Origin of the sequence: Streptomyces sp. NBC_01717, assembly GCF_036248255.1 — a bacterium.
In the GTDB taxonomy this organism is placed as follows: Bacteria; Actinomycetota; Actinomycetes; order Streptomycetales; family Streptomycetaceae; genus Streptomyces.
Genome location: NZ_CP109178.1, coordinates 790425 through 848095 on the forward strand (window position 1 = coordinate 790425; position 57671 = coordinate 848095).

At 68.9% G+C, this 57671-nt stretch carries 49 protein-coding genes and 6 pseudogenes (2 of these 55 cut by a window edge); 19 read left to right on the forward strand and 36 right to left on the reverse strand.

Annotation, left to right across the window (positions count from 1 at the left end; all coding sequences use genetic code 11):
* Positions 1–528, forward strand: partial view of a 2-hydroxyacid dehydrogenase gene (locus tag OHB49_RS03875; RefSeq protein ID WP_329157914.1) — the 3' portion only. It extends 447 nt beyond the left edge of the window; only the last 528 of its 975 coding nucleotides appear in the window; its start codon lies beyond the left edge, outside the window; its stop codon occupies positions 526–528.
* 363 nt (positions 529–891) lie between these two features.
* Entirely contained in the window at positions 892–2127 is a 1236-nt protein-coding gene (locus OHB49_RS03880) for a PucR family transcriptional regulator (RefSeq protein ID WP_329157916.1), read from the forward strand.
* 151 nt (positions 2128–2278) lie between these two features.
* Here OHB49_RS03880 and OHB49_RS03885 read toward each other — a convergent pair whose 3' ends face one another.
* The 4 genes from OHB49_RS03885 to OHB49_RS03900 form a co-directional block, all read right to left on the reverse strand.
* Positions 2279–3457: a lactate 2-monooxygenase gene (locus tag OHB49_RS03885; RefSeq protein ID WP_329157918.1), complete on the reverse strand. Its 1179-nt coding sequence runs from the start codon at positions 3455–3457 to the stop codon at positions 2279–2281.
* A gap of 311 nt (positions 3458–3768) precedes the next feature.
* On the reverse strand, positions 3769–4599 hold the full coding sequence (locus OHB49_RS03890; protein WP_329157920.1) for an SDR family NAD(P)-dependent oxidoreductase: 831 nt from the start codon (positions 4597–4599) through the stop codon (positions 3769–3771).
* An 86-nt stretch (positions 4600–4685) separates the two neighbouring features.
* Positions 4686–5633 (reverse strand): alpha/beta hydrolase, encoded by a 948-nt coding sequence (locus OHB49_RS03895; protein WP_329157921.1) that lies wholly within the window; start codon positions 5631–5633, stop codon positions 4686–4688.
* 292 nt (positions 5634–5925) lie between these two features.
* Entirely contained in the window at positions 5926–6261 is a 336-nt protein-coding gene (locus OHB49_RS03900; RefSeq protein ID WP_329157922.1) for a TetR/AcrR family transcriptional regulator, read from the reverse strand.
* An 86-nt stretch (positions 6262–6347) separates the two neighbouring features.
* Between OHB49_RS03900 and OHB49_RS03905 the strand changes: the two genes are divergently transcribed.
* The gene (locus OHB49_RS03905; RefSeq protein ID WP_329157924.1) at positions 6348–7808 is read left to right on the forward strand and encodes a flavin-containing monooxygenase; all 1461 of its coding nucleotides are present in this window, start codon (positions 6348–6350) and stop codon (positions 7806–7808) included.
* A gap of 44 nt (positions 7809–7852) precedes the next feature.
* Entirely contained in the window at positions 7853–9352 is a 1500-nt protein-coding gene (locus OHB49_RS03910) for a long-chain-fatty-acid--CoA ligase (protein ID WP_329157925.1), read from the forward strand.
* Between the two features lie 458 nt (positions 9353–9810).
* Here OHB49_RS03910 and OHB49_RS03915 read toward each other — a convergent pair whose 3' ends face one another.
* On the reverse strand, positions 9811–10551 hold the full coding sequence (locus OHB49_RS03915; RefSeq protein WP_329157927.1) for a hypothetical protein: 741 nt from the start codon (positions 10549–10551) through the stop codon (positions 9811–9813).
* Between the two features lie 206 nt (positions 10552–10757).
* On the opposite strand from OHB49_RS03915, the gene OHB49_RS03920 reads away from it, so the two are divergent.
* Both OHB49_RS03920 and OHB49_RS03925 read left to right on the forward strand, forming a co-directional pair.
* Positions 10758–10922 carry a hypothetical protein gene (locus OHB49_RS03920; protein ID WP_329157928.1) on the forward strand — a complete coding sequence of 55 codons (165 nt, stop codon included), beginning with the start codon at positions 10758–10760 and terminating at the stop codon, positions 10920–10922.
* A gap of 12 nt (positions 10923–10934) precedes the next feature.
* Positions 10935–11831, forward strand: coding sequence for an alpha/beta hydrolase (locus OHB49_RS03925; protein ID WP_329157930.1), 897 nt, complete (start codon positions 10935–10937; stop codon positions 11829–11831).
* A 171-nt stretch (positions 11832–12002) separates the two neighbouring features.
* Here the strand turns inward: OHB49_RS03925 and OHB49_RS03930 are convergent, their stop codons facing one another.
* From OHB49_RS03930 to nadC, 3 genes are all read right to left on the reverse strand, one after another.
* Positions 12003–12296 (reverse strand): DUF1330 domain-containing protein, encoded by a 294-nt coding sequence (locus OHB49_RS03930; RefSeq protein ID WP_329157932.1) that lies wholly within the window; start codon positions 12294–12296, stop codon positions 12003–12005.
* Between the two features lie 384 nt (positions 12297–12680).
* Entirely contained in the window at positions 12681–13538 is an 858-nt protein-coding gene (locus tag OHB49_RS03935) for a PhzF family phenazine biosynthesis protein (RefSeq protein WP_329157934.1), read from the reverse strand.
* Positions 13526–14419, reverse strand: coding sequence for a carboxylating nicotinate-nucleotide diphosphorylase (gene nadC / locus OHB49_RS03940; RefSeq protein ID WP_168499924.1), 894 nt, complete (start codon positions 14417–14419; stop codon positions 13526–13528). The genes OHB49_RS03935 and nadC overlap by 13 nt, the downstream gene beginning before the upstream one ends.
* Positions 14420–14806: 387 nt before the next feature.
* On the opposite strand from nadC, the gene OHB49_RS03945 reads away from it, so the two are divergent.
* Positions 14807–15232 carry a winged helix-turn-helix transcriptional regulator gene (locus OHB49_RS03945; RefSeq protein WP_329157936.1) on the forward strand — a complete coding sequence of 142 codons (426 nt, stop codon included), beginning with the start codon at positions 14807–14809 and terminating at the stop codon, positions 15230–15232.
* Positions 15233–15334: 102 nt separating this feature from the next.
* Here the strand turns inward: OHB49_RS03945 and OHB49_RS03950 are convergent.
* Positions 15335–15509 (reverse strand): annotated as a pseudogene (locus OHB49_RS03950) (PHP domain-containing protein); the annotation flags it as partial.
* Between the two features lie 100 nt (positions 15510–15609).
* Between OHB49_RS03950 and OHB49_RS03955 the strand changes: the two are divergent.
* Positions 15610–15879 (forward strand): annotated as a pseudogene (locus OHB49_RS03955) (YciI family protein); the annotation flags it as partial.
* Between the two features lie 4 nt (positions 15880–15883).
* On the opposite strand, the gene OHB49_RS03960 reads toward OHB49_RS03955, so the two are convergent.
* From OHB49_RS03960 to OHB49_RS03975, 4 genes are read right to left on the reverse strand one after another with little or no spacing between them, the layout of a single operon-like run.
* On the reverse strand, positions 15884–17170 hold the full coding sequence (locus OHB49_RS03960; RefSeq protein WP_329157939.1) for an MFS transporter: 1287 nt from the start codon (positions 17168–17170) through the stop codon (positions 15884–15886).
* A 3-nt stretch (positions 17171–17173) separates the two neighbouring features.
* A complete protein-coding gene (locus OHB49_RS03965; RefSeq protein WP_329157940.1) occupies positions 17174–17758 on the reverse strand; it encodes a DUF5825 family protein in 585 nt (194 codons plus the stop codon).
* Positions 17755–19662, reverse strand: coding sequence for a RiPP maturation radical SAM C-methyltransferase (locus OHB49_RS03970; protein WP_329157942.1), 1908 nt, complete (start codon positions 19660–19662; stop codon positions 17755–17757). Before OHB49_RS03970 ends, OHB49_RS03965 begins: the two co-directional genes overlap by 4 nt.
* A gap of 59 nt (positions 19663–19721) precedes the next feature.
* Positions 19722–19847, reverse strand: a complete 126-nt coding sequence (locus OHB49_RS03975) for a hypothetical protein (RefSeq protein WP_313940762.1) — start codon at positions 19845–19847, stop codon at positions 19722–19724.
* Between the two features lie 881 nt (positions 19848–20728).
* On the opposite strand from OHB49_RS03975, the gene OHB49_RS03980 reads away from it, so the two are divergent.
* Complete coding sequence (locus OHB49_RS03980; RefSeq protein ID WP_329157944.1) at positions 20729–21268, forward strand: hypothetical protein; 540 nt, start codon at positions 20729–20731, stop codon at positions 21266–21268.
* 93 nt (positions 21269–21361) lie between these two features.
* On the opposite strand, the gene OHB49_RS03985 is transcribed toward OHB49_RS03980, so the two are convergent.
* From OHB49_RS03985 to OHB49_RS04020, 8 genes are all read right to left on the reverse strand, one after another.
* A complete protein-coding gene (locus OHB49_RS03985; protein ID WP_329157945.1) occupies positions 21362–22288 on the reverse strand; it encodes an ROK family protein in 927 nt (308 codons plus the stop codon).
* Positions 22285–23979, reverse strand: coding sequence for a class I mannose-6-phosphate isomerase (locus tag OHB49_RS03990; protein WP_329157946.1), 1695 nt, complete (start codon positions 23977–23979; stop codon positions 22285–22287). The genes OHB49_RS03985 and OHB49_RS03990 overlap by 4 nt, the downstream gene beginning before the upstream one ends.
* 55 nt (positions 23980–24034) lie before the next feature.
* A complete protein-coding gene (locus tag OHB49_RS03995) occupies positions 24035–24949 on the reverse strand; it encodes a carbohydrate ABC transporter permease (protein WP_329157947.1) in 915 nt (304 codons plus the stop codon).
* Positions 24946–25878: a carbohydrate ABC transporter permease gene (locus OHB49_RS04000; RefSeq protein ID WP_329157948.1), complete on the reverse strand. Its 933-nt coding sequence runs from the start codon at positions 25876–25878 to the stop codon at positions 24946–24948. Before OHB49_RS04000 ends, OHB49_RS03995 begins: the two co-directional genes overlap by 4 nt.
* Positions 25875–27260 (reverse strand): ABC transporter substrate-binding protein, encoded by a 1386-nt coding sequence (locus OHB49_RS04005; protein WP_329157949.1) that lies wholly within the window; start codon positions 27258–27260, stop codon positions 25875–25877. The genes OHB49_RS04000 and OHB49_RS04005 overlap by 4 nt, the downstream gene beginning before the upstream one ends.
* A gap of 93 nt (positions 27261–27353) precedes the next feature.
* Positions 27354–28451 carry an enolase C-terminal domain-like protein gene (locus OHB49_RS04010; RefSeq protein ID WP_329157950.1) on the reverse strand — a complete coding sequence of 366 codons (1098 nt, stop codon included), beginning with the start codon at positions 28449–28451 and terminating at the stop codon, positions 27354–27356.
* Between the two features lie 49 nt (positions 28452–28500).
* The gene (locus OHB49_RS04015; RefSeq protein WP_329157951.1) at positions 28501–31710 is read right to left on the reverse strand and encodes a discoidin domain-containing protein; all 3210 of its coding nucleotides are present in this window, start codon (positions 31708–31710) and stop codon (positions 28501–28503) included.
* A 263-nt stretch (positions 31711–31973) separates the two neighbouring features.
* Complete coding sequence (locus OHB49_RS04020; RefSeq protein ID WP_443079485.1) at positions 31974–32675, reverse strand: FadR/GntR family transcriptional regulator; 702 nt, start codon at positions 32673–32675, stop codon at positions 31974–31976.
* Between the two features lie 538 nt (positions 32676–33213).
* On the opposite strand from OHB49_RS04020, the gene OHB49_RS04025 reads away from it, so the two are divergent.
* The 5 genes and pseudogenes from OHB49_RS04025 to OHB49_RS04045 all read left to right on the forward strand — a co-directional run bounded on the left by OHB49_RS04025 (position 33214) and on the right by OHB49_RS04045 (position 36625).
* Entirely contained in the window at positions 33214–34047 is an 834-nt protein-coding gene (locus OHB49_RS04025; protein WP_329157954.1) for an amidohydrolase family protein, read from the forward strand.
* Complete coding sequence (locus OHB49_RS04030) at positions 34044–35030, forward strand: aldo/keto reductase (protein WP_329157956.1); 987 nt, start codon at positions 34044–34046, stop codon at positions 35028–35030. The genes OHB49_RS04025 and OHB49_RS04030 overlap by 4 nt, the downstream gene beginning before the upstream one ends.
* 533 nt (positions 35031–35563) lie before the next feature.
* On the forward strand, positions 35564–36136 hold the full coding sequence (locus OHB49_RS04035; protein ID WP_329157959.1) for a hypothetical protein: 573 nt from the start codon (positions 35564–35566) through the stop codon (positions 36134–36136).
* Between the two features lie 10 nt (positions 36137–36146).
* Positions 36147–36362 (forward strand): annotated as a pseudogene (locus OHB49_RS04040) (SDR family oxidoreductase); the annotation flags it as partial.
* Between the two features lie 47 nt (positions 36363–36409).
* Positions 36410–36625 carry a hypothetical protein gene (locus OHB49_RS04045; RefSeq protein ID WP_443079486.1) on the forward strand — a complete coding sequence of 72 codons (216 nt, stop codon included), beginning with the start codon at positions 36410–36412 and terminating at the stop codon, positions 36623–36625.
* A gap of 298 nt (positions 36626–36923) precedes the next feature.
* Here the strand turns inward: OHB49_RS04045 and OHB49_RS45770 are convergent.
* The 3 genes and pseudogenes from OHB49_RS45770 to OHB49_RS04060 form a co-directional block, all read right to left on the reverse strand.
* Positions 36924–37289: pseudogene (locus OHB49_RS45770) on the reverse strand (hypothetical protein); the annotation flags it as partial.
* Positions 37290–37356: 67 nt separating this feature from the next.
* Positions 37357–40947, reverse strand: coding sequence for a phosphodiester glycosidase family protein (locus tag OHB49_RS04055; RefSeq protein ID WP_329157963.1), 3591 nt, complete (start codon positions 40945–40947; stop codon positions 37357–37359).
* An 826-nt stretch (positions 40948–41773) separates the two neighbouring features.
* Complete coding sequence (locus tag OHB49_RS04060; RefSeq protein WP_443079701.1) at positions 41774–41935, reverse strand: hypothetical protein; 162 nt, start codon at positions 41933–41935, stop codon at positions 41774–41776.
* Here OHB49_RS04060 and OHB49_RS45775 point away from each other — a divergent pair.
* Together OHB49_RS45775 and OHB49_RS04065 are read left to right on the forward strand one after the other, a co-directional pair.
* Positions 41910–42146, forward strand: a pseudogene (locus OHB49_RS45775) (IS110 family transposase); the annotation flags it as partial. The gene OHB49_RS04060 and the pseudogene OHB49_RS45775 sit on opposite strands and share 26 nt — an antisense overlap.
* A 51-nt stretch (positions 42147–42197) precedes the next feature.
* A complete protein-coding gene (locus tag OHB49_RS04065) occupies positions 42198–42680 on the forward strand; it encodes a WapI family immunity protein (RefSeq protein ID WP_329157965.1) in 483 nt (160 codons plus the stop codon).
* Positions 42681–43056: 376 nt separating this feature from the next.
* Here the strand turns inward: OHB49_RS04065 and OHB49_RS04070 are convergent, their stop codons facing one another.
* Both OHB49_RS04070 and OHB49_RS04075 read right to left on the reverse strand, forming a co-directional pair.
* Positions 43057–43398 carry a hypothetical protein gene (locus tag OHB49_RS04070; RefSeq protein WP_329157967.1) on the reverse strand — a complete coding sequence of 114 codons (342 nt, stop codon included), beginning with the start codon at positions 43396–43398 and terminating at the stop codon, positions 43057–43059.
* A 19-nt stretch (positions 43399–43417) separates the two neighbouring features.
* Entirely contained in the window at positions 43418–44659 is a 1242-nt protein-coding gene (locus OHB49_RS04075; RefSeq protein ID WP_329166355.1) for a PP2C family protein-serine/threonine phosphatase, read from the reverse strand.
* 729 nt (positions 44660–45388) lie between these two features.
* On the opposite strand from OHB49_RS04075, the gene OHB49_RS04080 reads away from it, so the two are divergent.
* Positions 45389–45532, forward strand: a complete 144-nt coding sequence (locus OHB49_RS04080) for a hypothetical protein (protein ID WP_329157969.1) — start codon at positions 45389–45391, stop codon at positions 45530–45532.
* Between the two features lie 32 nt (positions 45533–45564).
* Here the strand turns inward: OHB49_RS04080 and OHB49_RS04085 are convergent, their stop codons facing one another.
* The 6 genes and pseudogenes from OHB49_RS04085 to OHB49_RS04110 form a co-directional block, all read right to left on the reverse strand.
* Positions 45565–46338, reverse strand: a complete 774-nt coding sequence (locus OHB49_RS04085) for a hypothetical protein (RefSeq protein WP_329157972.1) — start codon at positions 46336–46338, stop codon at positions 45565–45567.
* A gap of 294 nt (positions 46339–46632) precedes the next feature.
* The gene (locus tag OHB49_RS04090; protein ID WP_329157974.1) at positions 46633–46926 is read right to left on the reverse strand and encodes a PAS domain-containing protein; all 294 of its coding nucleotides are present in this window, start codon (positions 46924–46926) and stop codon (positions 46633–46635) included.
* A 337-nt stretch (positions 46927–47263) separates the two neighbouring features.
* Positions 47264–47521, reverse strand: a complete 258-nt coding sequence (locus tag OHB49_RS04095; RefSeq protein WP_329157977.1) for a hypothetical protein — start codon at positions 47519–47521, stop codon at positions 47264–47266.
* Between the two features lie 369 nt (positions 47522–47890).
* Positions 47891–48468, reverse strand: a pseudogene (locus OHB49_RS04100) (DUF1062 domain-containing protein).
* Between the two features lie 379 nt (positions 48469–48847).
* On the reverse strand, positions 48848–48997 hold the full coding sequence (locus tag OHB49_RS04105) for a helicase associated domain-containing protein (protein WP_329166356.1): 150 nt from the start codon (positions 48995–48997) through the stop codon (positions 48848–48850).
* Positions 48998–49172: 175 nt separating this feature from the next.
* Positions 49173–49361, reverse strand: coding sequence for a hypothetical protein (locus tag OHB49_RS04110; protein ID WP_329157979.1), 189 nt, complete (start codon positions 49359–49361; stop codon positions 49173–49175).
* Between the two features lie 333 nt (positions 49362–49694).
* On the opposite strand from OHB49_RS04110, the gene OHB49_RS04115 reads away from it, so the two are divergent.
* Both OHB49_RS04115 and OHB49_RS04120 read left to right on the forward strand, forming a co-directional pair.
* On the forward strand, positions 49695–52970 hold the full coding sequence (locus OHB49_RS04115) for a S8 family peptidase (RefSeq protein WP_329157981.1): 3276 nt from the start codon (positions 49695–49697) through the stop codon (positions 52968–52970).
* 542 nt (positions 52971–53512) lie between these two features.
* Complete coding sequence (locus OHB49_RS04120) at positions 53513–53761, forward strand: hypothetical protein (RefSeq protein ID WP_329157983.1); 249 nt, start codon at positions 53513–53515, stop codon at positions 53759–53761.
* A gap of 821 nt (positions 53762–54582) precedes the next feature.
* Here the strand turns inward: OHB49_RS04120 and OHB49_RS04125 are convergent.
* The 4 genes from OHB49_RS04125 to OHB49_RS04140 form a co-directional block, all read right to left on the reverse strand.
* Positions 54583–55035: a hypothetical protein gene (locus tag OHB49_RS04125; RefSeq protein ID WP_329157985.1), complete on the reverse strand. Its 453-nt coding sequence runs from the start codon at positions 55033–55035 to the stop codon at positions 54583–54585.
* 232 nt (positions 55036–55267) lie between these two features.
* Positions 55268–56365, reverse strand: a complete 1098-nt coding sequence (locus OHB49_RS04130; protein ID WP_329157987.1) for a hypothetical protein — start codon at positions 56363–56365, stop codon at positions 55268–55270.
* 230 nt (positions 56366–56595) lie between these two features.
* Positions 56596–57360, reverse strand: coding sequence for a class I SAM-dependent methyltransferase (locus tag OHB49_RS04135; RefSeq protein WP_329157988.1), 765 nt, complete (start codon positions 57358–57360; stop codon positions 56596–56598).
* 177 nt (positions 57361–57537) lie between these two features.
* Positions 57538–57671 carry the final stretch of a hypothetical protein gene (locus OHB49_RS04140; protein WP_329157990.1) on the reverse strand. The gene runs 271 nt beyond the window's last position, so only the last 134 of its 405 coding nucleotides appear in the window; its start codon lies beyond the right edge, outside the window; the stop codon is at positions 57538–57540.

Here is a 57671-nt window from a genome sequence, read left to right on the forward strand (position 1 = left end):
GGCAAAACTCTCGGCCTGCTCGGCTTCGGGGTGGTCGCCCACGAGGTGGCCCGTCGGGCCGCCGCGTTCGACATGACGGTTCTGTACACGGCGCGCAGCGAGCACGCGGAGGCAGCCGAGCGGTACGGCGCACGCCCGGTGCCACTCGAGGAACTGCTGCGGAGCTCGGACGTTGTGTCGCTGCACGTCCCGCTCACCGAGGAGACCCGGCACCTGCTGGACGCCGACCGGCTGTCGCTGCTGAAGCCCACCGCGTTCCTGATCAACACGGCCCGGGGCGCCATCGTCGACCAGGAGGCCCTCGCGGACGCGCTGGAGGCCGGCCGGATCGCCGGGGCCGGCCTCGATGTCTTCGACTCCGAGCCCCCGGGACCCGAGCTTCGGCTGCTGCGCTCGCCCAACGTGGTGCTCACCCCGCACATCGCGGGCGCCACCCGCGACACGGTGCCCCGGATCGTCATGGCCGCGATGGAGAACATCACGGCATACCTGGACGGCAAGCCTCCGTGCGACGTGGTCTGCGGATGAAGTGGTGGAGCCGGTCAGGTCGCTTGTACCGCTTCAGAATGGCTGCACTGCGACTGTCCTGCGCGACGTTTTTTGGGCCGGTCGGGCACCGTCGGTCCTTGCGCTCGTTCGCATGCCGGTCTCGGCGCACGAGGCTGTGGTGTCGCGCCACCGGGTCTCTGCTTCGAGGCCCACCTGGCCGGGCCGCGCGCTGCTCGCTGCACTCGCCCGGTTGCTTCAGGTCCCGCTGCGCTGTGTCGGGATCGGTCTCCCTGCGCGACCTGGACTTTCGTCCGCCCTCGCTGCCTTTGTCGGCCCGCATGGGGCGGAGTTGTTCAAGCTTGTGTGCCCGGGCGCAGCGGCGTGCAACGGCACACTTCGCGCGTGAGGACGTTGCAGCCGACGGCGCGAACCTTCGAGCTTGTCGCCGTGATCGCGGATCAAGTGGCCCTGGAGTTCGACGAGACCGTCGCCGAGATGGACTCCGCGGTGATCGAGGCGCTGCCGGCGTTCGGGGCCGATGCCGCGATTGCGGCCGAACTGACCGCCAACCACCGCAGCCTCCTGCAACGATTTCTCATCTTTGCGCGGCACGCGGAGTCACCCCTCCAGCCCGGGGTCCCGCCCGCGGCACTCGACGGTGCCCGCACGATCGCGCGTCGAGGCATCGACCTCGACGCAATCTATGAGAGCTCCCGGCGTGCCCAACAGGTCGCGCTCGAACACTGGATGGCCTGCGCGTACGAGGTTGTCGGCCCCGGGCCCGATCTGATCGGCGTCACCGAACTCTCGCTCTCGCTTGTCTTCCGCTACGTCGACCAGACGATCCGTGTCATGCTCGCCGAGGCCCAGCGCGAGCGCGAGGAGATCATCGGCGGCGCGCTCGCCAGGCGCACCGAGACCGTCCGGTTGATCCTCGACGGTGCGCCCGTCGACTCTGCGGTCGCCAGTCAGCGGATCGCCTACCCGCTGAACCGGAGCCACACCGCAGTCGTCATCTGGGCCGGGTCGCCCGATGCGCCGCACGGAGCGCTGGAGTCGGCGGCGTTGATGCTCGCTCGCGCTGCGGGTGCACGAAAGCCCCTCACGCTTCCCGCAGGGACAACCACACTGTGGGCATGGATCGACACCAGCGCAGAGCCATCCACCGAGGATCTGCGCTCGGCAATGGCTCGGACGGATGACAACCTGCGCGCCGCGGTCGGTCCCACTCGTGATGGCATCGCTGGCTTTCGTGCCAGCCACGAGGCCGCTCTCACCGTGCACCGTCTGCTCCTCGGCAACCCCGACAGCGAACGCCTCGCTTTCTACCGGGAGCTCCAGGTCACCGTCCTGGCCGCGCAGGATCCACTCCTGGCAGCCGAGTTCGTCGCAACCACACTCGGGCCGCTCGCCGAGGAAGAACCTACGGCGGCACGACTGCGCGAGACGCTCCGCGTCTACCTCGAGGAGGCCGAGAACGCGCCGCGCGCAGCCACGCGCCTGTTCACCCACCGAAACACGGTCCTCAAGCGCATCAGCCGCGCGACCGAGCTGCTCGGCTACCAGCCGGGCGAGCGACGGCTCGCCGTCGAGCTGGCGCTCGAGCTCAGGCGCCGTCTCGGAGGGCCCGCGGTCTGAGCTCGCCGGGGCCGCCTGCGTACCGGCAGCTGAACGTTCAGTGAGTTCTTTTTCGAATTCGTGAAGTTGACGCCTACGCCGGAGAGCCCCGCACGCACACCCTCGCCCCGGGAGCCGTTCGGCCCCCGGGGCGAGGCTTCGACTGCGTGGGTCAGGCCCGCCTGAGCAGCGCGTCAGGACCCAGGTCGGCGATCGACCGGTAGCCGTCGATGGCCATCAGCAGGTCCGCCTCGGCCAGCAGCGATTTGAGGACGTGCACGATGCCGTCAGCGCCGCCGAGCGCGAGCCCGTAGGCGTAGGGGCGGCCGATCGCGACGGCTGTCGCGCCGAGGGCGAGGGCCTTGACGATGTGTTCCCCGCTGCGCACACCGGAGTCGAAGATGACCGGTGTGCTGCCTGCGGCCTCCGCCACGGCGGGGAGCAGGTCGATGGCGGGGATGCCGCCGTTCGCCTGGCGGCCGCCGTGATTGGAGCAGTAGATGCCGTCGATGCCGCCGTCGATCGCGCGCCGTGCGTCGTCGGGGTGGCAGATCCCCTTGAGCAGCAGCGGCAGATCGGTCAGCGACCGCAGCCATGCGAGGTCGTCCCAGCTGAGTGTGGGGTCGGCAAACTCCGACGCCCACTGGAGTGCCGCGGCCCGCACATCCTCCTCCGGGGGTTTGGCGAGCTTGGCCCGGAACACGGGATCGGAGAAGTAGTTGGCCAGGCAGTGGCCTTGCAGCTGCGGGAAGTTGCCGAGCCCCAGGTCGCGTGGCCGCCAGCCCAGCTGCCAGGTGTCGAGCGTGACGACGATGCCCTTGAATCCGGCCGCCTCGGCGCGCGACACCAACGACGCCGCGACCTCGCGGTCCTTGGGAGGGTAGAGCTGGAAGAACCCAGGGGTGTCACCGAGCTCCGCAGCGACGGTTTCGAGCGGGTCGACCGTCAGTGTCGAGGCGACCATCGGGACGCCCGACTTCGCTGCGGCACGCGCGGTCGCGAGGTCGCCGTGTCCGTCCTGCGCGCACAGGCCGATGACCCCGACCGGAGCGAGCAGCAGCGGTGTCGGCAGCGTCATCCCGAAGAGGTCGATCGAGAGGTCGCGCTGGGCGGCGCCGACGAGCATCCGTGGGATCAGGCCCCAGCGGTCGAACGCGGTGACGTTGGCGTTCTGCGTGTATTCGTTGCCGGCCCCGCCCGCGACGTAGGACATGACGTCCGGCGGGAGCGCCGCGTGCGCGCGGGCCTCGAGCTCCGCGTAGGTGAACGGGAGGTTGTCGCGCACACCCGACAGGCCGCGCATGTAGACCTCGAGCTGGAAATCGCCGAAGTTCGGCGTCGCGTTCGTCATGATCAGTCCAACAGGTGGGCCGTGCGGGCGCTGAGCCAGCGGGCGGCGGGATACGGGTAAACACGTGCCTGAAGTGGGCCTCGGGCGCGACCGGCGCGACCGCACGGTTGCGTCCCACCTCACCCGGGATGTTCACTGCGACACGCTCGAGCGGGTTGCCTCGACGCTCATACATTTTCTGTACCTGGGCGGACCGCCCGTCGGGGTCCGCGCCGGTGACGACACGTTGTTCAGATTTCTGACTTTCATGGCTGGCTCCGGTACCTGGTCGTGCACGCGGACGGTGGGACACGCGCTCAACGCCGACGCGCTCATCCCTTGTTGGCCATGGCGGACCAGCGTACGGCGATCCAACGGCCGACGGGCGGGGAGATGCGGCTCGCGTAGTACAGGGCGTGGGCCTCGAGGCCGGCGGGGGCTACGGCACGGTTGCGAGCGACGGCCCGCAGCATGGTCTTGGCGACCTTCTCGGGTCGGGCCCCGGTCCTCTGGAAGAAGTTGAGGACATTGTCTGCCCGTTCCTCGGTGTTTGCCCCGCGGACCGGGCCCGTGCGGATGATCGGCGTGTTGGTCGGCCCCGGGCAGGAGGCAGTGACGCCGATCCTGTGGGGGCGCATCTCCATGCGCAGGACCTGGGAGAGCCCGAAGACCGCGAACTTGGTGACGGAGTAGGAGGACATGGCGGGGCTGGGCATGTAGCCGGCCGCCGAGGAGACGTTGACGACGTGGCCGCCGCGACCGCGCTCGATCATCCGGGGGAGGAAGCGTTCGCAGCCGTGCACGACACCCTTGACGTTGATCGCCAGCTGCCGGTCCCAGTCCTCGGGCAGGGTGTCGAGGAGACCGCACCAGACGCCGACGCCGGCGTTGTTGATGAGCACGTCGACCGCGTCGAACCGGGCGTGCACGGCGTCGGCGAAGGCGTCCATTGCCGCAGGGTCGGCGACATCGACCGTCTGCGCGAACACCTCGCTGCCGAGGGCGCGGGCAGCTGCCACGGTCTCGTTGAGTCCGGCCTCGTCGCGGTCGCAGAGGACGAGCGTCGCGCCGCGTCGGGCGCTGAGCAGGGCGGTGGCGCGGCCGATGCCGCTGCCGGCGCCGGTGATGAGGACGACCTTGCCGTTGAGGTTCTTGAGCTTCATGGGTGACTCCAGTCGAAGGCGATGATTGATGCGGTGAGGCAGGCGCGCCCGACTTCCGCGAGGGCACGCGGGCAAGGAGTCCGGGATCAGGCTTCTTCGTGACGGGGGGCAGACGTCTCGTGGCGAGTGGGGCTCGGTGCGAGGGTGCTGCGCAGGAAGGCGAGCTGATCGGCCAGCGCGTGCGCCTGCGCCGAGCCTGAGTAGACGTCCAGATGGTCGATGGGGTACTCCACCAGCTGGGCCCGGCTGCCCGCCTTCGCGGCGGCCCGGCGCGCGGGCGCCGGCGGGACGAGTTGGTCGTGCGTCCCGGCCTGGACGAGCAGCGGGCAGGTCACCCGTGAAATGAACCTGATCGGCCGGTTGAACGCCACTTGGAGCGCTGTGCGTGCGCACACCTCGTTGCGCCAGCCCGGGCCGGCGACGGCGGCGTAGGCCTGCAGGACCCCTTTCTGGACCAAGATCGCGTTCGAGCCGGGCTCTCCGCCCACCGGAACGAGGCGAGGGGTGCGGCCGGTGACCGCCCTCAGCACATCACGAAGACCGTTGCCGGTTGCCCTGACCAGGTGCAACGGGCCGCCGTTGCGGGCCAGTTGCCGGATGACGCTGATGCCGTCCATCGCCGGCGTCATCGAGATGACTGCCGCCACCCGCTGGTCCCGGGCAGCGACCACGACGACGTGGCCGCCCGCGTAGGAATTGCCCCAGAGCGCGATCCGGGCCGGGTCGATGCCCGGCAGTTGCCGAGCTGCGGCGATGGCTGCGTGATAGTCCTGTCGTTGGCGCAGGTAGGAAACGTCCTGTCGTGGGGTTCCGGTCGAACCGCCGAACCCGCGGTAGTCGAAGAGCAGGACGTCAAGGCCTGCAGCCGCAAGGCCCTCGGCGTAAGTCCGGAGACCGCCATCGCGGGTGCCCCCGAAGCTGGGCGCCATGACGACGCACGGACGTCCGCCGGCCCCCTCGAACTCATCGCCGGCCGCTGGGAGATGCCAGGCGGAGCACTGGTCTTTGCCGCTGGGGAAGGTGATCTCGCGCATGGTTATGTTCCTGATCAGTCTGGAGTGAGGGTGGGGGCATTCGGGGGCCGCCAACAGAAGCGCGCGCTCTGTCCGGCGCTGCGTCGTGGCGGTGGGCGACCAACGTAGGGCGGTGGTGCGCCGGACGGAATCGCCGGGCGCACATGATTGGGCTTGCGAGGTGTGCCGTGGCACACCGGGAGTTCTCCGGGCTGGATCCGCGGCGCCCACGGCGCGGCCGTGCGGCCGGATCCGGGACTGCGGGCTGCTTGCGGGGACGGGCAGCCCGCCGTGCTTCGTCACCGGTGGCCGGTCATTGCCGGATCATGGCGGTCCGCCAGCGGTCCTCGATCGGGATCAGGTGCTCCTGGTTGGCCCCGGCGGCGTCCATATCGATCAGCCAGCGCGCGGCAACGGCTCTGAGCCGTTCTAGGTGCTGTTCCATCAGCGCGTCAAGAACCCGATCACGGTCGGCGAAGAAGCGGTAGAGCGAGGGCGCGCTGATGCCGACGCGCTCCGCGATGGCACGGGTGGTGAAGGCCTCGACGCCACCCTCCTCACGCCGCCGGCAGCGGCGACCGGACCCAGCCGGGTCCTGGCCGGAGGCAGGTTGTTCCGGAGGTTCTGGACTCTTGACGACTCCTGACATGGATGGGAGCGTAACGCGACTCGCGTTAGCTTTTCTAGAGGGGTGGCCATATGACAGCTCAATCGGAGCCGCAGCATCTTGGCGTCGTGGTTATCGGGGCAGGGTTCGGGGGGCTCGCCGCGGCCCACGCGCTCAAAGGCCAGGGTGAGGACTTCGCCGTGCTGGAGCGCGAGCAGGAGGTGGGCGGCGTCTGGCGGGACAACAGCTACCCCGGTTGCGCCTGCGACATCCCGTCGCACCTGTACTCGCTGTCCTTCGCGCCCAATCCTCACTGGACCCGCGCCTTCTCCAGGCAGTCCGAGATCCGCGACTACCTGCGCCGGGTCGCCAGCGAGCACGGGCTGCTGCCCTACATCCGCTTCGGCTGCAGCCTGCTCGAGGCCACCTGGGACGACGCCGCGCAGCGCTGGCGGATCGAGACCAGCGCCGGACCGCTCACCGCCGATGTGCTCATCGACGGCAGCGGCCCCATCGCCGAGCCGTCGCTTCCGAACCTCCCCGGTCTGGACGGTTTCGCCGGCGAGGTGTTCCACTCGGCCCGCTGGAACCACGACCTCGACCTGACCGGCCGCAAGGTGGTGGTCATCGGCACCGGCGCCTCGGCGATCCAGTTCGTGCCCGCGATCCAGCCGATCGTCGGGCGGATGACCGTGGTGCAACGGACGGCGCCGTGGGTCACCCCGCGGATGGACCGTGCGACGACCGGCATCGAACGGCGGCTGTACGCAGTCGCGCCGTGGCTGCAGCGTCTGATACGCCGGCGGCAGTACTGGATGCGTGAGCTGGTGACGTGGAAGATCATGGTGTCGCCGCGCGTTCGGCGGATAGCGACCAAGGCCGCGCTGTGGCACCTGCGCCGGCAGGTGGCCGACCCGGCGCTGCGCGAGCGGCTGACCCCCGACTGGGAGCTGGGCTGCAAGCGCATCCTCATCTCCAATGACTGGTATCCGGCCCTGTCGGCGCCCAATGTCGAGGTGGTCAGCGCCGGCGTCCGCGAGGTGCGGTCGCACTCGGTGGTCACCACCGACGGTCGCGAGCACCTCGCCGACGCGATCATCTTCGGCACCGGCTTCCACGTAACCGACCCGCCGCTCGCGGAGCACCTGCGCGGACGCGACGGGCGGAACCTGGCCGAGCATTGGAACGGCAGCCCGCACACCTACCTCGGCGTCACCGTGACCAACTTCCCCAACCTGTTCCGCCTCGGCGGCCCGGGCAGCGCAACCGGCCACAACTCCCATGTGTTCCAGGAGGAGTGCCAGGTGGCCTACGCGATGGACGCGCTGCGCCAGATGCGCTCACGCGGCATCACCAGCATCGAGATCCGCGCCGAGGAACAGCGCGCCTACATCGCGCAGCACCTGACGCGGCTGGCGCGCACGGTCTGGTCCGTCGGTGGCTGCAACAGCTTTTACCAGGACGCGACCGGCGTGGCCTCGGGTAACTGGCCTGACTCGACCTGGAAGTACCGCCGCGCGACCCGTCGCTTCGATCCCGCCCCCTACGAGCTGCGCACCGCCGCCGCCGTCGCACCCACCGCGAACTGAGCCCCTCACCTCTTCCATCAACATCACGATAGAGAGACCTGGTCATGAACAACCTTGCGCACAACCTGGCAGCGTCGGTGGCACGCGACGGAGACGCCCCCGCCATCCGCCTCGGCGACACGCTGCTGACCTATGCGGAGCTCGACGAAGCCAGTGCCCGCGTGGCGGGACTGCTGCGCGACCGGGGTGTGCAGCCCGGTGACCGGATCGGCTGCATGCTGCCCAACGTGCCGCAGTTCGCCGCGGTGTACTACGGCATCCTGCGCGTCGGCGCCGTCGTGGTGCCGATGAACGTGCTGCTCAAGTCCCGTGAGGTGGCTTTCTACCTGGGTGACTCGCAGGCGAAGCTGGTGCTGGCCTGGCACGGCTTCGCCGAGGACGCGGTGGCCGGCGCGGCCACCGCCGGCACCGAGTGCCTACTGGTAACGCCGGGAGAGTTCGAGACCCTGCTCGCCGCCACTACCCCCCAGGCCGGGATGGCGGAGCGCGGGGCGTCGGACACCGCCGTCATCCTCTACACGTCGGGCACCACCGGCACGCCCAAGGGCGCCGAGCTGACTCATGCCAACCTGACCAGCAACACCCAGGTGTCGATCGACCTGTTCTCGCTCACCGCTGATGATGTGGTGCTCGGCGCTCTGCCGCTGTTCCACGTCTTCGGCCAGACCTGCGGTCTCAACGCCTCGATCGCCGCCGGCGCCTGCCTGGCACTGGTGCCGCGCTTCGACGCGCACGCGGTGTTGGAGACGATCCAGCGCCAGCAGGTCAGCATCTTCCAGGGCGTGCCCACGATGTACGTCGCGCTGCTGAGCCACCCGGAGCGGGCGACGTTCGATGTGGACAGCCTGCGGCTGTGCGTCTCGGGCGGCTCCGCGCTGCCGGTGGAGGTGCTGCACGCCTTCGAGGCCGAGTTCGGCTGCATCATCGTGGAAGGCTACGGGCTGTCCGAGACCTCGCCGGTGGCCTCGTTCACCCACCCCGGCCGGGTGCGCAAGCCGGGGTCGATCGGCCAGCCGGTCGACGGGGTGGAGATGAGGCTGCTGGACGTTTCGGACGGCGTCGGCGAGATCGCCATCCGCGGCCACAACGTCATGAAGGGCTATTGGGGTCGCCCGGAGGCCACCGCTGCGGCGATCGACACCGACGGCTGGTTCCGCTCCGGTGACCTGGCTCAGGTCGACGAGGACGGCTACTACTTCATCGTCGACCGCAAGAAGGACCTGATCATCCGCGGCGGCTACAACGTCTACCCGCGCGAGATCGAGGAACTGCTGTACACCCACCCGGCGGTGCGCGAGGCAGCCGTCGTCGGCATCCCGCACCTCACCCTCGGCGAGGAGGTCTGCGCCGCCGTCGCGCTCAAGGACGGCGCCACCGCCACCCCCGGGGAACTGCGCGAGCACGTCAAGGCCCAGGCAGCGGCATACAAGTACCCGCGGCACGTATGGATCACCGCGGAGCTGCCCAAGACATCCACCGGCAAGATCCTCAGGCGCAGCGTCGAGGTGCCGGCGAACGTCACCGACCTGCACGCCGCGGACTGAACCCACCGCTGGAGGTCGCCTTCTGCCATAAGTCGCAACGGCAGAAGGTGGGCTCTAGAGGTCCGGCAGCGGTGAGACCCAGTGCGTGAGAAGCTCGATCACCGGCGAGGCGCCAAGGCTTCTCGGTGGTCGGCTGCCGATGCGGACACCTCCGGCGCCCTCGCGGCGGGTCGGCCCCCCAACGGTGTCGACCGTTGCGGGGTCCCCTCTCGCCGCATTCTGTCGAGTTTTCGTAAGTCCGGAGCTCTACTTGGGAGCCGCCTGTGCGCCTGCCTTGGACTTCGTCCGGACCTCGCTGTTCGGGTACCGCTTACTTACGGCCGTCGCGGTCGGCTTCGAGGACGAGGAGAAACCACTTTCCCGGCCTCGGTCACGACCTCGTGCGTCTCACGCTTCTTGTTCTGGCAGGAGCAAGCCATCAGTTGGCTCCCTTCGGGTTGGCGCTGGCGGTGATCTCTTCAGGGGTGAGAGCGATGGATGCGGCGAGCTGGTCGATCTCCGCCCGGCGGTCGGCTTTCCATGGCGGCGAGAAGGCCGTCGATGAACGGTCCTTCGAGGAGGGCTGCGGCCAGGTGCTCGACGTCGGTGGCCGACTGCGCGGACACACCGTCCGGATGCTGTCCCGGCGCGGTGTCCGGACGCTGTCCGGGCAGGTCAGGGGCTGTGTCCGTTGATGGTTCGGCGGGGCTGTCCGGGAGTTGTCCAGACACCGTGCCCGGGGCGGTCAGGGCGTCCGCTGCTGATGCCGCGAGGGCGAGGTTGCACCGCTCGGCGATCGTCGATGCCAGGAGCGGCGAGCTGTGCCCGGGCACCGGTACGGACAGCACGGCGCGGAGCTGCCAACGCCCATCGCCGCCCTGCTTCATGTGATAGCTGGGCTGGCAAGCCTGGAAGACCTGCCGGTCCCACTCGGACAGCCACGGGGCAGCCGCGCCGGAGAACCACAGTCCCCGCTCGTTCATCCCGACCGTGACGATGCCCTCGACAGTCCTGGTGTCGTCGAACTGGCAGCTGGACGTCTCGCACTCGGCGCCGTCGCGGTGGTGCCCGGCATTCATCGTGAATGCGCCGGCCCGCACGGTGGATCCGTCGTCGAGGTTGAAGTGCGCCCGCAGGAAGTGCGACAGGTCGAGCTTGCCGAGGGACCAAGAGGGTGTGCAGGCAGGCCGACTCGATGCCCCGGGCCTTCGCGCGTTCACTGCGGGGGCAGGGCCGGCCCCGCGCCCACTCCTCGACCAGGCCAGGCCGTGCCACGCATAACCGGGGTCTGAGGAACATCTGTGTCAGATCGTGCGCTAAGGGTTCTCCGCGTGGTTTGGTGTTTCCCCGGAGGTACGGGCCTCGCAGCGGCGGATTGTTAGCACGATCAAGGCGTCGGGGAAGCCTGAACAAGGACTGCCTGGCCATGTGGCGGGAGGTCGACTGCGGCGAGTGGAAAGCCACCGTCGCCGACATCAGCCGCGACCTGGACCTGCTCCAGGTCCCGCACACCATCGTGACGGCCTTCCGCTTTCCGCTCGCCTCCTCCTACAGCAAGGCCATGCGCAAAGGCGAGGAGGCATACGTCTGAAGGAGTACAGCTATGAGCAAGGCACAACGCGCGACGGTCGACGCGATGGTGCGGCGGGGCCAGCAGGGCTTCAAACCACTGCCCGTCGAGCAGATGCGCAGCAACTTCGCGGCGCTGATGGCGCTGTTCCTGGTCCCGAAGGTACGCACGTCCGACACCGTGCTTGGCGAGCGGCCTGCCGTCCTGGTCGAAACGGAAGGCGAGACACGTTCGGGCACCATCCTGTACTTCCACGGCGGCTCGTTCTCCCTCGGATCACCGCAGACAGCGATGGGACTGACCGCCAGCCTGGTCACCCGTACCGGGTTCCGTGCGCTGTCGCTCGATTACCGGCTCGCGCCGGAGCACCCGTTCCCCGCCGCAATCGAGGACTGCCTCGCCGCGTACCGGGTACTGCTCGACGACGGGATCAACCCGGAATCCATCGCTTTCGCCGGCGACTCGGCCGGTGGTGGCCTGACCGTGACGACCACGCTCGCCGCCAAGAAGGCCGGACTGCCCATGCCCGGCGCCATCGTCGCGTTCTCACCCAGCCTGGACCACACCCGTTCGGGCGCCAGCATGGACACCAAAGCCGGAATCGACCCCTTCTTCACGCGCGAGGGCATGGCCCACACCGGCGACTTGTACCTCGGCGGACAGGACCCGAACCAGGAACTGCTCGCGCCGGCCATCCTGGCCGACCTGACCGGCTTCCCGCCGCTGCTGCTGCAGGTCGGCACGAACGAACTGCTGCTCGACGACTCGGTGCGGCTCGCCGAACGAGCCCGGGACGCTGAGGTCGACGTCATCCTGGACGTCACGGCTGGAGTACCGCACGTGTTCCAGTCCTTCATCGGCCAACTCGACGAAGCCGACCACGCGCTCGACCGCGCCGCCCTGTTCCTCACCCAGCACCTCAGTGCCTGAAGGAGAACTCCAGACAACGAGCCGCCGCGCCGCCGGGAAGGAACCGTCGCCGGACCGGACATCACCGCCGATGCCACCGGCCTGACGCTTTTCGCGACGGTGCGGCGCGCTGACGAGCCGGGGTGATCCCCGCAGCCGGCATCGTGTTCCTCCCTGACGCGGCACCGGTCGTCAGTCGAGGCCTTCGATGATGCGGAAGTCGCGCTCGACGCCGTCAGCAAGTATGGCCAGTGCTTCCTGGTAGGCCGCACTCGCGCGTGCGGCGACCGCCTGTTCGAAGCTGTCGAACTCGATCAGGACGGTGCGCTCGGCGATTCCGGCGTCGTGTGCGACGACCCGGCTGCCGCGGGAGAGCAGCCGCCCGCCCGCGGCCTTGACGGCTGGACCGGCCAGCTTGTCGTAGGCAGCAAGCCTCTCAGGGTCTGCGATGGTGCGGTAGACGCTGACCCAGTAGCCCTTGGCCACGGTACCTCCTGTGTTCGGAATTGATGATCGGAAGCATGCTCAGATCCATGGCCGGCGCGCTGTGGGTCAGCGAGCCGACGGAGACGGCGTCGAAGTCGGACGGCTTCGATCAACCGGCCGGGGCTGCGATCGGATTGGTCTCGGGTGAGCGTCGGCGGGCGAGGACGAGCCAGAGCCCGTCGAGTCGATGACTGGCCTCGCGGAAGGGCCGCGGCCCGGACTAGAACGAAGAGGAGCCGACAAGTAGGTACGAGTCGCACCAGTACGACGTGATCGGCCATCAACCCTGAGCCCCTGCCACAGATGCCGCCAGAACTGGCCGGGCTCTCACAGGAGCAGTTGGACCTGCTGCGGACCGGCACCCTCGCCTTGAGCGCGCAGGCCTCATCGCATGACCGTGCGCACGATCGCTGCCTGGCCGCCGACTCGGATCCGGTGTCCCGTGCGGTCGCGGTGGGCGGTCGCTGTGATGGTGGACGGGCTGCCGAGGTGATCACCCATGTCGACAGCGAGGCGGTGTGTGCCGAACCCGGCAGCATGCGCTGCCAGGCAGGCCGTGCTGTTGGCGTTGGCGATGTCCTCGGGGACGCCGATCGACGGGGCGAACATCCGGGCTGCTGCTCGGCCGTGTCGGTCCGGGGGCGAGTAGGCGTAGCAGCCCAGCAGACCGTAGCGGTCACAGGCTGCGCGCAACAGGGTTAAGTCCGGCGTGAGTTCGGCCAGTGCGGCGCGGGATCGGATGGGCAGCAGAAGCCTCGGCCGCCCGTTCGACGCGACGCAGGCGTCGCCGGCTACCGCGTCCTCTGTCAGTCCGAGGCCGCCTACGACTGCCCTCAGTTCGGGTCCACCGGTGCTACGCAGGCTGACCGGGCCCGGGTCGAACGACGCCGTCAGGCCGTCACCGTTTCGGCTTGCCCGACCGTCGAAGCTGCGGTGGGCCGTACGCAGGGCGGCGCGGTAGTCGTGGTCGCCGCCTTCCCGTTCGGCGAGCACGGCGAGGGCGGCGACGGTGCCGTGTCCGCAGGCGGGCAGTTCGCCCTGGGCGGTGAAGAACCGCAGTGTGTACGCGGGCTGACGACGCTCGATTCCGGTCGCGCGGAGGAAGACGGCGTGCGATGTTCCCAACGCCGTGGGAATGCGGCTTCGCTCCTCGTCGGTGAAGGGCGCATCATCCAGAACGGCGGTCGGGCTGCCACCCGCGCCGTCTCGCTGACACGCGACGACGACCGCTACCTCGGACATGGCACCGGGCCGGTGGTCAGCAGCATGGTCAGGTCCAGTGCGGGCGCGCTGTGCGTCAACGCCCCGACCGAGATGAGGTCGACGCCCGTCCCGGCGATGGCGAGAACTGTGTCCAGGCGGATGGTGCCCGAGGCCTCCAGCAGGATCCGGGAAGCGTCGGCCCGCCCGGCCCGGAACTTCACGACCTGCTCGATGTCGGCCACCGGCATGTTGTCGAGCATGATCCAGCGGGCTCCGGCGTCGAGGGCCTCGGCGGCCTGTGTGACGGTCTGCACCTCGACATCGCTTTCCACGGTCTGCCCGGTGCGCGCCATCCCGCGCCTGACCGCCTCGATCGCGGCGGTCACCCCGCCCGCCGCGGCGATGTGGTTCTCCTTGAGCAGGACCATCGCCGCGAGATCGAGGCGGTGGTTGTGGCCGCCGCCGGCGGTGACCGCGTACTTGTCCAGGGCGCGCAGGCCCGGCGCCGTCTTGCGCGTGTCCAGGATGCGCGCCCTGGTCCCTGCCACAGCTTGGACGTAGCGGTCGGTCAGCGTCGCGATGCCGCACATGCGCTGCAGGAAGTTCAGCGCCGTACGCTCGCCGGTGATCAGGCTGCGCGCCGAACCGGATAGGTGCACCAGGACCTGGCCGTCGGCCAGTCGGGCGCCGTCGGCGACGGCCGGCTCGACCTTGACCTCGGGGTCGACCTGCGCGAAGACCTCGGCGACCACGGGGAGGCCGGCGGCGATGCCGCTTTGCCGGGTGCGGATCTCGGCCGTGGCCACCAGTTCCTCGGGAACGCTCCACACGGTGGTGATGTCCTTCCCTGACGCGTCCTCGGCCAGGGCGGCAGCGGCGGCGGCCCGTGCTGCCGCCGAGGGAAACTCGGTCGTGGTCATCTGGTCTCCAGCTCTGAGTGGATGTTGGCTTGGTGGCGGCGACCGCCGACGAGGCAGCACTGAAGTTCCGCTGGGCCGGTTCACAGGACCTGGTGGATCCTGTACTCGATCTCCCGCGTGCCGGTCACCCGTCCCCCCGCCACGAACAAGTTCCGAGTGAGCCGTCCGTGCGACTCGGCGCCGACGTCGAACTCGGGGCACCATGCGCATGTACCGGTCCTCCCGGCCGGTCTCGCCTCCGTCGGCACGGGCTTTCAGGAACGCCTCTCACCCAGGTCGTCGGGGCAGGTGCCACAACAGCCTCCTCCGTTTCGATTTCCGAAGCGGTCACTGATGCTAGCGTGTCGGTATTCGAAGCATCAACCCTGGAGAGCTGGACATCCCGACATGGCAACACCCACGCCTGGCAATCCTGTTCGCGGCTCGACCACCGGCCGCCCCCTCATGGCCGCACTCGATCTGTTCGGGCGGCGGTGGAGTCTGCGCATCCTGTGGGAGCTTCACGCGGGCCCGCTTGGATTCCGCCCCTTGCAGAAGCGGTGCGACGACATGTCCTCCAGCGTGATGCGGCAGCGCCTGACCGAACTGCTGGATGCCCAGGTGATTCACCAACTACCGGACAGCCGCTACGAGCTCACCCCGCTGGGACAGGAGGCGCGCCACGCCCTGAACCCCCTCGCCCGCTGGGCGGGACGCTGGGCGGCCACTATCGACCCGCAAGGGGCGGACCACACCGACGACCAGTCCGCCAGCCGCGTCTCACATCCGGACACCGTGGACGACGGGACGCCGGAGAGGGACTCCGCGGACTGACGCCCCGCCTCGGATCGGAGGCGGGGCGGGACCGCCGGGTCACGAGGTTGCCGTGGCTCGGCCGAGCGCCGGGGACAGGCGCGAAACCTCCGCCAATCCTCGTGGAAGCAACCGCCAGGTCAACGCCGAAGATCGGGCGTACTCCATGCGCTGCGCACGACTTCGCGAACCGAACGGCCCCGGTGACGTTGTCGCGATCCGTCAGAGCGAGCCACTCCATGCCCCGCTCGGCGGCTCTCCGCACCAAGGCCTCGGGATGGGATGCGCCGTAGCGCATTTTTCGCCCTCGCGGTGGGCGAGGTCGCGCCGGAGGTCAGGTGCCGTCTCGAGGTCCCGGTTCGCGGGAGCGACGCCTCGGAGCACCTGGACCTGGACCTATGTGGGAGTTTCCCGGCGGCCGGGAGGGTGGCAACCAGTACCTGGTGATGGACCTCGGTACGGGGCCGGGCGCCAACCTGGCCGTGCCGCGCGACCGGGACGAACTGATTGCGCTCGGGCCGCTGTTGTCCAACGACGGCGGCACCTGGCTCGGGACGGCGGCCCTGCTCCGGGCGCCGGACCCGGAGACGGCTCGCGGCGTCCTCATCTCGGACGCGTATGCCCATATCGAGGTCCACAACTGGCAGTTAGACGGGAGGCCGTCGTGAGTAACTAGCGGCGGCTCTCCGCCTCCGCGTCCAGAGCCCGCTCCGGCACCGTGACGCCCGCCCCCGTGGGCGCCCAAAGGGTCGCCGCGGAGAGCAGGGTCACGGCCGCCGCGCCCATGAGCATGGGTACGTTGCCGAGCCAGGCGGCCAGCGCGCCCCCCGCAAGGGCTCCGACCGGCACCGTCGTGAGCAGCACCGCCTGCACGAGTCCCGCGACGCGGCCCTGCATGCCGTCAGGGGTGACCAGTTGCTGCGTGGTCGTCATGAAGATCATCCATACGGTGCCGGAGAGGCCGTAGCAGACCTGGTACGCGAACAGCACGGGGAAGGCGAGGCCCAGCGACGCGGCCGGGATCAGGAACACGGCAGCGCCTGCCGCGAGTCCGAAGATCTGCGTGGCCCGCCACAGCCCCGAGGTCCTGGCGAAGCTTCCGGCGAGCAGGGCGCCCGCCAGGGTGGCCGCGCTGTAGGCCGCGTACGTCGTTCCCAACTGCCAGGCGGGCAGGGCAAGATCGCGGGTCGCGTAGAAGACGTAGAGGGCGGCCGCCGCACCGCTGCCGAGGTTGAGTCCAGCGCCCGCCAGGACCATGCGGCGCAGCCGGCGCTCGGCGCGCACCACCGCGAGTCCCGTACGCAGCGAGCCGGCCAGGGACTTCGCGCGGGCGGGCACCCGCGAGCCTGTCACCGCGTCCAGCGCGGCGGGCAGCGCGAACAGAAAGAGCGCCTCGATCGCGTAGGCCGCACTGCCCGCGAGGAGCGCCGCGTCGGCTCCGAGGAGCCCGACCATGACACCGCCGAGCGCGGGCCCGCCGACCTGTCCGCTCGTACGGGCCGCGGTCAGGGCCGAGTTGGCGGCGAGGAGCCGCTCCGGTCCGACGACGCGCGGCAGCGCTGCCTGGAGCGCGACGGAGAGCGTGAAGGTCAGGGTGCCCGAGACGCCTGCGACCACGTACAGGTGCGCCAGGGTGACATGCCCCACCGCGCCGGCCAACGGGATCGAGCCGACGACCAGGGTCTGCAGGGTGGTCACCCACACGAGGAGGCGGCGCAGCCTGATCCGGTCGACGATCGCTCCGGCCAGCGGGCTCAGCACGGCGCCGGGCAGATAGGTCAGCGCCAGCAGCGCGGCCGCCCCGAACGGCCCCGCGCCGAGGTCGGTCACGGCCAGCAGGGTCAGTGCGAGAGCGGTGATCTGCCGCCCGACGGAGCTGGCGACCTGCTCGCCGCACAGCAGCACGAAGGGACGGTGGCGACGCAGGGGGACCGTCCCGTCGGCCCGTGACGCGCCCAACCCTCAGATCCCCGTGCAGGGAACGGGCCAGCGGTGCAGCCGCGGCGGTAGGGCCACCGCCCAACCGTCGGCGACGAGAGCGAGCCGCTCGGCTGCGAGCAGGTCGACGGCCTCCCGCTGCACGGCGTCGAGTTCACCGAGCGCCGTGGGCTCCTGGACCGTGGCGAAGGTGGCGAGCAGATCCGGGTGGTCGAGGGTGAACCTCGCCGAGGCGGGCCGCTCTCTGCGGTCCATGACGGTGATGAAGTCCGGGCCGCGGCGGTGGTAGAGCATGCCGGCGGGGAAGGCGGCGTACGAGGTGCGCCAGGCCCTCAACTCACCTGGTTCGTCGACCCGTTCGACGGGTGGTGGGAGGTGGTGCAGCATCCGTACGTACGGGGCGTCATGCGTGTCAAGCGGGTCGTCGCCTCGCGCGCGGTCTTCGTAGGCGATCTCCCAGTGCGTACGGAACCGTTGGCTCTGGCACTCGCGCAGGAACTGGACCGCCACCGCCGTCTCGCGCCCCGCCCCGCCCAGGCAAAGCGGCACGTCCACGTGGACCTGTCGGCCGATCACGCGGTGGGGGACGGTCGCGGGAAGCCTCGTCATCCGGCCACCTCCTGACGGCCCGTGGATTGCGGAGCCGGGTCGGGGTCGATGCGGTCCGGTACGTCCCACGTGGGCAGGGACACGTACGTCCGCCCGTCGCGGAACACCAGCCCCGTCGCCTGAGCCTGCTGGATCCACCCGCACAGCTCCTCGGCGGGGATGTCGTGTCCGTCGCCGGTCAGCAGCCGGTGCAGCGCGGGCTCCGTCCGCCCGTCCTCGAGGCGGCGCAGCGCTTGCGCCTGCCAGCCGGTCAGCCGGTGGGTGCGGCGGGGCCAGCCGTGGCGCCGGTCGTGTACGAGCAGTACGTCCACGCCGTCCTCCGGCTCCGCTTCCTCCATCACCAGGCTCGATCCGTGATGTCCGTCGCGCCATGCCGCGACGGCCCGCTTGAGCCGGCTCTCGGTCTCTCCGCCGATGCCCGCGTCATCCGTCGCGAACAGGTAGACGAGGTCGCTGAGTTCGGACTCGGGCAGCTCGTAGACATGGTGGTACATCTCGGCTGGGCGCCGCTTGCCGAAGCCGAACCCCGGGTCCGTGAAGTTCGGGCTGAACCGCTCCAGTTGGATGCGGTGGGCGCCGCCCGGGGGCTGCAGGTGGACGAGCGCGGGCAGCTGGTCGACGACCGGGGCGTAGTCCTCGACGGTCTCGCCCGGGAAGCCGTACAGGTAGTTCCAGGTGACGGTCAGCGCGTGGTTCTCGCACTCACGGAGTGTGCGGACGTTGCGGGCGCCGCTGACGCCCTTGTCCATGAGGTCGAGGACCCGATTGCTCAGGCTTTCGATGCCGGGCTGGATGAGCACGGCTCCGGCCCGCCCGAGGAGGGCGATCTGTTCACGGTTGAGGTTGGACTTGACCTCGTAGTGCATCCGCAGATCCCAGCCGCTCTCGGCGGCGAGGGGCAGGAAGTCCTTGAAGTACGCCATGTCGATGATGTTGTCGACGGTGACGACGTCGAGGATGCGGTGCCGTCGTACGAGGTGGTCGATCTCGCTCCACAGCTGCTCGCCCGACTTGGCGCGGAACGCCATGGAGGAGCCGTTGAGCCCGCAGAAGGTGCAGTGGTGCTTCTCGCCCCACCAGCAGCCGCGTGCCCCCTCGACCACCAGCTTCGGGTAGACGTATTCGAGGACGGGGGATGCGTCGAGGGCTGCCTGCCACTGGTCGTAGTCGGGCGCGGGGATGTCGGAGGGCGCCACGGTGCGCCGGGACTCGGTGTTCGCCTGCGAGACCCGGCCGTCCGTCTGCCCTTCCCACCAGCACAGGCCCGGTACGTCGGCGGGTGGCGTGCCGGCGTCCAGGTGGCGCAGGAGCGCCGGGAAGGCGTACTCGCCCTCGCCGCGCACCACGTGGTCGACGAAGGGATGGTTGCGGTGCAGGGCGTGCCCCATCGGGCCGTCGCAGTTGCTGCCGCCGAAGACGACGGTGAGCCCTGGACGGCGGCGCTTGAGCTCCCTGGCCAGCGCGAGCGAGGGCACGTTCTGCATGAACGTGCTGGTGAACCCGACGACGTCCGGTTCCTGGGCGAGCACTTCCGTCGCGCACTCGGCGATGAACTCGGCCGCGTGGACCCGCATGTCGGAGGCGGTGTCGATGCAGAGGCCGCGACGTGCGGCGTACTCCTTCAGCCGGGCGACGCCCCAGCTCTCGTCCTCGTACAGCACACCCGAGAAGACCCAGTCACCGAGACCGTCGAAGATCGAATCGCTGCCGATCGCCTCGTAGTCACCGGGGCGCAGCCGCCCGCCGGACCGCTCGAGGAGGAACTCCGCCCAGCGCAGCGAGCCGTGGAACTCACGCACATCGTCGTCCGGGCGGACCTGCCGCAACAGCTGGTGCAGCAAGCCCACTTGGAGAGAGGGCAGATCGATCGGGTGCCACGGCATGGTCACCAGCTGTACGCGCACACCACTCTCCCCCGTCACCGTCCGCTCGACATCCCGCTCACGCTCACGTTCCCGCCCGGTCAGCGGGTCGGCGGGCGCTTCTCCATGACGGCGGGCTTGCGGTTCGTGCGCTCCTCTTCGCGGATCACTACCTTTTTGATCTCCACGACTCTCCCCTGGTCGACGACATCGAACTCACTTGCCACACAAAGCAGTTCACCTTATGGGGCATCACATGCGCCCCACAAGAACCCCGACGGCGGAGCGGCCCGCCCGTCAGAGGCCGTGCAGCACGGGATCACCGAGAGCGACTTTGGGGTATTCGGGGTCGCCCTGCTCATGGCCCTCGATCGTGAGGGTGGTCACCTCCTGATGCGGGGGCGCTGACCCGCATGGCACGCGTTCAGGGTCCGCGCCCTGCCTACTGGGCTCTTGCGTCACCGCTGAACGTTGTCCCTGTGCCCCGCTCCGTGCTGCGTCGCTACAGCCACGCGCGCCTCGCAGTCCGGAACAGCGAACGGGAGCAGAGCAAACCTCATCGACCATCGCTTAACCGGGCCCATCCCCGAACGCAGAGACCCCCGCCGGAACGAGCCGACAGGGGTCCACATCAGTCACAGCGGTCACATACGTGTCACCAACAGGGGCGACGCAGCCGCACCACAAGGACCTGACCAGGCCGAACGCTACCGACCTGGACCACGCGGACGCCGGAAGACGGTTCTGACTACCTGTGCCAGGTGGGACCGTCAGCTCGGAGCGGGCGGCTACGGCCAATCCAACAGAGCCGCAGCCCCAAGGTCTGCATCAGTCAAGATCCGGACCATTCCCGGGCCAGCGGTCCCGGCAAGGTCCCCACGGCTGCCATATTCGCGGGTCAGCGAGCTGCTTGCGCTGTACCACCAGCAGACGAAGAACCTGCTGGTGGGCTACTCGCCGAAGAAGCTGGGCTTCTTCCAGGCGCGGGAAATGGGCTCCTGGCCAGAGCAGATGCCCGGCAGGCGCCCTTCCCGGCGCACATCTGACCAGCAGTTCCGGGGCATTTCCGGGCCAAGGTCCCGCCAAGACTGCGTGTACGTTGATCGACATGACCGCGTCGGGACGGGGCTACCGCTATGTCGGGCCTCACCATGTGATCGCTGCCGTCAAGGCAGTGGACGGTGGTGCCACGATCCGCACAGCCGCCGACTTCGCGGACTGGGTGGCAGCCCGGTCCGCCGAGGAACTGGACGAGTCCTTCACCTTCGTCGTCGGCACGGACGGTGCTCTGCGGCTGGCTCCACGCCGCAGCGAACACGTCGCCTGCGCGAGCGGCGATCGGGTGCTGGCCGCCGGCGAAGTCAGCTTCTACCGCGACGCCGGACACTGGGCGGTGAACGAGGTCAGCAACCAGTCGACCGGCTACTGCCCGGACGTTGCCTCATGGCCGGCTGTCGCACAGGCACTGGATCAAGCCGACCTCGACCACCCGGACTGCTTCACACACGCAGTGGTCTTCCGTCGATGTCCCACCTGCCAGGAGCACAACATCGTACGAGAGGGCCACTTCGTCTGCGTGTTCTGCGACGCAGACCTACCCCGGCGATGGAACGTCGACCCGAACGCGGACGACCCAGACGGGCCCTGATCTCGTCCACCACAGGACATCTGCCACCAGCTCGGGAACCCTGGTCGTTGGGGTTCACTCACCCCGCCACCCCAACAGGCCACCACGCGTGGATCAGCGAATTCCGCTCGCGCCCACACCATCAGGCGACACCGCCGCGCGGGCCGCGCCCATCAGTGCGGCGTCCCCCGCGGGGCCGGCAGGTTTCATCTCACGAGAACGCCGTGCGCCGGCCGCCGAGGCACGCGGGTCGTCCGGCGTCCAGCCCCCGGTCACGAGACCGGTGGACAGAGCGGGGGCGACGAGGTTCCAGGAGCGGGCTATGGAGCCTCCGACGACCAGGGCGGTCGCGCCGAAGTCCACCAGGCGCGGGCCCAGCACGACACCCAGTCCGGTGAAGACATCGTCCAGCACCCGCTGGGCCCGCTCCTCCCCCGCTCTGGCTCGTCCGGCGATGTCGTGTACATCGGCGGTGGGGTCGCCGTAGCAGGCGAGGATGGCCCGGCGTGAGACGGTGTCCTCCAGCGGCCGGCCATCGATCTCGGTGAGGTCCATCCGCCCCTCGAGTGGTACGCCGGGACCGTTGTCGCAGATGCGGCCGTCGGCGAGAAACGCCGAGCCGACACCGGTGCCGAGCGTGATGCCCGCGGCGCGGCGGTGCCCGCGGACGGTACCTGCGGACCACTCGCCGGCCAGGAAGGCGTGGGCGTCGTTGAGGAACACGACGTCGCCGGGACGCTGTCGCAGTCCGTCGAGGAGTGCTGCTCGCACGTCCATTCCGTACAGGGCGTCGAACTTGCCCACGCCCTGGAAGAGGGCAACCCCCCGTGCGTAGTCGAACGGTCCGGGCACCGCCACGCCCCACCGCGCACCGGGAGGCACCGGCAGCCCGTCGGCGCAGTGTCGTACGGTGCCGAGGATGTCGTCGGCAGCGCCGTCCGCGTCGAGCGGCTCGCGCGTACGGCTGGTGACCCGCCCCTCGCGCAGGTCGACGAGCGCCGCGGTGACATGGGTGCCGCCGATCTCCAGGACCGGAATCAACGGACCAACGCCTTCACGACACGCACCGGGCCGCCACCGGCCGCTCGCAGGGTGTAGCGGCCGACCGCGGCCGGCACGGTGAGCGTCTCCGCGTAGGCGAGTTCGTGCCGGTCTCCGGCCGCCGTGGTCACTGTGACGCCTTCCCCTTCCACCACGTTCAGGATGTGGAACCGTCCCTGCGTGTCGTCGGCCGCCTCGGCCTCGGCGTCGAGCACGAACCTCCTGACCTCATAGAACATCTCGGCCAGCTCACCGATGACCTCCTCCCGCCAACCGGTGCCCTCGCGCAGGGTGCGCGGCTCTTGAACCAGGTCGCGGGCGACGGCCGCACCGCGTCGTCCGGTCTCCAGGTTGGCGAACCCGTGCTCGTAGGGCAGGGGGCGCGGGTTGCCGTCGGCACCGGGCCGCAGCCAGTCGTAGAACCTCAGGCTGTACAGATAGGGGGTGGCGCTGATCTCCAGCACGAGGTTGCCGGCACCGCTGGCGTGCGGGGTGCCCGCCGGGATCATGAACAGCTGGCCCTGCTCGGCGGGGAAGGCCAGGACGTGATCCTCGGGGTCCATGGGCACTCCGTCGGTGACGGCCCGCTCCACCTCCTTGCGGAAGACGTCGACGTCGGCATCCTCGCGCAGGCCGAGGAACACCTTGGTGTCGGTGCCGCCGAGGGTCAGGTAGTACGTCTCGTGCTGGGTGTAGTCCCAGCCGAAACGTTCCCGCATGTACGACTCCTTCGGGTGGCAATGCACGGAGAGGCTGCCGCCGCCGACGGTGTCCAGGTAGTCGAAGCGGATCGGGAAGGACGTGCCGAAGCGGGCGTGCACCTCTGCCCCCAACACGTTTTCCGGTTCCAGCACGCACATGAGGGGGAACGGCACTTCGGCCTGGGCCTGCGGTCCGGTGCCGATGAGGATGCCCGCCTCGGGCGCGATCAGTTCGTAGCCGAGCGCGGTGTTGTCGGCGTCGGGGTTGAAGCCGAGCTCGCGCTGTGCGCAATGGCCGCCCCAGGGGGTGGAGTTGAAGTACGGGCGGGTGCGGACGGGCTGGCGGGCCAGGGCGGCGTACGTGGCGCGCAGGCCTGCTCCGTCGATCCACGCCGGGTGGTCGGGGTCCTGCATGTCGAGCCAGGCGTCGAGGCGGCGTGCGAGCGAGTCGCGGTGCTGGTCGATCATCGGCCAGTCGATGTAGAACAGCCGTCTGAAGTCGGGCTTCTCGCCCGGCAGACCGAGGTTGGCGCCCGGCTCACCCGCGCCTACGGCGGCCTCCGCGTATCGCTTGGGCACATCGGCGTACCAGAGCAGGTCGTGATCCACGAGGGCGGCGCCGGGCCCGTGGACGAGGAGCAGTCCTGCCTGCGGGGGTGCGGGTACCGGGAGGGTCTCGAAGAGGTCGTCGAGGGGATTGTCGGCGAGCTTGCGGAAGTAGGGGTCGTCGGCGTCTGCCGGGTGTTCGGTACGGCTCCTGACGTGCGCCGGCCGTGCGTAGTGGCTCCGTATGTCGAGCAGGGTGACGGGGGTACCGCGCCCGGTCAGCTCGTGTGCGAGGCGATCGCCGAGGAGGGACCAGTCGACGGACGGGGGACCGTCGATGGCCACCACCGCGGGGCCGTCCGGGAGTTGGGAGGCCACTGCCTGCCATCCCGTGTGGAGGACGGCCTGCGGGGCGGGGGCGTAGCGCGGATCGAGCCGGTACACACGGTCTCCTTTGCGGACAGGGGGTGGGTGAAGAGGGAAGGCGGCGCGGCGGCGTTCATTCCTTGCTCGCTCCGGCGAGCATCCCGGACACCAGAGTGCGCTGGGAGAAGACGAAGAGCACCAGCACGGGCAGGATGGCGATGATGATGGCCAGGGCGAGTTCGGGGATGGTGACATTCAGTCCGGCGCCGGCGACGGGGTTGAAGGACGGCGTCGAGGTCAGCAGTTGGTTCAGGCCCACCTGGACGGGGAACTGCTCGCTGTTCGGCAGGACGAGATACGGCAGGAAGAAGTTGTTCCAGTTGCCGACGAAGCTGAAGAACGCGACCAGTCCGACCACGGGCTTGGCGAGCGGGAGCGCGATGCGGGAGAAGAGCTGCCACTCCGTGCAGCCGTCGATCCGCGCGGCGGACAGCAGGTCCCTGGGGAGGCTGCTCCCGAAGTAGATGTACACCAGGTACACGCCGAACGGATAGAAGGAGAACGGGAGTATCACGGACCAGATGGTGCCGATGAGGTGGAAGCGGTTGAGTTCCAGGAAGACCGGCAGCACCAGGGTGGTCTGCGGCATGATCATGGTGACCAGGGTGATCACGAGGAGCGTCTTGCGTCCCCGGAACCTCGTCAGCGCCAGCGCGTAGCCGGCCGGCACGCTGACGGCCAGGGTCAGGATGAGCGAACCGCCCGAGTAGACGGCCGAGTTACGCAGCCATGTCGTCATGGCGCCACCCTGGAAGGCGAACAGGTGCCGCCAGGCCGTGCCGATCTGATGGAACGAGCCGAAGGAGAGCGGATTATCCCGCACCACTTCGCCGGCGGTCTTCGACGGCGCCAGCAGCAGCCAGATCACCGGCAGTACGAAGAACACCAGCAGCAAGGCCAGGAGGAGTCCTACGACCAGGAAGGGGAGGGTCCTGGAAGGACGGATACGCCGCCTCACGGCCGTCAGGAAGACAGCGGTCTGTGTCATTTCTCATCCAACTTGAACAGGTTCGAGCGAGCGACCAGCAGCCCGGCGGCGAGGAGGCCCACAGCAAGGAGGACGACGGAGATGGCGGCGGCGCCGTTGAAGTCGCCCTGCTGAAAGGCGTAGACGTAGGCGAGCTGGTTCGGCGACCAGGTGGGACTCACCCGGCCGAGGCTGGCGGTCTGGAGCAGCTGGGGCTCGACGAACAACTGGGTGCCCGTCGCAAAAGCCATGATCGTCATGTAGACGATCCACTGCCGGATCATCGGGATCTGGATGTGCCAGGCGGTGCGCCATGGGCCCGCGCCGTCCATGCGGGCTGCTTCCAGCACCTCGTCGGGGATGTTGTTCAAAGCCCCGTACATCACGACCATCCAGCCTCCGGCGCCGGTCCAGAAGGCGATCAACATGAGGATCAGCGGCAGGTTGCCGGGCGCCAGGACGGCGGCGAACGACTTCAACCCCATGCTGGTGAGCAACCACGACACCGGGCTGAGGGCGGGGTCCAGCATGAACAGCCAGACCAGCACGCTCGCCACTCCGGCGAGGGCGCCAGGGATGTAGTAGAGGAAGCGGAAGAGCGCCGATGTGCCCGGACGCACGCGGCTGCGCAGCACCACAGCGGTCAGCACGACCAGGACGACGAGGGTCACCAGCCACATGACCAGGTAGATCAGCATGTGGGTGAAGGCCGGGGCGAAGCGGTAGTCCTGGATGACCTTCACGAACTGGTTGAGTCCGGTGAACTGGCCCCGGTCATTGGTGAACGCGAGGTAGAACGCGTACCCGGTGGGGAAGACGCCGAACGCGAGCAGCAGCAGCGCGTAGCCGGCGACGAAGAGGTATCCCGCGCGACCGAGGCCCCCACGCCGCGGCGTGGTGCCGCGGCGCAAGGGGGAGACGGCGACGCGCTCGGTCTCCAGCAAGGTCACTGATCGACCACCTTGTAGCCCTGGGTCTTGGCCTCGTCGGCGATCTCCTGCTGCCAGGCCGGCAGCGTGTCGGTCAGGCTCTTTCCGGAGGTCAGAGCCGGGAGGACGACGCTGGACCAGGCGGTGGAGTCCGAGAACTTGGTGTTCGACCAGCCGGTCCACACCTCGTTCGCGGCCTGCTCGAACGGCTCGCTCACATCGTTGGCGAAGTAGTTCCTGTTGGCCGGGTTGGCCAGCCAGGCCTTCGCGGCCTGGGTGTAGGCCGGATAGGTGGGCGCGGTGGCCTGGTTCTCGTCGGAGGTGGTCAGCCAGGTGACCAGGTCCGTGGACGCCTTGAGGTTGGCGCTGTGCGAGGACACCATCCACACGCCGCCGCCGACGTTGCCCGTGGCAGTCGTGCTCTCGCCCTTCCAGGTCAGCGGGGGCGCCGCGGCGATCTGCTTGGCCGGGGTCTTGAAGCCGGCCTTGAAGAGGTACTGGCCGTACCAGGAAGGTCCGTAGGCCATCAGGACCTTGCTGCCACTGTTCTTGGCGAATCCCTGGCTGAAGAAGCCCTGCGTGGCGATGGCCTTGGCGCTGATCAGGTTGTCCAGCAGCTTCGCCATCCGGGTGCACTTCGGGTCCTGCAGGTCGGTGCGCAGGGTGTCGGGCTTCACCAGGCTGAACGCGGGGCACTGGCCCGACCAGAAGTACGACTCGTGGGAGTTGGTGTCGCCGACCGAGCCGACCAGATAGCCCGGATGGTCCTTGGCGACCTGCTTGCCGAGGGCTTCGTACTCCTGCCAGGTGGCGGGAACCTTGTATCCCCACTTGTCCATGAGGGGCTTGTTGTACCAGAGGAGGACCTGCGCGATGTCGTTGCGCATGCAGTAGGTGTGACCGTTGAACTCACAGGGCGTCAGCGAACCCTTGGCGAACCCGTCCAGGGTGCTCTGCGGTACGAGCTTCTCGTCCAGGGGTGCGGCGAACGGCTGCGCGCCGGGCTTGGTGGCCTTCGACGCCCAGGTCACGTCGGTCGGCGTGCCGAACACCACGTCCGGCCACCCGCTGCCGGTCCGGTCGAACAGCTGCACCTTCGACTGCAGATACGCCGATCCGTCGGCTCCGCCGTCGTACGTGACGATCTTCATCTTCACGTCGGGGTGCGACTTCTGGTACGCCTGCACCGACGGCAGTCGGGTCGAGTCGGCCCACACCGTTATCTGCGAGCCCTCCTTCTGCGCGGCCGGCTTGAACGCCGACTGCCCGGAGGAGGAATGGGTGTCGGTGTCGGCGCTGGCACAGCCTGCCAGGGCGGCCGCGGTGGCCAGGGACAGCGTGACGGCCGCCGTGCGGAGCAGGGAGTGACGCCGGCCGGTTCTCGGAGCTATGGAAGACCCCATTGTCTTGCCTTTCTGTTCTTGCGTGGGAAAGGTGGTGCGCGAGTGGGGGCGCCGGTTGCGGTGATCGTCCAAGGGGGATGGTCGCCCGTCCGGTCAGCGCGGCTGTTCGACGAACGGCAGGAGCTCGTTGCCGTAGCCGAAATCGAGAGGAAGGGCTATGCCGGGCCCGGTGGGGGCGTGCACCAGGCCCTGGTCGTCCACGTGGCGCTCACGGACAACGTTCACCGAGGTCACCAGGGACTCGTAGTAGGTGGTGTTGGAGATGGCCATGCACAGGTGGTGGTTGGGAAGGTCCGAACCGTGCACCTCGGCCCGCAGCCGGTAGGCGTCGGCGAGATGCGCGGTGCGCATGGCGCCGGTGATACCGCCCCGGAGAGTGGTGCCGGCCCGGACACCGAAGGTGGCGGCACCGGCCCGGATGAAGTCCGCCGCGTTCATGTGCGCACCGTCGGAGGTCTCAGCCACCAGAAGCGGTACGTCCACGGTCTCGGCGAGCTTCTGATAGGCCGAGATGCTGAATTCGCGGATCGGCTCCTCGTACCAGAGATAGTCGGCCTCGGAGAGTGCCCGCCCCAGGCGGATCGCGTCGGGCAGGTCGAAGCCCGCTGATCCGTCGTACATGAGAGGGACGTCCGGACCGACGTGGTCGCGCAGGGCCAGGCACAGTTCCGCGTCACGGCGGGCGTCGCCCCAGGCGTGCAGTTTGATACCGCGATATCCCAGGGCCAGGCACTGGTCCGCCACGTCGAGGAACTCCGCGATGCTGGAGAACGTCGAGGTGGAGGCGTAGGCGGGGATGGCTTCCCGGAAGCCGCCGAGCAGGCGCCAGACCGGCTGGCCGTGGTAGCGGCCGGCCAGGTCCCACAAGGCGATGTCGATGAGGCCCAGGGTGGGGAGCGGGAGTTCGTGGATACGGTCCAGCTCCCACACCCGGTGCCACAGCCATTCCCGCTGGAACGGGTCGGCTCCGACCAGTTCCGCACGAAAGACCAGGTCCACCAAGTCCCGAAGGGTGGCGTAGGCGCCCGGACGGGCGAACACCGCCACTCCCTCGGCTCCCTCGTCCGTCCCGATGTGCAGGACTGCGCCGTCGCCCGCCGGAGCGCTGCCGCTCAGCCCGTCGCGCCAGCGGAAGGGCGGACTGGCTGCCGGAACATCGATCCGGTGTACTTCGACATGGGTGATTTTCATCCTGGCTTTCGTTTTCTGTGGGAAAGGTGTCGGCTCGGAGGCGGAGTGCTCAGAAGCCGCCGTACGCCTGGACCTCGTAGACGCTGCCGCCGTTCCCGCTGGAACCGGTGACGGTCAGGCGCAGGTAGCGTGCGGTGACGGGTTTGTCGGCGAAGGAGTAGACGGCCGACGACGAGGTGGCGGCGGAGGTGTGGTCCTCGAACATCGACCAGGTCGTGCCGTCGGTGGAGTACTCCAGGCGGTACTTGTAGCCGCCGGACTTCTCGGAGGTGGTCACCACGCTGGAGACGCCGGTGTCCTTGCCGAGGTCGACCTGGATCCAGGACGGGTCGGGCAGGCCCGAGCCCTGTGCCCAGCGGGTGGCGAGATCCCCGTCCACCGCCTTCTCGGGCGCGTAGTCGTTGGAGTACGACGACGAGGCGGTGACCTGCTTGTTCAGGGCCAGGTCGTGGTCGGCCGGCGTGGTGACGACAGCCGCCTTGCTGGGGTCGGAGGCGTTCAGCGCCTCGTCGCGTGCCACGACGGTGAACGAGTACTCCGTGTCGGCGGTCAGGCCGGATACCCGCAGTGTCGTGGCGTCGGTGACACCGATCCGCTTGCCGTCCTGGTAGACGACGTAGCTGGTCACGCCGGTGTCATCGGTGGCCGCGGGCCAGCTGACATCCACGAGGCCGGGCAGCAGCGGCTTGACCGTGGGCTGTCCGGGTGCCGTGGGGGCCGTGTGGTCCGTGACGGTCCTGGGAGTGCCGTAGACCTGGAAGTCGTAGATGCTGCCGCCGTTCCCGCTGGATCCGGTGACGGTCAGCCGCACGAAACGGCCGGCGACCGGAGCGTCGGTGTGGGCGTAGTCGGTCGCCGCCGTGGTGGTCGCGGCGGTGTGGTCCGCGAGCGTCTTCCAGTGGACCTCGTCGGGTGACACCTCGATGCGGTACTTGTAGCCGCTGGCCTTCTCGAAGGTCGTGATCGCGCCGTACACGTCGTACGACGCGCCGAGGTCGACCTGGATCCAGGACGGGTCGGGCAGGCCGAGGCCCTGCGCCCAGCGCGTGGACAGGTCACCGTCCACCGCCTTTTCCGGGGTGTTGTCCTGCGAGTACGACGAGGCGGTGAGGGACTTCTTGAGGGCGAGGTCCGTGCCGGAGGGCATGGTGACCTTCAGCGCCTGGCTGGGCTCGGACTCGTTGCCGGCGGCGTCACGGGCGGTGATCCGGAAGGTGTACGTCTTCCCTGCGGTCAGGCCCGAAAGGCGCACCGAGGTCTTGCCGGTGGCGCTGATCAGCTTGCCGTCGCGGTAGACGGAGTAGCCCGTGACCGCGGTGTCGTCAGTGGACGCGGCCCAGGTGAGGTCTGCCACCGTCGGGAAATCGGCGACGGCGGTCGGAGTGCCGGGCCTGCTGGGCGCCTGGTGGTCGGGGACGTCGGGCCCCGGGTCGAGGTGGCGGTAACTCGGTTGCAGGCCCGCCTTGTTGACCACGGAAGCCGGCAGTTGGTCGCAGGAACCCACGGTGGTGTTGCCGCTGATGGTGCTGCCCGTGCTGTTGGCCTGAGCGGAGTAGGCGGGCTGGGTGGTGAAGTTGCCTGTGGCGGCGATGTCCATGCCGTGGTTGAGGAACAGCCACTGGTAGGCGACGTCGCACAGGGCGTTGCCGGTGTTCGTCCAGTACCGGCTGCCTTCGTCGTGGTAGATCGCGCCGTAGGCGGGCGACGGTATGCCGTGGATGTAGTTGCCGGACACCACGCCGCCGGGGTTGGTGCTGAGTGTGTAGATGGCACCGCCGTCGGCCTGCGACTTCATGATGTCGTAGATCTCGTTGTCCGTGACCTTGGTGTCGCGGCTGGTCGTGGGGGTGTCCCAGACCGGTACGCCCAGATTCCCCGGGTAGTTGCTGTTGCCGCCCTGGTCGGTGAGGCCCCAGCCCCAGCCGACGGAGATGCCGGTGTAGGGCAGGTCGTAGACCTTGTTGTGGGTGATGGTGGTGTGGTCGGTGTAGCCGGCCAGGATGCCGACGGAGCCGTTGTACTGGTCGGCGACCTTGGTGACCACGTTGTTGTCGACCCTGGTGTCCTTGGTGATGTCCCGGGAGTCGTCGGGGTGGGCGTCGATCACCGCGACCCCGCCGATCTGGATGCCGGTGGCGGCGATCTGACGGAAGACGTTGCCCGTGATGTCGGTGCCCTGGGTACCGGTGTTCAGGTTGAGCCCGACCGCGCCGAGATGGGTGAAGGTGTTGCCCTCGAAGCCGATGCCGTGGCCGTAGCCGACATTGACGGCGCCGGGCGTCTTCTGCCACTTCAGGCGGGTCGCGTCGAAGTCGGGGTCGTTGCCGACCATCCGGAAGCCGGCCTGGCCCTCGATGAGGCCCTCGGAGGAGCTGGGCGCGAGCCAGGTGGAGTAGGAGAAGGTGATGCCTCGGAAGGAAACGTTGCTGACCGGGGCGGTCCTGGTGCCGTTGAGGTCCACCAGGTCCTGCACGAGCGGCACGGTGACGGTCGCGGTGGACAGGTTCTGGTCGGCTTTGGGCATGTAGTAGATCTCGCCCTCGCCCTTGTCCAGGTACCACTCACCGGGCGTGTCCAGCAGTTCGCGGGCGTTCTCCAGCCAGGTCGGGTTCTGGATCTCCTGGCCCTGCTGGAGGTTGGCGTTGTGCCAGCAGGGCTGCTGAATGGTCATCTTGTTGTCGGCGATCGACTGCACGGGGCAGCGCATCAGCTTCCAGCCCCAGGAGCTGACGACCTCCAGGTCCGAGGGACGCTTGTAGGTGTTGAGGCTGGAGTCCGTGAAGGCGTAGCCGGTGGACGTCTTGCTGAAGCCGGAGGGGTTCTTGGCGCTGCGCGCCCGGGTCTCCAGTTCGCCGTCCACAAAGAGCTGGCGGGTGTCGATGTCACCCACCTTGGCCTTGTAGACCTTCCCTGCCGAGTCGGCCGGGGTCCAGCCGGTGACCTGCTTGCCCCCGCTGATTACCGGGTGTGCGCCGGGGGCGGCCTCGTAGACGATCCGGTGTCCGTCGCGGCCGGAGTCCCGGGCGGTCAGGGCGAACGTACGGCTGAGTTGGTAGGTGCCGGACATGAGCCGGACATGGATGTCGCCCTTGGCGTTCTGCTTGACGTCGCGTACGTAGTCCCGCGCATGGTCGAGAGTCCTGAAGGGGTGTGCGGCGGTACCCGAGCCCACGTCCCGGCCGGTCGGAGAGACATAGACATCGAGGTCCGGCGACCGGGGAGCCGCTTGGGCCGGCACGGCAGTCAGCAGGGCTGCCACCGCGGCCACTGAGAAGGCGGCCGTGAAACTTCTTCGCAGCGGCGCGAAGACGCGCCGGCGCGCAGACGGATGAGACACACGTATCCAATCGCCTGAGGGAGGTGATACCTGGGAGTCCCGGTCGTCCGACGGGGCGCCCAGGGCGTCGGGCGGCTCGATCGCTGTGCCGCGGCACATGCGGGGTCGGCCGGATGACGAGCCGCCGTCTCCGCGGACGGCGGCGGAGCCCCGGAGCTGCCGCTCCTCGAAGGCTCCGGGGGCGCCTAAGGGATTGCGTCGGCGCCGGGATTGAACAGCCGGTCGCGAATCTTCTTCTCGAACTGGCTCTGCGTAGTGGCGATGTGTTCCACCATCAGCCGCTCGGCGAGATCCGCCGCCCCCTCGGCAACCGCCTCGGCCACGGCCAGATGCTGCCGTGCGGCGACTTCCAGCGACCCGGGCACGTCACCGTGGAAGAGCAGCACGTCGGACTGGGACGCCAAGCGCCTCACACCGGCGACACTCGACCGCAGGAACACGTTGTGCGAGGCGGCGCCCACCGAATCGTGGAAGGCCGCGTCAGCCTTGGCGAAGGTGTCCACGTCGTTCTCCGTGGCCGCTGCCAGGGTGCTCTCCGCGCTCTCCCGGATGGCCCGGACCTCGATCGGGGTGGCGAGGGAGGCGGCGCGGCGCGCTGTCTCCGACTCGATCACCTTGCGGTAGTCCAGGAGCATGTGGACGTCTTCCATACTGGTCGGCCGGAAGTGCGAGAGTTCGTCGTCCAGCAGCCCGCCGACCGAGGCGGCGACGAAGATACCGGCGCCTCGCCGCACATGGAGCCGGCCGATGGCGGCCAGGACCTTCACGGCCTCCCGGGTGACGTTGCGGGATGCTCCCAGGATCTGGGCCAGGCCCTGTTCGGTGGGGAGGCGGTCGCCGGGCCGCAGGTTCTCCTGGGCGATGTAGTTCAGCAGTTGTTCCGCCACCAGTTCATACCCCGGACGGTAGGGATGTGACGTCGACGTCGCGTCATCTCCCCTGCCAGCAGCCTGCGTTGAGTCGCCCAAGGCGAGCCCCCTCTTGCACCACGGATTAATCTGATTCATTGACGGTGGCCAATATGGCACTGCCGCTGCGTGTTGGGAAGAGATCAGACAGATCTTCAGACAGAAGACCTGCGAAGCTCTCATCAAACCCGAAGAAACTTCGCATACCTCTCAGGATGTTGCGCAGAATGGATCCCCATCCTTAAGGTCCTGCCTGCCAGATGAAGCAGATCCTTCCCTATGCGGTACGCGAAGTCAGGCGGCCCCTGCACGCGGCGGCCAGTGGGACAAGGGCACCTCCGCCCCGGCACGAAGGAGACACCCACCTTGACTGAGAGCTCACGTACGCCGGAGCCGTCCGCGGGCCGTACCTCACGCGCTCCAGCCGCTGCGAGAAGGGCGCTCCGCGCCGCGCTCCTCGCAGCGGGTGCGTGCGCCTTCCCCTCGCCAGTCCTTCTCGACGCTCAAGGACCGAACCGTGCGTATCGATGCTCATCACCACCTGTGGGATCTGTCAGTTCGCGATCAGCCGTGGACCAGCGACGTGCCTGCGCTGCGCCGGACCTTCACCGCCGCTGAACTGAGGCCGGCGCTCGAACGGAACGCGATCGACGCCACCGTTGTCGTACAGACCATCGCCGTGCCGGAGGAGACGCCGGAACTGCTGGCCCTGACGTGTACGGACCCGCAGGTGCGGGCAGTCGTGGGCTGGACCGACCTGACGGAACCCGGCATCGCCGACCGCCTCGCGGAACTGCGGGAGCAACCCGGAGGATCCGCGCTCGTCGGTATCCGGCACGGCATCCAGGACGAGACCGACCCGCAGTGGCCGGCACGGCCCGAGGTCCGCCGCGGCATCACGTCGGTCGCGGCAGCGGGCCTCGTCTACGACCTCCTCGTCCGCCCCGACCAATTGCCCTGCGCGGTGCGGGCCGTGCGCGAGTTGCCCAACGTCCGGTTCGTGCTGGATCACGCCGGCAATCCTGTCGTGAGTCCGGACGGCCTCGTCTCCTGGACCGCGCTGCTGACCGAGCTGGCCGAGTGCCCGAACGTGACGGTGAAGCTGTCCGGCCTGGTCACCCGGACCGGCGGGGCCCCGGCTGAGGCTCTGCGCTCCTACGCGGACGTACTGTTGGCGACGATGGGACCGGACCGCCTCATGTACGGTTCGGACTGGCCGGTCTGCCTGCTCGCCGCCGAGTACGACGAGGTGGTGGCCGTCGCCGAATCACTCACCGAGGATCTCAGCGCCGCCGAACGGGAAGCGGTCTTCGGGACAACGGCCGCGCGCTGGTACGGAATCCCCTCATGAAGGCCCGCCCGCTCGGTCGTACGAGTGTTCGTGTCAGCACGCTGGGATTCGGTGCCGCCCCTATCGGCAATCTCTACAGCCCGATCGACGACTGCCAGGCACAGGCCACCCTCGAGGCCGCCTGGGACATGGGAGTGCGCTACTACGACACCGCCCCGCACTACGGCCTCGGACTGTCCGAACGGCGGCTCGGCGATGCCCTCGCTCACCGTCCGCGGTCGGAGTTCACCATCTCCACCAAGGTCGGCCGACTGCTGGAACCCCACCCGGCACCCACCGGATCCGACCTGACGGCAGGGGGCTTCGCCGTACCCGACACGCTGGTCCGCCGCCCCGACTACTCACGGGACGGTGTACTGCGAAGTCTGGAAGGCAGCCTGAATCGCCTGCGGCTGGACCATGTGGACATCGTCTACGTCCATGATCCCGACGATCACCTGGACGCTGCCCTCGACCATGCCCTGCCCACCCTGACGGCTCTGCGCGACCAAGGGGTCATCGGTGCCGTCGGTGTCGGCATGAACGCGGTCGCCCCGCTGCTGCGCATCGTCGCGGAGGCGGACGTCGACGCCGTGATGGTGGCCGGGCGGTGGACCCTTCTCGACCGCACCGCTCGCCCCTTGCTGGACGCGTGCGCCGAACGTGGGGTCGCGGTGGTGGCCGCCGCCCCGTTCAACTCCGGTCTGCTCAGCCGTCCTCACCCCGCGAGTGACGCCACCTTCGACTACGGCCCCGCCTCGGAATCGGCACTGCGCCGTGCTCGGCTCCTTGCCGGTGTGTCCGGTCGACACGGCACCGCACTCCCCCACGCGGCCCTGCGGTTTCCGCTGCGCAACCCTTGCGTGACCTGCGTGGTCGCAGGATTCCGTACCCCCGAGGAGGTCGTGTCCGCTGCCCGCTGGGCCGCCACCGATCTGACCGAGGAAGCATGGCTGGACCTCGACACGGCAGCCGCACAAGCGGCAGAAGACCTGCCCTCGTAACTGCGGCTGACACACCTTGACCCGCACACATGTGACGCTACGCATGGAAGCATCCCCTCTCTCCGTCGTCGGCGGTCGCCCGTTACGGCGAGGTTCCCGACGTGCGTTCCCGACGTGGCCGAGACAGGAGAAACGTATGAGCAGTCCTCCGGTCGCCGGTGCGCCGTTCCCCCGCTGACCTGCGCTCGCGCAGCGGCCCGCCGTTCTCTTCCGGGTGGCGTGACGCCACAGCGTCAGCCCGGTTACCTGGCCATGGTTCCGGTCGCACCGGCCGGGCCCGGGGGTCTGGGAGAGAGGAGCCGTCGCATGGTGGGTACGGCATGGGTGCTGGCGGACGTAGTGCGCGCGCTGCGGGGCGGGGCGTGACCACGCTGGATATTTCATGGCCGGGGACGATGCCGGGCGGAGCGGACCGTTCCGTCCGGGTTTGCGTAAACATGACCTCGTTGGCATGCGCGATGCGCGTGGGAGATGATCAACGTGCTCCTGCCCGCCGCCGGAGAACTGCCCGCTCCCGCCGAAAGGGGAGTGACATGTCCGCTCTCACCTTCGATCTCGTACGGCGGATGCCGCTGCGTCCCTCCGAGCAGCGCACCACGTTCGTCGTCCTCACCGGTACGGCGGGGCCGTCCGGGGAGGTCACCATCACCGTCGGCACGGTTCCCCGGAGGGCAGTACTGGTCGCTGCCGGTCTGCCTGAGGGCTCCATCACACATCCGGACGCCACGAAACAGGGACTGATCGCGGTCGACGAGCTGACCGAGCTGACCGTCGGCGGGGTCACCGCCATCCTCCGCCGGAACCGGCGATCGATCGGCAAGAAGGGTCGCGGCATCGGCATCAGGCTCGGGGAGCGGGACTACACCTACCTCAGCGTCGCCCCCTGTGAGGAGGAGTTGCGTGACAGCGAACGCGGTGCACTGGTACGGCAGAGCAGCCCGTTGGGGTCGCCGAAGGCCGGCTTCGCCGTTCAGGCCGTCGCAGACGCAACCGACCTGGCGCTGGCCCTCCTCCTGCAGGGGGCGGACCGAACCTGCCTGACCATCACGCAGGCGGCCGTGTCGGGCGTGCTGTCGTTCCTCCAGAGCGGGAAGGGCGATGTCTGACACCGACGTGATGCAGGGGGTCAGCCCGGGCGCCTCCGCCGCTCCCATGTCGCTGCGGCCCGGCGAGACCGAGGCCGACCGTGCCGAGCGGGTGAAGACGGAGAACCCGCTAGGCCGGGTCGCGCAGGCCGAAGAAGTGGCAGCCGCGGTGCTCTACCTCGCCTCGCCCGCGGCCGGCGCGGTGGTCGGCACCGACCTGGTCGTCGACAGTGGATCATCGGCCTGACGGTTCGTAGGCTGGGGCGACACACTTCCCCAGCGAGAAGCTCCGCTATGACGGGCTGGTACGCGGGCGACATCCCCGACCCGAACGGCCGCACTGCGGTAGTCACCATTGCCAACAACGGCATCCGCTTTGCGTCGCACGCGAATTGGCCCGTCGTGGCGCACGACGGGTCCTCATCTGCCGCAGCGAGGGAGGCCGCCGAGGCCCGGCTGGAGGTTGGTGGTGTGGGTGACCCTGGCGGTGGCCGGCTCGTCGGCACGTAGGGTGCGGTAGCCGGTGCCGCTGCGCTTGGTGGCGGGGTGCGGCGCGTCCTGGGCGGGGCTTGACGGCGGTACGGATCAGGTCGGCCTGGACGTCAGCGAGCTTGGCGGCCAGTTTCCGAGGGGAAAAGTCCGGCCCGACGGTGCGTCGGACGGCGGCGAGAGCGTGTTTGAAGCTGATATGCGTCACGGGCAGGCCCGCGCGGCTGGCGGTGTCGGCGGTCAGATGGCGCAGGACCTGGTAGACGCAGAGCATGGCCCACAGTTCGTGCTCAACCAGGACGGGGCTGTTCGTGCGCAGGGTCGCAGTGCGCCCGCCGCGCTGCTCGATCTTGATGTTCTTGTAGATCGTTTCGCTGGTCCAGCGGGCGGCGTACAGCTCGGCAAGCTCGCCGGCCGGGGCCTGCATGGGGTCGAGCAACGTAGTGATCAGCCAGAACACCTCCGAGGTCTCCTCGACCGCGCCGTCCGGGCCGAGGGTGGTCGTGGTGATCGTGTACTCGATGACCCGTACCGCATCCGCTCGCTCGTGCCCCTGCCGCGCAGCTCGCTCAGGTAGGTGCCGTCGGGGAGGACCTTGCCGGCGGGAGGCGGAAGGATTCCGAGGCGCGCCACGGCCGGAAAACGGGCGCCGGGGGCGAGCACGTGCGTGCTCGCCCCCGGCCAGGTCGCTGCGCGCGGCGGACCGGACCGCTCAGGAGCCGATCCACAACGGCTGCGTGCCCATGGTGGTGTCACTCGGACGCGGCCGGCAGGACCTCAATGGTCTTCGAGGTCGTGATCGGCGCGAGCGAGCTGTCGTCGGTGTAGGCGCGCATCGAGTCGTTCGTCACCGACACGGTCACCGAGCCAGTGCGCAGCGCGGTGAGCGTCCGGGTCTGCGGGTCGAGGATCGCGACCTTGCCCTTGTGGCGGGCCTGGTCGATGGCGTGCTTCCCGCTGCCGATCGCCAGGTTGGACGAGCCGCTCCAGTGGACCGACATCGGGTACCGCAGCGGCACCACACGGGTGCCCGTCCCAACGCCCTGCGGCTGCACGATGCTGCCCGAGAGAGCCGCGGTCTTGCCGGCCATGACCGAAGCGGGGGTGTTGAGCGTGATGGACTGCGCGAAGGCGCGCACATCGGCCTCGAGCCACTGCTGGTTCGCGCTCCGGTCCGCGTCGACGGACCAGTCGACCCACCCGGTGAAGCCACCGCGGTCCGGCGTGCCGTACGGGTCCTTACCCGACGACGGCAGCACCGTGTACGGGACACCCTCGAGGCGGTGGACGTTGGCAATCTGGGCGTGGGATCCGGCCATCGCGGCGCCCTTGCCCGTGGAGTCACGGAAGTCCGTGAGCATGTGCTCGATGAGCGCGACCTCGTCGCGGTCGCCGAGCTGGCTGGACTTCGTCTCGGCAGGGTCGTCCACCGGGTGGTGGGCGAACACCATGACGTTGCCCACGGACCGGTCCTTCTTGGCGTCGGCGAGCGCCTGCTGGAGCATCGGGAGCTGGTCCCACGCCGTCTGGCGCAGCGACCCGAGGGAGCTGGCGAGCAAGATGAACCGCGTGCCCTTGTGGTCAAACGTCCGGTACGGCTGGCCGAACTCCTTGGTGAAGTTCGACAGGTCGGACTGGACGTTGTTGAGGCCGTAGGACTCGTGGTTGCCCGGCACGTAGTAGCACGGGACCGAGCCGGCCTTCGGGTCCGGCGTGCTGTTCGCCGCCGGCTCCTGGCCGACCGGGACGAGGTCGCACCCGGCGTCGGTAAGCACCTTACGGGCAAGGGAGAGGTCCTGCGACAGGCCGCGGTCGGTGATGTCACCGTTGAGGACGATCAGGTCCGGATTGGTCTTGCGGATCCGTTGGATGGCGGCCGTCGCCACCTGGGTCAGCGCCGGGTTGTCGGCGGTGAACTGCACGTCCGACAGCGTGGCGAACTTCCACGTGTCGTGGCCCTGGAGCAGCGAGCCGTCGTCGGAGACGAGCGGGTCGGGCTGCAGGTCGGGCTGGGCGGGCAGGTCGATCGACGTCGGGATGTCGGCCTCGACGCGGTCCAGGACGAACATGCCCGCCTTCTGCTGCGCGACGCTCGTGTTGATGCCCTGGAAGCCCGAGATCGCGATCGGGAACTTCGTGTTCGCCGGCAGCGTGAACGACGCGTTCTGCCAGTTGTCGCTCGCGGTCAGGCCGGTGCCGTAGACGCCGCCACTCTTGCCGTCCGCATCGACGTAGCTGATGTAGGTCAGACCGTTCGGCACGCTAATGCTCGACTTGATCCGCACCCGCAGGCGCAGCGGCTGGCCGGGCACCTGGATGCGCCCGGCCAACGACGTCGCCGTGATGCCCACGTTGCGCATCGCATTGAAGTCGATCCGCAGGCCGTCGGGGTCCACCGAGAACGTCGTGGCCGCGGTGCTGTTGTTGCGCCAGCGGGCGAGCACGTCGTCGTCGAAGTCGTAGACCGTCTTGGTCTGCACACCGACCGTGATCGGGAGCTGGACCGACTTGCCGCCGACCGAGACCGTGAGGATCGTGCCCGCGTCGGTGAGCGGGGTGACCTTCAGCTTGCCGTCCACAGACTTGATGTCGACGACGCTGTGGTCGTAGTCGAGCGAGAGGTCCTGCGGGTCGATCGGAGCCGTGTAGCCCTGGGCGTCGCGGCCGGTCACCGAGACGGTGACAACGCTGTCGGGCGTCGCGTCGGGGATCGACAGGCGCTGGGACGACATCTCCACGCTGTTCACCGTGCCGAGGACGGAGACCTTCTGCTGCGCATGCTCGCCACGGACGTGCGCGCTGACCGTGAGCGTGCCGTGCGCCTTGATCGGGGCCGTGAGCGTGCCGCCCTTGACGGGCGCTCCGTTCGCGGACCACCGCACGGACTTCGGGTCGACCGTCACCGGCGTCTGGTGGTCGTCGACGCCCTCCGCGACGAGCGCACGGTGCATCCCCGCAAAGACCTTCACGCCACCATCGGCCGACGCCGCACCCGGCGCGGGCTTGACGAGGAGCTGGTCCAGCTTGCCGTCGCCCTTCGCGACGAACACCCCCACGCCGTTCGGGTCGTTGCGCTCATGGCCGTCGGACGGGACGTTGCGGACGGTCGCGGCGTCCTCGCCGAGCGCGCGGGCGACCATCGTGCTGGAGCCGCCGCCGTCGAGGTTGACCGCGGTCTCCACACCCATCGCGGCGAGGTCACGCGCTTCCTTGTCGATCCCGACGCCGCCCTTGCCGGTTCCGCCCGGTCCGTCCCAGGTGGCGAGCACGAGCGTCTTGCCACCGTCCTTGAAGCCGAGCGCGGTGCGCGGAGCGATCGAGGTGTCGAGGCCGCTGACGACCTTGCCGCCGGAGACGATGGTGCCGCCGTGACCGAGCGCGAACTTCATCGTCCTGGCAGCGTTGTCGGCGAGATCGTAGTCGAGCTTCACCGGGTCGCCGGGCTGCAGCGTGCGGAGCGCGGTCGCTGAGGCGCCGCGCCCGACGAGCACGAAGCTGTCGTCCGCGATCGTCCCCGAGCCCGCGGGACCGTTCGGCGTGACCGACACGACCGAGCCGTTTTTGACCAGCACCTCGGCGATCTGGTCGTTGGGCACGCCCGTCAGGCCGCCGTTGCGGCTGTAGTCGCCCCACGCCGGCGTAAACGCGATCAGACCGTCCGCGGGGACCCCGCCGCCGTTCGCAGCGTTGAGCGACAGCACCTTGTGGTCCGCACCCGCGAAGTTCGCGTTCGCGTTGACCGTGAGGTCCACGAGCTGGGCGATGCCGTCCTTGCTGACGCCTACGTGCTGGCGGCCGCTGATGTCGGCGGACTTGACCAGCTGCCCGTTCTGAACCTCGCCACCGAGCGCCGCGTTGGAGGCGCCGATGTCGAAGAACTCGCCGTTGACGCCCGCGACGGCACCGGCCTTGTTGGCGGCCACGCTGAGCGGCCCGCCGGACGCGACCGGCCCGGAGGTCAGCAGATCCGTGCCGACCGCGCGGTTGGACAGGTCCACGTTCAGGAACTGCGCGTCGTACCAGCCCTTCTGGTCCAGCGCCTTCACGTGCTGGAGGTCGATCCCCGGGCCGATCTTCTCGGACGTGTTGATCAAGGGGATTCCGCCGGTGATGGGCGCACCGCTGGCCGGCGCACCGCTGGCCGGCGCACCGCTGGCCGGCGCACCGGTGACGGGCGCACCGGTAGTCTGAGCACCGGTGACCGGATCAACGTTGGCCGGAGCAACGACGACCGGCGCGACTGGGCCGCTGTCCGCATACGCGACGGCCGGTGCGGCGGCCAGTGCGGTCGCTGTGGCGAGTACGACCAGCCATGGTCTCGTACGCCGATGGTTCAAGACCATCAATCTCATTGGTACCTCGGGTCAAGAGAGGAAGCGGGGGAAACTCCCCTGCTGCGCCCATGTCGATCATGGACGCACACCCGAGCAAAAAGGTCGACCAATACGTGCGAATGACGCCGCAACGAGCCTTTGGTGAACGCTGGCTGTAAGTTACAGCTTGTTGCTGTGGTGACCGCGAGCGTTTGCCGTGTCCGCCTGCGAATTGATGCCCTGTCGGTGCGCTTCCACATGGCCGACAGGCCGTCATCCTGGGGTGGCTGTCACCCATCGCATTCTGCGGCGAGGTCGATGCCCTGGCCGGACCTCGGGCGGTGCGTGCATCCGCCTGTGCCTCCCGCGCGTCCGGCGAGGCGGCGGCCGATCCGCGCCTCGAGCATCACGGCACGCGCTGGTTCCGCATGAGACATGCCTGTGGGGCGGACGACAGGTGACGCCTTCTGCCCCGGGCACGTACGCGGCGACGCCCGCACCGTCAGGGAGGGCGAGGTGATGACGATGGCGGTCACGGTCGCTCCCAGGGCGTATGTGTGGCCGTGCAGCCAGGCGAGGAGTTTGCCAGCGTGCGGCATTTTCCCCGGACCTTTCAAGGACTTTCACACCTGTCCCAGGGAGGTTCCAGGGACTTGCCGCCGCGTCGGCAGGACAGGCCCTGCCCAGCGCTGAAAGACACGAAGGCGCTGGCGCAGGCCTCGTCCCCTCAGGAACTGTGGGCCATGCCCTGCGTCTACCAGGTCCTGCGCCATCTGACCGCCGACACCGCCAGCCGCGCGGACCTGCCCGTGACGCATAGGGTGCGGGTCTCCTTGAGTGAGCGGATGTTGAACGGTTATGCGGCGATGTCGAGTTGCTCTTGGTAGAGCCCGGCGTGGGTGCGCTTGTACTCGCGGTGCACGTGGAAGGGCCAGTACTCCTCGAAGTCGCCGTTGGCGATGACGGCACGCAGCAGCAGGACCGCTTCGCCGCCGGGAAGGCTCCACCCCCCGGTCACATCCAGGCGGTCTTTCTACATGTCCGCCCTGACCAGCGTCCGCTACGACCTCAATTCCCGAACCATCTACGACCGCAAACGAGCCGAGGGAAGACACCGCACCCAGGCTGTGATCGCTCTCGCTCGCCGTCGCGTCAACGTCCTGTGGGCCCTCATTCGTGATCGGCGTCTCTGCGAGGTCATGCCACCGCCTGTCAGAGCCGCACCATGATCATTGGCCGGTGCTGTGCAGAGCTGGGAGAGCCCGTGTCATCCTGTGGCAGTGCTTTTGAGTGATCACGCAAACAGTGTCGAGCTCCGCCCGCTGCGCTATCAGTTCCCCCTGGTCGGAGGCTGCTCATATGACGACAACTGGCTGGTCATCAGTGGCGCATTGACGACCGCCGAGGGCAGCTGGTCCTTTTCCGATCCGTGCCTGCTGGTCGATGAAGCGCGTGAGGTGGCCGCATGGCTGCGGGCGGTGGCAGCGGGCACGGTGACTGTGACCGAACCTGATGCCGAAGGCGAGTTGTCCCCGGACACGTGGTTCGTCGAACCGGTCCTTGCCTTTAGCCTCGCCAACCGAAGCGAGGGTGGGGCAGTGCTTCGCGTTCACCTGTCTTTGGAGGCGGCTCCCCCATGGCAGCAGGGTGACGACGGAACGGACATCTACCAATACGTCGTGGAGGTGCGGCTGGATACGGTTGCGCTCCTACACTCGGCTGACCAGTGGGATCTTGCTCTGGCTTCTTTCCCGACGCGCTGATCGACGTGAGTCCTACCTGGACGCGGCGCAAAGGGAGCTCAGACCAGGCTCCAGGGCTTGACTTCTCCATTGGGAAGCCACTCTGGCGCTCAGTTTTTGCGCGGAGGTGAGCCGAAGCGCAACAGGTGTCACAAAGGCAGGCTTGTTGTCACCAGATCCTCGGCGTCCGGTGCTTGTACCCGCTGTTTCACCCGTTCGTCAACTGCGTCGACGGTGGATATGACCCGGCTATTTCGGCGTGGTGATCAGCGAGGACGCAGGCGGAGGCAGACTCGCTGAAGTACCGGTACGAGTAACGAGCCGACCTGCGAGTGAACACCAGCCCAGCCGAACCCCCCGGGCCAGCACGCCTCAAGATCAATCGCGGGGCAGCCCGTCAGCGCTGTACGGGGGCCTGTGCGGCTTGGGCGAAGTGCATGACGACCGCCTTCGAGCCGGCGGCGACTTCGTCGATGAGTTCGTAGCCGCGGGGATCTTCCGGGTGGTTGCGGACCCAGTCATTGGCGTAGCTGATGATCTGGTTGATGTCGCTGGGGCGCAGGAAGATGGCGTCGCCGGTAAGGAGCCGCTCGGGGGCCTTGTGCTGCCACAGCCGGTAGTACCGACCTTCGACATCGTTGAAGCCGAGATGGCGGTCACCTTGCGGGTTGATCAGGTGGGTGGTGAAGGGCAGATCGTTCGGGCCCGGCTGCCAGGGCGGTCGCCCTGCACCGGGCACGGCGCGGGTGGTTGTCGGCTCAATCGAGGGTGGCGAGGTGATCGGCGTCGCCGCCCCGCCACTCGATGAGGAAGATGGTCGCGTCGTCGCTGGTGACGTCGCCTCGTTCTTGCTTGAGGGCGTGCGAGAGCCCACGCACCACCGACCTGACCGCAGTGCGGTCACGGAGGATCCGATTGGTGCACTCGATGAGTTGTTCCTCACCGAACTGTTCGCCGCCGGTTTGGTGCTCCTCGATCAGGCCGTCGGTGAAGCACAGCAACCGGTCCCCGGGTTCCAGGATCCGCTCGCTGACTGTCGGCTGCTCCCCGCCGAAGCCGACCGGCAATGTGGTGGGGCTCTCCAGCCGGTCCACCACAGCGCGGTCACGGATCAGCAGCGGTGCCGGATGGCCTGCATTGACCCATTGCAACCGGCCCGTGGCGATGTTCAGACACATCATCTGTGCGGTGACGAAGTGGTCGGGGCCCAACTGCTCATTGATGGCCTTGTCCATGAACGCGTACACCTGGGACAGACCGGTCTTGGCCCGTCGCGTGTGGCGATAGGCGCCGATGGCCACCGTCGCCATGGTCGCCGCGTCCAGGCCGTGGCCCATCGCGTCGATCATGGCCACATGAAGGATGTCGCCGTTGAGGGCGTAGTCGAAACTGTCGCCGGCCACGTCGTACGCGGGCTCAAGAATCCCGGCCACCTCAACCTGCGGAACAGTCATCGACAGCGGGGGCAGCAACGACCACTGGATCTCCGCGGCCACACTTATCGGGGCGCGGCGACGGGTCTGGAAGAACAGGTCGGTGTAGGCGTCCTTGGTGACGATCATGTCTGCGACCAGGCCGGCGAGTCTGCGCAGCAACCGCCGGTCGTCGTCATCGACGCTGTCCAGGGTGACGGCCATCGCCCCGATCTGGTCACTGCCGTCGAGCAGCGGCAGATACATCCGCACACTGCCGTCCTGCGGCACCTCTACCGTTTTGCGGCTCAGGAACGCCTCGCCGGCGGGAGAGTCCTCGACCGGTTCGGGGTCACCGACCGTCAGCCGACGGCCCAGCAACGGCACCAGCAGCATTTGTTCGTAGTCCTGCAAGAGGATCGAGAGGTCCCGACCACCGACCCTGGCCACCTCTTCCGCAACGAGCGGAGCGATCAACTGCGGCGGCATCTCGTGAGCCCGGTCCAGCAGCACACCCAGCAACCGCTCACCAAACCCCTCCGACCGGTCCACCTCAAATCTGCTCGGCTTCCTCGCGCCTTCGATCATCGCTGCCTGCATCCCCTTCGTCCTGCTGCCTCGGGAAACTCACAGGGCGGCTGTCTCCCCGAGCTGTCCGCCAGGTGGCCCGGTGCTCGCCTTCGGTGGCCAGGCGCCGGCACAACGCCCTCAGCGTCCGCGTCTTCAACACCCCGGCCACGCATTTCGGCTCACCGTGTCCCCGGCCCAACACACACCCCGACACAAGGGCGATCCGCTCGATAGCGCTCATCACCTCGTACACACGGGGCTCCGCACACGACAGCGATCAACCCGTACAGCCTGGCACCGCCAACCGTCCCAACGAGCCGATTACGCCAGTGGCGGCATGTCGCACCCGGAGAGTGTGGCGGCCTCCCCGGTAGCCGTTGCGGAGTGAAGTGGAGCCGAGAGTTGGCGGCGCTGGTGATCTTCCCCGGGTGCCAGGTCCTCAGCTGCGGTTACTGTCCGCCCACTCGTCGCTGTTCCACGTGACGGGGTGTGGCGACGACGGGCTCGAACCTGATGTTGGGGTCGTTGCTGTGGACCAGGCAGATCAGCCGGCACTGAAGTACCGCGGCGCGGCGGGCGTGATCGGCGATGATGTGCTGTCCCCTGTCGCGTACAGAGCCAGCCCCCCAAATTCGCGAGCGCGCGCAGATCCTCGCCTCCACCCCGGGACAGGACTCCGAGTCCGTCCGGGACGGTCGCCAGCGAAGTCCAACCGCACGCCACGAAAAGAAGCCCCACCGTACTCCGTTGGCCTGCGCGGCGGTCGCCGCCGTCCGCGGCGCCCTGATCGCCTACTCCTCCGACAGCACCGGGGACGCGGACCATCGCTCCGTCGACGACTTCACCGCGCTGCTGAGGGAAGCGTTCGAGGTTCTGCGGGGCGCCGCGTAGGGCGGCATCCGAGTGCGACCGTCAGCGCTTGGTCAGCCGTTCGGGTAAGCCTCGGCGATCTGCTTGGCGTGCAGGACCGTCCACTGAGCCAGCATGTCGTGTACGAGGTAGAGGTCACGGCGGCGGGTCCAGGCCTGGCCCGACTCCGAGTCGTACGTGTGCGGCATGGCGAAGCCGTGCGGAGCGTACGCCTTCATGCCCCGGTCGCGGGTGGTCTGGACGCAGCGCTTGTGGTGGTCGCGGAAGCCGATGACGCAGGCAGTGCCGATGCCGCCCGGGGCCTTCATGCGGGCCTCCAGAACCTGGGCGGCGACCCCGTCGGTGCTCAGATAGGTGATTGAGCCGTCCGGCGCGATCACCGGCTCCATCGACGTGACGTCGGACATCCCGTACTTGGAGTCCAGGAAGCGAGCTATCTCCCACTGGGCATAGACGGGGACATCCCGCCGGGCACGGACCTTGGCAACCGTGTCCGCGAGTTGCTCGTTCACCGGGCCCGGTTCGTAGCGGACCTTGGTCGGGTCGCCGCCACCGACCGGGGGGCGGTTGCCGAAGGCATACGCCACGACGAAGTCGCACTCCGCCGGCGGTGCCGTCTCCGGATGCCAGTCGAGGCCCACGTCGTAGACATGCGGGATCAGGACTTCGGCCGTGTTCCTGTCGTCAAGTTCCGAGGCCAGAACGGCACGCATGTGAGGGAGCAGACCGGTGGCGGAGCGGTCGGCCGCACTCGCAGGGGTCGCGCTCAGCAGTGCGGGAGCGGCCACGCCCGCGGTCAAGGCGGCGGCGAAATCGCGTCGCTTCATGAAGTGTTGTTCCCTTCTTGGATCACTCGGCAAGGGGTTCGTACTTCACGGGTGCACCTCATGTCCGTCGATGCCGGCCGTCCTGCAGGCGGTAAACGGGGCGACGGTGAGCGCAAAGACGGGAGACGACACCGGCGAAGAAACGATCTTCAAGTCATGAATGCTTTAGGCCTGAGTGAACTGCGCGATGTACGGGACATGGCCTGTCGGCATAGATCGGCTGTCGTGCAAGGAACCCATGGCGCAGAGCGGCACCCGGTGGGAGCAGGTGGAGACCGAAGCACGGCGGATACGTCAAGGGGGCCCGGGGACCCGCATCCAGCCATGCGCGGTGACCTGCTTCTCTCCCGCCCAGACCCTGGCGACGCTCACCCGGACCTCGGCGAAATGCCGACCGAGCAGGCCTTCGGCCGCCACGCCGCGCATGCCCCGCGTGGCGGTGTTAACCCGCACCACCCGCAGCTCCGTATCCAGAACGTGCAGTCCCACCGGTGACTGGGTGAACAAGGCGTTCAAGATCGCCCCTCCCACCCAGTCCCCCGCGTCTCCACCCGCCGGCATTCGGCGCATCGGGTCCTCGTCCGCCACAAAGATCACCTCCGCCGCCCAGATTTCCCGACGCAGCGTGCCGATGGACCGTCACGCCGCGTCGGGTACCCGAACAGCCCCAACACGACTGCGGACCGGCAGGCGATTGGTCTATCCACGGCTTCGCTCCGGCAGGCGCTCGCAGGGCAGCACCGGTTCTCTACACCGTCGACCAGGCATCAGCGTTGGCCACCACGCTCCAACGAGGGTCTGCACTTCGATGACGTCCCCGTCCTGGGATGTCCCGGACGAGCTTCCCCGCCAGACCCTGGGAAGGCTGCGGCCGGGCGGGAGTCGTCCCCCACTCCCGGCCCCCACCGCTGCGGACTCGCGCTTTCTATGTGCGCGTGCCGGTCCGGCGCGCGTCGCGCTCCGGGTTGACGGCGATGACGGCGACGATGCCGCCGACGACGAGTAGGGCGGCGGTCAGCGCGAAGCCTGCCTGATAGCCGGCGGCGGGGGTGGCGGCGGAGTCGAGCTGCCGGCCCAGGACCACCGGGGCGAACATGCCGCCGAAGGTGACGATGCCGACGCACAGTCCCGAGGTGGCGCCGCGCAGTCGGACCGGCGAGATCTCGGCGTTCACCACGTACATGAGGGGGGACCCCGGCGACGGGCAGCCCGAAGACGAGGCACAGCAGCACCAGCCGGAGCGGGCCGGCCGGAACGGCTGAAGCGGCCATGAGGCAGCAACCGCTGACGATCGCGAGCAGGCCGGCCGTGATGCTCCGGGCGCACCGGCGTGTGGCGCCCCGGCGCATCCAGCGACCGGAGAGCAACGGCAGGACGAGCATCGCGAGCGTACCGAGCGCGGACGGCAGGGCGGCCAGTCTGCCTGCCGTGGCGGGGTCGTACCCGCCAACCTTGGTCAGGTAGGTGGGCACCCTTTCCGGGCCAAGGTCACGCTGATTAGGGCCTGTCCGGCGGATCGGATACTGCCGGACAGGCCCCGGGCCGGAAGGACTCAGCGCTTGAGCGTGAAGGTGAAAGCGCCCGAGAGCCTGCCGCTCAGCCGGACTGTCGACACGAGGTTCCCCTCGGCGAGCAGTCTCTCGACCTCGGCTCGCGAAAAGCCGAAACCTTCGGCGATCAGTCGCACCGGCCGCACAGGTATCCGCTCCGCAAAGCGGACCGAGACCTGGCCAACACCGGCGCTGGCGCCCACCGGCCGCGGTGCGCCCGGTGCGGCGGCGGACCGTACGGCGACTGCCAGGCCGGCCGCTCGGTTCGACCCGAGCCGCCCACGTTGCGACGCCGTACGACCTGGTCCTGGAGCAGTTCGGCTGCCAGGCCGCGGCTGTTGTCGTGCAGCAGGTTCAGGAGCTCGGGTCGAACGGAACGCACTTTCATCCGCTCCAGGACAGTGAGCTCGCTGGTGTGGCCGAACCCGGCGTACCGCGCGAGGAACCGTGCGTCGAGAGGCTTGTGGTTCGAGTTGACGCGGAATTTGCCGTTCGCCTCGAAGCGCCCGGAGGCGCACCTGTGGCAACGGCGGAGAACAATCGGCATGCGGGTGGGCACGGCCACCCAGTTTTTGGACACAGAAATACACCGGTTTCCAGTGAGAAGACCGCAGCGAAAAGGAGCGCGGCGCACATGTGCGACGCGCGACGGATCAGCGCTCGGGGGTCTCACTTGGTGTACAACGGCACGTCCTTGACAGGGCGACTGTGGGCGGGAGGACGCTAACAGCCCACGGGGGTGTGGCTCCACTGATTTTCGGGCGGGTTGCGATGCCTCGCAGCGGTAGCCCGGACCACCCAGCAGATCCATCACCCAGTCACCGCAAGGGGGCCCCGCCGTCAGACCGGGCTCCTGCTGTCTTCCGTGCGCAGGTCGCGAGACGTCCTGCCGCAGCTGAGAGTGCTTGCCGCCAGAACCGAACGATCCCGCCGCCCCCACCTCCCACCAGCCCCGCTTGTCAGCGCAGGCCGAGAGCGTCGAGCGCGCGAATCCGTTCGGTGGGCGGGCGATCCTTGCGGCGGCGGGCGTTGCTGATCCATTGTTCGAGACGTACGGGTTCACCGTCGAGGTGTCCTTCCCGATGGTGGAAGGCGCGGGCGGCGGCCAGGCCTTGATCTGGCGGGCGGCCGGTTTCCGTCTCTCTGGAGACGGCTCGGTGTTCTGGATCAGGCCGGGGTCATCAAGGAGATGCTGCTCGGTGGGGTGCACGCGGTCGGGGTGAGGTGGCAGGTTGCGAGTTCCCCAGTCGTTCGCGCCCAAGGAGCCGGAGCCGCCGTCAAGGACTAAAGGTGTCCGTCGTAGCCGCGGGCTGCGCCGACGATACCGATTTCGTCGGACAGGGTGGTGTCTCCGCCGGGGGCGACCGCGACGACGGTGCGGGCCATGTCCAGGCCACCGAACGCCACGACCGAGGTGCCCTTGGTGTCGATCCAGGCCCGGGGCCCAGACTCCAGACGTCCATAGCCCGGCATCTTCCACAACGTAGCCGCAGCCGGTGTTCCGCCGCGATCCCCCACCAAGACGGACGGATCCGGTTGTCAGCCGGGGCACCTCACCGCCGGACCTCCGCGTGACGGCGCCGCCTCCCTGACGCCTGAATGAGTGTTCGTCCCGCCGAGGGCGTTCCGGAAGGCGCCCCTTCGCGCGGGCCGTGGTCGCTCGTGAGGGCGGCCCCGGGGGCGCGGTGCAGTGGTAATGGCGCTGTAACGGCCTCCTCCTAAGTTGCGGCGTGCTGCGTCGCCCGCCCGCTGCTGTACCGGACGTGGTCGATGGGCTTCCCGTACCGCCGCTGGAGGAGCACACCCATGCACCCGCCTCGATCGCCCCGGCGCACATCCGCCGCGTGGGCGTCCGTACTCACCGCGGCGACCGTCGTCATCGGTCCGTCACCCGCCCTCGCCCTGGCCCCCCTTGCCGACGCGAGCACCCCCTACAACGACGGAACGCGCGCCCTCCTGAACCACGGCGCGATCAACGTCGACGACACGCACTGCGGGGGAACCCGGACCATGTCGGGGGGTCGTTCGGTCACCCTCGTCACCGGGGACACGGTGACGGTCCGGCCCGCGGCGGGCCCCTGTGGCAAGGAGCTGACCTCGATCGAGCCTGCGAAGGGTCGGGAGGGCGTGCCGTACGCGACCCTGCGTGGAAAGGACGGTCACGTCTCCGTCGTCCCCGCCGACGCGCAGCCCCTCATCGCCGCAGGACGTGTGGACCCGCGGCTCTTCGACGTGACCGGGCTGCTGGGCATGAAGTACGGCGACGACGAACGCCGCACGCTCCCCCTGATCGCTGACGGCGCACCCCGGAGCAGCCCGGCTGCCGCCCGCTCGCTGCCCGCCCTGGGCTTCACCGCGGGCGCGGTCGCCAAGCCGGATCTCGGCGAGGTGTGGAAGGACACCCTCGGGGACGACGACAGCCGGCTGTGGCTCGACGGCCGTCGTAAGGTCCTCGACGAGACCAGCACCCGGCAGATCGGCGCGCCGTACGCCTGGTCCCGGGGGCTCACGGGCAAGGGCGTCACGGTCGCCGTTCTCGACTCGGGTGCCGACGCGACCCACCCCGACCTCGCGGGTGCCATCTCCGTATCGAAGGATTTCACCGGCACCGGTGAGGGTGACGGAAACGGCCACGGGACCCATGTCGCGGCCACCGTCGCCGGCCGCGGAGCCGCCCACCCCGGGGTGGCGCCCGGCGCCTCCCTGGCCATCGGCAAGGTTCTCGACTCGGCGGGCCAGGGCTCCGATTCCGCTGTCCTCGCCGGAATGGAGTGGGCCGCGAAGGACATCCACGCCGATGTGGTCAGCATGAGCCTCGGCGGCACCGACACCCAGGGCACCGACCCCCTCGAAGCGGCCGTCGACGCGCTGTCCGCCACCACCGGAACCCTCTTCGTCATCGCGGCCGGGAACAGCGGCGCGGCCCGTACCATCAGTTCACCCGGCAGTGCGGACGCCGCGCTCACCGTCGGCGCTGTCGACTCGACGGGCGCCCTCGCGAGCTTCTCCAGCCGTGGCCCGCGTATCGGCGACCACGGCGTGAAGCCCGAGATCGCCGCACCCGGCGTCGGCATTACCGCGGCCGCCCCGGGCGGCGGATACGCCACGATGTCCGGTACGTCGATGGCCACCCCGCATGTCGCGGGCGCCGCCGCGATCCTCGCCCAGCAACACCCCGACTGGACCGGGCAGCAGCTGAAGGACGCACTCGTGAGCTCGGCGTCCGGCGACCGGGCGACCGCCTTCGAGACCGGTGCGGGACAACTCGACGTCGCCGCAGCCGTGGACGCCACCGTCACCGCGTCCCCCGGCAACACCAGCACAAAGGTGCCGTACGGCACGGAGAAAGCGAGCCGCACGGTCACCTATCGCAACGGCGGCGACCGTGACGTGACCCTCGCCCTGGCCGAGGACGCCGACGCGATACGCCTCGGCCGGCGATCCCTGCGGGTCCCCGCGCACGGCACCGCCTCCGTCGACCTGCGGATCGGCTGCGCCCGCCCCGGCTCGTACGCAGGGGTGCTGACGGCGAAGGTCGCAGGGGGCGGGACCGTACGCACGGTGGTCGGCGCCTATGTCGAACCCGAGGCCGGTGACCTCACAGTGCGCTTCGTCGGCTTCGACGGGCAGCCGCTCCCGGGCCAGGTGTGGCAGATCGTCAACATGCGGACCGGTGAGGCGGATTACGTCGTCGCCTCCGAGGGAACGGCAACCGTTCACCTTCCCGCCGGCGACTACACCATGCCGGTGTACGCACGAACGAAGACGACCGACGGCAAGGCGGTCGCCGTCATGGCGAACGTCCCGGTGACGGTGCGCGCCGGCACGCAGACCGTTACGGTCGATGCCCGCGAGACACACAAGCTGGACGCGGTCCTCGATGACGACCCCGCCGCCAAGCTCGACTTCCAGGCTCTCGACCTGGAACGCAGCATCGGTGGCATCAGCGTCAACTGGTCGACCGGAGTGTCCCCTTCGACGGTGACCATGGTCCCGTCCGCGCGGGCCGCCGGGCTGAGCTACCGCCATCACGCGGTCTTCGTCCCCGGCAAGGCCAGCCCCACCCAGAACTGGCGCGCCGACACCGTCGACGTCCGGTCCGGTGAGGTGCCCGCCGAGCAGACGCACCATGCCTCGCTCGCCGCTCTGGCCTCCGTCCGCACCGTCTACCGGGCCCAGGCCTACACCGGCAACAACCAGGCCGTGATCCGTATGGCGCCGCTGTATCCAGGAGAGGGCGGGGTACGACTGCGGCAGACCGTCACCCCGCCCACAGCGGTCACCACGCACTACGTCGAGAACGCCGTGCCCGGACTGGAGTGGGTGCGCCTGATCGGCTGGTCCGGTCTGACCGGTGGCGGCTTCGCCATGAGCGACACCCGCGCGCTCGCCGGTGGTGAGGAGGAGACCTTCGGCGCCTCCGCACTGGGCCCGGTGGTTGCCGCCGGTGAGGCGGTCCGCGAGGGCGACGCCATGCGCATCCGGCTCGGCAACCTGCTCGCCGACCCGGTGTCGGGCCACGCGGGCGCCACCGAGAGCACCGGCACCCTGACACTCGACCGGGGCGCCGACCGGCTCGTGACCCGGCCCGTCGGGCCGGCGGGAGCCGATCTCACCGCCGAGCTGGCCGATGGCCGGGCCACGTACCGCCTCACACTCGATCAGTCGCGCAGCGGCTGGATCCTGCCGACGAGTGCCCGGGTCACCACGGAGTGGACCTTCCGTTCCGGGCACACCGGCCGGGTCCAGGAGCTGCCACTGACCAGTCTGCGGATCGAGCCAGGCCGCCTCGACGGGGGTAACGGGACCCCGTACGCCAGTGAACTGCCGCTCGTCGTGAGGACCGAGAGCGCGGACGGCGGACCGCAGGTGACGAAGATGACCGCGGAGGTCAGCTTCGACGGCGGTGCGACATGGGTGGCCGCTCCAGTCTCCCGCGGCCCGGGCGGGAGTTGGGCGGGCACGCTCGTCAACCCGGAGTCCGGCCCGGAGCGCGGCGGCGCCGCACTACGTGTGACGGCGCGCGACTCGGACGGGGGCACGGTCACTCAGACCGTGCTCAACGCCTACCGGTTCCGCTGAGGCCACATGCCTGATCCCGGGCCCCGGATGCTTCGGGGCCCGAGATCAGGAGGGCTTACCACCAAGGTCCACTTGGCAGCAGAGGGCAACTGCTTGCCCATCGCTTTCGTACTGACCCCGGACAGGCCGGTGTCGCACCCGCATTTGAGCAGGTGCCAGCCCGGGCTGGGTTGCACCGACGCCGAGCGCTCGGTCGCTCCGAGATCCGGGCCATTCCCGGACCAGGTCTCGCCAGAAGGCCACCAGGAAAGGTGTTTTCGCTTGTCAACAGCGGTGCGGAATGTGTACCACCAGCAGACGAAGAATCTGCTGGTGAGCTACTCGGCGCAGAAGCTGGGGTTCCTCTAAGGGCACAACAATGGGCGCCTGACCATGTCTTTTACCGGTCAGGCGCCCTTCACTCGACCTATTCAGACCAGAGCCTGTTTTGCCATAACTCCCAGTTTCTCCCACAACTATCCCGCTCCTGACCAGCCGTTCCGGACCAGTCGCGGACCAAAATCCCGACTCACCCCCTCGGGCGCCCCGCCCCGGCTGACGCGATGCCACTCCTTCATCGACTGCTCGATGAGGCGGTTGGCCTGCACCTGGACGCTCTGCCCGGCCCACCGCGCACACTCCGCGGGGTCGACACCAGAACGGGATTGCCCGGCGCGCCGCCGGACCGGCCCGTCCACGTCAGCTCGCTCGTCGACTCCGGACTCGGTCCCATCGACGCGCAGGTCGCTGCCACCGTGCAGATGGCCACCGAAGCGCTGCAGGGCGCGCTGGGGTTCAGGTCGAGGCTGTGAGCATTCCGGCACTCAAGCGGGACAACCCCCTCGATCTCTGCTACCGGCAGCACGTCATGGACCCGCGCGCCGCTTCGCCGCCCGGTACACCCGGCGCAACTCACTGGCGTCCGTGCAGTCCATACCTCCCGTGCGGCACTCGGCGCACGCCAGGGTGTGGCGGATGAACCCGCTGTATGCGGTCTGGACGATGGCATCTTCGGCCCTGTGCTCGGCCGCCATTGGGCCGGTTGGCCTTCCGGCGTATCCGCTTAGGAGGTCCCCCGGCTGGCTGAGCCCGCAACTCCCGTTGCATCGACACCTGGCGCCTCTATGGGCCACTTGACCGCCCGGGAAGCGGCAACGCGCCCAACCAGCACAAACACCACTAGAGCCTGTTGCATCGAGGGCCGTGATGGCATGCTGAGGGCCGTGATCAAAAGAATCGAGTCCTCCGCCCGCCGATGAGCGGGCCGATCGGGCCAGGGCTGCCCGAATCACGGACACCACTCTTCAAGTACGCGCTGCAGTTGCACCGGCTGGCCCCGGAAGAGCCACTGCCGAGAGACGGGGAACCGTATCCCGACGATGCGTTGCACCGTCGGCGCCCTCGGCCGAAGCCGCCGGAGGACCGACACTTGGCAGGCAAGGACGCAGCGCTCATTCTGGACAGGCATTTCGCGCGTAGCACCTCTCTTCCAATCGAATTGGCCGACGCGTTCCACGACGTCTACATCCCGATTCACCCCAACGAACACATCACCGCCGCTGCTGAGCGGGCGGACAGGGAACGCGTCCGCGAGACGGGTCGGTGGCTGATCCGACACGCTACCGACCGCTGCTCAGTAACCGTGGGGCTCGCCCTGATCGCCTCCGTGGGAGCGGTCGACGACATTCCCCTGATCCAAACGATTGGATTGCTGTCCAACCGGTTCGGTCCGCTTGCAGCACACACCTTGGAGAGACGGCCTGGAGGCACCGAGGCTCTCCTCTGGCTCGCTGATCGAGTTACCGGCTGGGGACGGGTCTACGTCGTGGAAGCCCTCTGCCGGCTCGACGATCCCGTTGCTCGGCCCTGGCTCCTCCGCAGGGCGTGCGATGGCGATTTCCTCAACGCGTACTTCGTCGGCAACGTCGCTCAGACCGCCGGCCTCCATGAAGCCATCACCGGACCTTGCGTGGATGCCGACATCACTGACCACACCGGCAGGCTGCTTCTGGTGATGACCTACAGCCAAGGCATGGGCATGACCCTCGCGCGCTACCCCCAAGCCGAGGAGGTACTGGCTGCGCATCTGCGCCGCCTCAAGCGTTTGGGGCCCACCGCCAGCCGCTACTGCCTCGCCGCGTGGCTGGCGAGCAGCCTGGGTGAGCACGGTGACTCAGGTTCGATCGGTCCTGTTCAGCGTTGGCAGCCCTACCGGGACGACTGCCTGGACTGCCACGAGGGCACGCCGGCCGACCCCGATCGGCAGCTGGATGTTCATCGACCTCGGGGTTGGGGTGGCCGCCACCGAGTAACGCCCGCTAGGACCGTGTCGCCCTCGCGCACTCGTCCCCAGAGGACTCGCCCCGCCCGACCGGCGCGCTGCGGTCGTACGGGTCGACCACCGTGCCGGCCTCGTCCGCCCGGCGGTCCGTGCCGAAGGGCGGGGTGAAGTAGCCCGTGGGGGCGCCGCAGCCGCCGTTGGTCATGTCGTATTTGTACGAGACGATCGAGAACGTGCCCGGCTCGGTGATCACCTTGTCAGGGTCGTCCCAGCTCAGGACCAGCTCGCGTCGGACGATCGTGCGCACGATCTCGTCGCCGCCCGCGTCAGCGCGGGTGACCGGGTAGACGAAGGTGACGTCGGCGGTCACCTGGAGCGCGCCGCGCTCGCCCTCCCGGTAGGTGAGCCGGCCCCGGGTCTTCACGACGTCGCCGACCAGGTGGGTGCGGGAGGGCTGGAAGCGGCTGAAGAGGAGAAGGGGGTCGTTCTTCTCGCTCGGGGTTCGGAAAGCGGTTTTCAGAAAGTCTTGGACATCCTTCTGGTGCGGGTTGATCAGTGCAATCGCCTTCTCGGGGTGCTCGCCCCGCAGCACCCCGCGGTCCAGGCCGGACGCGACGAGGAATTCCCGGCTGCGGGCGAGGGCCCGCTCGACCTCGGCCGCGCTCATCCAGCCGACCGCCCCGGCCTTCGGCACGGTGATCCCCGCCGCTCCGCTCGCCCAACTCGCCGCCGGCGAGCCGCGGAAGGGCTTGTCCATGGTGGGGGGTTGGGCCGCCTCCGTCGGAGGTACCTGGGTCGGGCGGGCGGTCTCGGCCGCCAGCGGTGGCGCGTCAGGGTCGTCGCCGGCGAACAGGTCCACTATCCGCCCCGGCGCGAGCGCCACCACCAGCAGCACCAGCGAGGCCAGCAGCCCGACCACGTACCAGCCCGTGCGCTGCTTGGGCCGCGTGTGCGTGTAGCTGCGCCAGCCCTCCAGGTCGCGGCTGGGCTCCGCGCGCAGCCGCTTCGCCACGTCGCGGGCCCGCGCCGACGGCTCCTTGGGCGCGTCGGCGGCACCCGCCACCGACTCGCGCAGAAACCGCTCCCACTCCTCGTCGGACCTGGACGAGCCGTCCGGTTCCGTACCCGCGCCCATCCCCAACCCCCTGGCAATCAGCAGACCGCGGCCCACTTCCCTGGGACGCGTCGGCATAATGACACAGAGCGCTGACAGCGAGGCCGGCTGGGCGGATGGTGTGGGCGCGCCACCCTCTCTCAACTGGCTTCCCGATGGGGAAGTCAAGCTATGTCGAGGGGCAGAATCCAGTTCCGTGATCAGTAGAAGAACCAGACCGCGAGCCGCACGTGCTCTGGTGCGCACGCTCCCTAGGGCATTCCGGGAGGGACGGGCTCCGCGGTACCGCGCCGCGCCACGAACACGAACTCCCTGCCCGGCCGGTCGGGTGCGTCGCGTACGTCCTCGACGACGAAGCCGTGTTCGAGCAAGTCCCGCTCGATCTCCGTACGTTCGCGGAAGCGAAGTGTCGATTCCGAGGGCAGTACGTCCCCGTCCGAAGCGAACACGTGCGTACCCCGGAAGCTCACCAGCGGCAGGCTCACGTCCGTCAGCTCGGCCCATGTCTCGACGTGGCCGACGCCCGGGATGTCCGTCATGCGGTACGTGGTCTCGCGCGTCCACTCCGCCCACTCCTCCCACACGCGCTGCGCCGGATCGCGCGTCTCGAAGACAAGCCGCCCGCCGGGCCGCAGCGCCTCGTACGCGCCGCGCAGCGTCGTACGCCACGCCTGCGGATCGGCGATCGCCTGGGCGACGTTCCCGGTCATCGTCACCAGGTCGATCTGCATGGGCGGCAGGTCCCCCGCGTCGCCGTCGAGCCATCGCACCCGCTCCGCGCCCGGCTTGCCACGCGCGACGTCGACGGACGCCCACGCGGGATCGATCCCGGTGACCGTAATCCCGCGCTCGGCGAGCAGCAGCGCGAACACGCCCGTACCGCACCCGATGTCCAGCACGGACCGCGCGCCGAACTCCTCCGCCATCGCGAGATACGCGTCGAGATCGCTGCGGTCCGGATCGAGTAAGTCGTAGATGGCGGCGAGGCGCGGATGCCCGAAAGCTGCGTCAACCATGGAGGCGAACGTATGTGGCCTTGAGCCCGCGCGGCCACTGCTTTTTCGGGTTACGGCGCCAAGCGGGCGCGGCGAAGTGCGCCGCTGATCCCGGCGCCCCTATCGGGCACGGCCGTACCGAAGCGAACCTCGCCCAGGCCGCTTAGTGGTCGGCGCCGTAAATCCTTCGGGGGTTGTTCACGCTGCCGGCGCGACAGAGGATTCTTCGTGGTGATCGGCGGTGTGCCGGTCGAGCCTGGCCAGCAGATCGTCCAGGTCGGAGGTGGTGAACCTCCACTGGAACGGCTGTGCCGTGGCGTTGTAGCGGTCTT

What these genes read in the sequence shown, in the direction of transcription:
- OHB49_RS03885 (WP_329157918.1), bottom strand. Translation starts at nt 3,457, where the DNA reads ATGACGAACGCGACGCCGAACTTCGGCGATTTCCAGCTCGAGGTCTAC.
- OHB49_RS03890 (WP_329157920.1), bottom strand. Translation starts at nt 4,599, where the DNA reads ATGAAGCTCAAGAACCTCAACGGCAAGGTCGTCCTCATCACCGGCGCC.
- OHB49_RS03895 (WP_329157921.1), bottom strand. Translation starts at nt 5,633, where the DNA reads ATGCGCGAGATCACCTTCCCCAGCGGCAAAGACCAGTGCTCCGCCTGG.
- OHB49_RS03900 (WP_329157922.1), bottom strand. Translation starts at nt 6,261, where the DNA reads ATGTCAGGAGTCGTCAAGAGTCCAGAACCTCCGGAACAACCTGCCTCC.
- OHB49_RS03910 (WP_329157925.1), top strand. Translation starts at nt 7,853, where the DNA reads ATGAACAACCTTGCGCACAACCTGGCAGCGTCGGTGGCACGCGACGGA.
- OHB49_RS03920 (WP_329157928.1), top strand. Translation starts at nt 10,758, where the DNA reads ATGTGGCGGGAGGTCGACTGCGGCGAGTGGAAAGCCACCGTCGCCGAC.
- OHB49_RS03925 (WP_329157930.1), top strand. Translation starts at nt 10,935, where the DNA reads ATGAGCAAGGCACAACGCGCGACGGTCGACGCGATGGTGCGGCGGGGC.
- OHB49_RS03935 (WP_329157934.1), bottom strand. Translation starts at nt 13,538, where the DNA reads ATGTCCGAGGTAGCGGTCGTCGTCGCGTGTCAGCGAGACGGCGCGGGT.
- nadC (WP_168499924.1), bottom strand. Translation starts at nt 14,419, where the DNA reads ATGACCACGACCGAGTTTCCCTCGGCGGCAGCACGGGCCGCCGCCGCT.
- OHB49_RS03945 (WP_329157936.1), top strand. Translation starts at nt 14,807, where the DNA reads ATGGCAACACCCACGCCTGGCAATCCTGTTCGCGGCTCGACCACCGGC.
- OHB49_RS03965 (WP_329157940.1), bottom strand. Translation starts at nt 17,758, where the DNA reads ATGACGAGGCTTCCCGCGACCGTCCCCCACCGCGTGATCGGCCGACAG.
- OHB49_RS03980 (WP_329157944.1), top strand. Translation starts at nt 20,729, where the DNA reads ATGACCGCGTCGGGACGGGGCTACCGCTATGTCGGGCCTCACCATGTG.
- OHB49_RS03995 (WP_329157947.1), bottom strand. Translation starts at nt 24,949, where the DNA reads ATGACACAGACCGCTGTCTTCCTGACGGCCGTGAGGCGGCGTATCCGT.
- OHB49_RS04005 (WP_329157949.1), bottom strand. Translation starts at nt 27,260, where the DNA reads ATGGGGTCTTCCATAGCTCCGAGAACCGGCCGGCGTCACTCCCTGCTC.
- OHB49_RS04010 (WP_329157950.1), bottom strand. Translation starts at nt 28,451, where the DNA reads ATGAAAATCACCCATGTCGAAGTACACCGGATCGATGTTCCGGCAGCC.
- OHB49_RS04030 (WP_329157956.1), top strand. Translation starts at nt 34,044, where the DNA reads ATGAAGGCCCGCCCGCTCGGTCGTACGAGTGTTCGTGTCAGCACGCTG.
- OHB49_RS04035 (WP_329157959.1), top strand. Translation starts at nt 35,564, where the DNA reads ATGTCCGCTCTCACCTTCGATCTCGTACGGCGGATGCCGCTGCGTCCC.
- OHB49_RS04045 (WP_443079486.1), top strand. Translation starts at nt 36,410, where the DNA reads ATGACGGGCTGGTACGCGGGCGACATCCCCGACCCGAACGGCCGCACT.
- OHB49_RS04055 (WP_329157963.1), bottom strand. Translation starts at nt 40,947, where the DNA reads ATGGTCTTGAACCATCGGCGTACGAGACCATGGCTGGTCGTACTCGCC.
- OHB49_RS04075 (WP_329166355.1), bottom strand. Translation starts at nt 44,659, where the DNA reads ATGATCGAAGGCGCGAGGAAGCCGAGCAGATTTGAGGTGGACCGGTCG.
- OHB49_RS04085 (WP_329157972.1), bottom strand. Translation starts at nt 46,338, where the DNA reads ATGAAGCGACGCGATTTCGCCGCCGCCTTGACCGCGGGCGTGGCCGCT.
- OHB49_RS04095 (WP_329157977.1), bottom strand. Translation starts at nt 47,521, where the DNA reads ATGTACGTGGTGAACGCCGAGATCTCGCCGGTCCGACTGCGCGGCGCC.
- OHB49_RS04110 (WP_329157979.1), bottom strand. Translation starts at nt 49,361, where the DNA reads ATGCCGGGCTATGGACGTCTGGAGTCTGGGCCCCGGGCCTGGATCGAC.
- OHB49_RS04115 (WP_329157981.1), top strand. Translation starts at nt 49,695, where the DNA reads ATGCACCCGCCTCGATCGCCCCGGCGCACATCCGCCGCGTGGGCGTCC.
- OHB49_RS04120 (WP_329157983.1), top strand. Translation starts at nt 53,513, where the DNA reads ATGCCACTCCTTCATCGACTGCTCGATGAGGCGGTTGGCCTGCACCTG.
- OHB49_RS04125 (WP_329157985.1), bottom strand. Translation starts at nt 55,035, where the DNA reads ATGCGCAGCCAGTACCTCCTCGGCTTGGGGGTAGCGCGCGAGGGTCAT.
- OHB49_RS04130 (WP_329157987.1), bottom strand. Translation starts at nt 56,365, where the DNA reads ATGGGCGCGGGTACGGAACCGGACGGCTCGTCCAGGTCCGACGAGGAG.
- OHB49_RS04135 (WP_329157988.1), bottom strand. Translation starts at nt 57,360, where the DNA reads ATGGTTGACGCAGCTTTCGGGCATCCGCGCCTCGCCGCCATCTACGAC.